45 protein-coding genes, 1 pseudogene and 2 riboswitches (1 of these 48 running past the window's edge) are annotated in these 57,671 nt (G+C 40.9%); of the genes and pseudogenes, 36 read left to right on the forward strand and 10 right to left on the reverse strand.

The window, feature by feature from the left end; genetic code table 11:
- Window positions 1-131: 131 nt before the first annotated feature.
- Window positions 132-776, reverse strand: a complete 645-nt coding sequence (locus tag NFS43_RS12260) for a WxL domain-containing protein (protein ID WP_251551964.1) — start codon at window positions 774-776, stop codon at window positions 132-134.
- 80 nt (window positions 777-856) lie between these two features.
- A riboswitch (cyclic di-GMP riboswitch) is annotated at window positions 857-942 on the reverse strand.
- Between the two features lie 338 nt (window positions 943-1,280).
- Here NFS43_RS12260 and NFS43_RS12265 point away from each other — a divergent pair.
- The 4 genes and pseudogenes from NFS43_RS12265 to NFS43_RS12280 form a co-directional block, all read left to right on the forward strand.
- Window positions 1,281-1,565 (forward strand): annotated as a pseudogene (locus NFS43_RS12265) (GyrI-like domain-containing protein); the annotation flags it as partial.
- 64 nt (window positions 1,566-1,629) lie between these two features.
- A complete protein-coding gene (locus NFS43_RS12270; RefSeq protein WP_251551965.1) occupies window positions 1,630-2,034 on the forward strand; it encodes a transcriptional regulator in 405 nt (134 codons plus the stop codon).
- A 366-nt stretch (window positions 2,035-2,400) separates the two neighbouring features.
- On the forward strand, window positions 2,401-3,591 hold the full coding sequence (locus NFS43_RS12275; protein ID WP_251551966.1) for an NRAMP family divalent metal transporter: 1,191 nt from the start codon (window positions 2,401-2,403) through the stop codon (window positions 3,589-3,591).
- Window positions 3,592-3,782: 191 nt separating this feature from the next.
- Complete coding sequence (locus tag NFS43_RS12280) at window positions 3,783-4,787, forward strand: DUF3231 family protein (RefSeq protein WP_251551967.1); 1,005 nt, start codon at window positions 3,783-3,785, stop codon at window positions 4,785-4,787.
- Between the two features lie 918 nt (window positions 4,788-5,705).
- Here NFS43_RS12280 and katG read toward each other — a convergent pair.
- Window positions 5,706-7,925 (reverse strand): catalase/peroxidase HPI, encoded by a 2,220-nt coding sequence (katG, locus tag NFS43_RS12285; RefSeq protein ID WP_251551968.1) that lies wholly within the window; start codon window positions 7,923-7,925, stop codon window positions 5,706-5,708.
- A gap of 595 nt (window positions 7,926-8,520) precedes the next feature.
- Between katG and NFS43_RS12290 the strand changes: the two genes are divergently transcribed.
- The 7 genes from NFS43_RS12290 (at window position 8,521) to NFS43_RS12320 (ending at window position 17,160) form a co-directional block, all read left to right on the forward strand.
- Entirely contained in the window at window positions 8,521-10,896 is a 2,376-nt protein-coding gene (locus tag NFS43_RS12290; protein ID WP_420910329.1) for a polyprenyl synthetase family protein, read from the forward strand.
- Window positions 10,897-10,983: 87 nt separating this feature from the next.
- Entirely contained in the window at window positions 10,984-11,652 is a 669-nt protein-coding gene (locus NFS43_RS12295; protein ID WP_251551970.1) for a YdeI/OmpD-associated family protein, read from the forward strand.
- 256 nt (window positions 11,653-11,908) lie between these two features.
- Window positions 11,909-12,076 carry a glycohydrolase toxin TNT-related protein gene (locus NFS43_RS12300; RefSeq protein WP_251551971.1) on the forward strand — a complete coding sequence of 56 codons (168 nt, stop codon included), beginning with the start codon at window positions 11,909-11,911 and terminating at the stop codon, window positions 12,074-12,076.
- Window positions 12,077-12,087: 11 nt separating this feature from the next.
- A complete protein-coding gene (locus tag NFS43_RS12305; protein WP_251551972.1) occupies window positions 12,088-12,414 on the forward strand; it encodes a hypothetical protein in 327 nt (108 codons plus the stop codon).
- A 177-nt stretch (window positions 12,415-12,591) separates the two neighbouring features.
- Complete coding sequence (locus tag NFS43_RS12310) at window positions 12,592-14,028, forward strand: amino acid permease (protein WP_251551973.1); 1,437 nt, start codon at window positions 12,592-12,594, stop codon at window positions 14,026-14,028.
- Window positions 14,029-14,195: 167 nt separating this feature from the next.
- A complete protein-coding gene (locus tag NFS43_RS12315) occupies window positions 14,196-15,767 on the forward strand; it encodes an ATP-binding protein (RefSeq protein WP_251551974.1) in 1,572 nt (523 codons plus the stop codon).
- 145 nt (window positions 15,768-15,912) lie between these two features.
- Window positions 15,913-17,160, forward strand: coding sequence for an ATP-binding protein (locus NFS43_RS12320; RefSeq protein WP_251551975.1), 1,248 nt, complete (start codon window positions 15,913-15,915; stop codon window positions 17,158-17,160).
- A 74-nt stretch (window positions 17,161-17,234) separates the two neighbouring features.
- Here NFS43_RS12320 and NFS43_RS12325 read toward each other — a convergent pair whose 3' ends face one another.
- Complete coding sequence (locus tag NFS43_RS12325; protein ID WP_251551976.1) at window positions 17,235-18,227, reverse strand: NADPH:quinone oxidoreductase family protein; 993 nt, start codon at window positions 18,225-18,227, stop codon at window positions 17,235-17,237.
- A 216-nt stretch (window positions 18,228-18,443) separates the two neighbouring features.
- Here NFS43_RS12325 and NFS43_RS12330 point away from each other — a divergent pair, with 216 nt between their 5' ends.
- From NFS43_RS12330 to NFS43_RS12340, 3 genes are all read left to right on the forward strand, one after another.
- Window positions 18,444-19,991: an NAD(P)H-hydrate dehydratase gene (locus tag NFS43_RS12330; RefSeq protein ID WP_251551977.1), complete on the forward strand. Its 1,548-nt coding sequence runs from the start codon at window positions 18,444-18,446 to the stop codon at window positions 19,989-19,991.
- A gap of 190 nt (window positions 19,992-20,181) precedes the next feature.
- A complete protein-coding gene (locus tag NFS43_RS12335) occupies window positions 20,182-20,964 on the forward strand; it encodes an arginase family protein (protein WP_251551978.1) in 783 nt (260 codons plus the stop codon).
- A gap of 129 nt (window positions 20,965-21,093) precedes the next feature.
- On the forward strand, window positions 21,094-21,426 hold the full coding sequence (locus tag NFS43_RS12340; RefSeq protein ID WP_251551979.1) for a nitrous oxide-stimulated promoter family protein: 333 nt from the start codon (window positions 21,094-21,096) through the stop codon (window positions 21,424-21,426).
- Window positions 21,427-21,530: 104 nt separating this feature from the next.
- Here NFS43_RS12340 and NFS43_RS12345 read toward each other — a convergent pair whose 3' ends face one another.
- The 4 genes from NFS43_RS12345 to atpB all read right to left on the reverse strand — a co-directional run bounded on the left by NFS43_RS12345 (window position 21,531) and on the right by atpB (window position 24,915).
- Window positions 21,531-23,027 (reverse strand): peptide MFS transporter, encoded by a 1,497-nt coding sequence (locus tag NFS43_RS12345; RefSeq protein ID WP_251551980.1) that lies wholly within the window; start codon window positions 23,025-23,027, stop codon window positions 21,531-21,533.
- A gap of 234 nt (window positions 23,028-23,261) precedes the next feature.
- The gene (locus NFS43_RS12350; RefSeq protein WP_251551981.1) at window positions 23,262-23,624 is read right to left on the reverse strand and encodes a DoxX family protein; all 363 of its coding nucleotides are present in this window, start codon (window positions 23,622-23,624) and stop codon (window positions 23,262-23,264) included.
- 150 nt (window positions 23,625-23,774) lie between these two features.
- Window positions 23,775-24,149, reverse strand: coding sequence for a F0F1 ATP synthase subunit B family protein (locus NFS43_RS12355; protein WP_251551982.1), 375 nt, complete (start codon window positions 24,147-24,149; stop codon window positions 23,775-23,777).
- A 13-nt stretch (window positions 24,150-24,162) separates the two neighbouring features.
- Complete coding sequence (atpB, locus tag NFS43_RS12360; protein WP_251551983.1) at window positions 24,163-24,915, reverse strand: F0F1 ATP synthase subunit A; 753 nt, start codon at window positions 24,913-24,915, stop codon at window positions 24,163-24,165.
- 266 nt (window positions 24,916-25,181) lie between these two features.
- On the opposite strand from atpB, the gene NFS43_RS12365 reads away from it, so the two are divergent.
- The 10 genes from NFS43_RS12365 to aroD all read left to right on the forward strand — a co-directional run bounded on the left by NFS43_RS12365 (window position 25,182) and on the right by aroD (window position 34,222).
- Window positions 25,182-25,946, forward strand: a complete 765-nt coding sequence (locus tag NFS43_RS12365) for a MerR family transcriptional regulator (protein ID WP_251551984.1) — start codon at window positions 25,182-25,184, stop codon at window positions 25,944-25,946.
- A 419-nt stretch (window positions 25,947-26,365) separates the two neighbouring features.
- The gene (locus tag NFS43_RS12370) at window positions 26,366-26,734 is read left to right on the forward strand and encodes a PAS domain-containing protein (RefSeq protein ID WP_251551985.1); all 369 of its coding nucleotides are present in this window, start codon (window positions 26,366-26,368) and stop codon (window positions 26,732-26,734) included.
- A complete protein-coding gene (locus NFS43_RS12375; RefSeq protein ID WP_251551986.1) occupies window positions 26,707-27,075 on the forward strand; it encodes a diguanylate cyclase domain-containing protein in 369 nt (122 codons plus the stop codon). The genes NFS43_RS12370 and NFS43_RS12375 overlap by 28 nt, the downstream gene beginning before the upstream one ends.
- Window positions 27,076-27,160: 85 nt before the next feature.
- On the forward strand, window positions 27,161-28,174 hold the full coding sequence (locus NFS43_RS12380; RefSeq protein WP_251551987.1) for an ABC transporter ATP-binding protein: 1,014 nt from the start codon (window positions 27,161-27,163) through the stop codon (window positions 28,172-28,174).
- On the forward strand, window positions 28,155-29,123 hold the full coding sequence (locus tag NFS43_RS12385) for an ABC transporter ATP-binding protein (RefSeq protein WP_251551988.1): 969 nt from the start codon (window positions 28,155-28,157) through the stop codon (window positions 29,121-29,123). The genes NFS43_RS12380 and NFS43_RS12385 overlap by 20 nt, the downstream gene beginning before the upstream one ends.
- A gap of 52 nt (window positions 29,124-29,175) precedes the next feature.
- Window positions 29,176-30,789 (forward strand): ABC transporter substrate-binding protein, encoded by a 1,614-nt coding sequence (locus tag NFS43_RS12390; RefSeq protein ID WP_251551989.1) that lies wholly within the window; start codon window positions 29,176-29,178, stop codon window positions 30,787-30,789.
- Window positions 30,790-30,850: 61 nt separating this feature from the next.
- On the forward strand, window positions 30,851-31,858 hold the full coding sequence (locus tag NFS43_RS12395) for an ABC transporter permease (protein ID WP_251552021.1): 1,008 nt from the start codon (window positions 30,851-30,853) through the stop codon (window positions 31,856-31,858).
- A 14-nt stretch (window positions 31,859-31,872) separates the two neighbouring features.
- A complete protein-coding gene (gene nikC, locus NFS43_RS12400; protein ID WP_420910330.1) occupies window positions 31,873-32,772 on the forward strand; it encodes a nickel transporter permease in 900 nt (299 codons plus the stop codon).
- Window positions 32,773-32,950: 178 nt separating this feature from the next.
- The gene (locus NFS43_RS12405) at window positions 32,951-33,430 is read left to right on the forward strand and encodes a shikimate kinase (RefSeq protein ID WP_420910331.1); all 480 of its coding nucleotides are present in this window, start codon (window positions 32,951-32,953) and stop codon (window positions 33,428-33,430) included.
- Between the two features lie 27 nt (window positions 33,431-33,457).
- On the forward strand, window positions 33,458-34,222 hold the full coding sequence (gene aroD, locus NFS43_RS12410) for a type I 3-dehydroquinate dehydratase (RefSeq protein ID WP_251551990.1): 765 nt from the start codon (window positions 33,458-33,460) through the stop codon (window positions 34,220-34,222).
- Window positions 34,223-34,281: 59 nt separating this feature from the next.
- Here aroD and NFS43_RS12415 read toward each other — a convergent pair whose 3' ends face one another.
- Window positions 34,282-35,337 (reverse strand): HupE/UreJ family protein, encoded by a 1,056-nt coding sequence (locus NFS43_RS12415; RefSeq protein ID WP_251551991.1) that lies wholly within the window; start codon window positions 35,335-35,337, stop codon window positions 34,282-34,284.
- A 419-nt stretch (window positions 35,338-35,756) separates the two neighbouring features.
- On the opposite strand from NFS43_RS12415, the gene NFS43_RS12420 reads away from it, so the two are divergent.
- The 11 genes from NFS43_RS12420 (at window position 35,757) to NFS43_RS12470 (ending at window position 56,081) form a co-directional block, all read left to right on the forward strand.
- A complete protein-coding gene (locus tag NFS43_RS12420; protein ID WP_251551992.1) occupies window positions 35,757-41,816 on the forward strand; it encodes a lamin tail domain-containing protein in 6,060 nt (2,019 codons plus the stop codon).
- Between the two features lie 228 nt (window positions 41,817-42,044).
- Window positions 42,045-43,082, forward strand: coding sequence for an N-acetyl-gamma-glutamyl-phosphate reductase (argC, locus tag NFS43_RS12425; protein ID WP_251551993.1), 1,038 nt, complete (start codon window positions 42,045-42,047; stop codon window positions 43,080-43,082).
- Between the two features lie 71 nt (window positions 43,083-43,153).
- Window positions 43,154-44,380: a bifunctional ornithine acetyltransferase/N-acetylglutamate synthase gene (gene argJ / locus NFS43_RS12430; RefSeq protein ID WP_251551994.1), complete on the forward strand. Its 1,227-nt coding sequence runs from the start codon at window positions 43,154-43,156 to the stop codon at window positions 44,378-44,380.
- A gap of 11 nt (window positions 44,381-44,391) precedes the next feature.
- The gene (argB, locus tag NFS43_RS12435) at window positions 44,392-45,192 is read left to right on the forward strand and encodes an acetylglutamate kinase (RefSeq protein ID WP_251551995.1); all 801 of its coding nucleotides are present in this window, start codon (window positions 44,392-44,394) and stop codon (window positions 45,190-45,192) included.
- The gene (locus tag NFS43_RS12440) at window positions 45,189-46,388 is read left to right on the forward strand and encodes an acetylornithine transaminase (RefSeq protein ID WP_251551996.1); all 1,200 of its coding nucleotides are present in this window, start codon (window positions 45,189-45,191) and stop codon (window positions 46,386-46,388) included. Before argB ends, NFS43_RS12440 begins: the two co-directional genes overlap by 4 nt.
- 6 nt (window positions 46,389-46,394) lie before the next feature.
- Window positions 46,395-47,471, forward strand: a complete 1,077-nt coding sequence (locus tag NFS43_RS12445; RefSeq protein ID WP_251552024.1) for a carbamoyl phosphate synthase small subunit — start codon at window positions 46,395-46,397, stop codon at window positions 47,469-47,471.
- Entirely contained in the window at window positions 47,458-50,691 is a 3,234-nt protein-coding gene (gene carB / locus NFS43_RS12450) for a carbamoyl-phosphate synthase (glutamine-hydrolyzing) large subunit (protein WP_251551997.1), read from the forward strand. The genes NFS43_RS12445 and carB overlap by 14 nt, the downstream gene beginning before the upstream one ends.
- Window positions 50,675-51,652 carry an ornithine carbamoyltransferase gene (argF, locus tag NFS43_RS12455; RefSeq protein WP_251551998.1) on the forward strand — a complete coding sequence of 326 codons (978 nt, stop codon included), beginning with the start codon at window positions 50,675-50,677 and terminating at the stop codon, window positions 51,650-51,652. Before carB ends, argF begins: the two co-directional genes overlap by 17 nt.
- Before the next feature lie 81 nt (window positions 51,653-51,733).
- Window positions 51,734-52,945, forward strand: a complete 1,212-nt coding sequence (locus tag NFS43_RS12460; RefSeq protein ID WP_251551999.1) for an argininosuccinate synthase — start codon at window positions 51,734-51,736, stop codon at window positions 52,943-52,945.
- A gap of 64 nt (window positions 52,946-53,009) precedes the next feature.
- Window positions 53,010-54,386, forward strand: a complete 1,377-nt coding sequence (gene argH / locus NFS43_RS12465) for an argininosuccinate lyase (protein WP_251552000.1) — start codon at window positions 53,010-53,012, stop codon at window positions 54,384-54,386.
- Between the two features lie 272 nt (window positions 54,387-54,658).
- A riboswitch (SAM riboswitch) is annotated at window positions 54,659-54,770 on the forward strand.
- A gap of 72 nt (window positions 54,771-54,842) precedes the next feature.
- The gene (locus tag NFS43_RS12470) at window positions 54,843-56,081 is read left to right on the forward strand and encodes a homoserine dehydrogenase (protein WP_251552001.1); all 1,239 of its coding nucleotides are present in this window, start codon (window positions 54,843-54,845) and stop codon (window positions 56,079-56,081) included.
- Between the two features lie 303 nt (window positions 56,082-56,384).
- Here the strand turns inward: NFS43_RS12470 and NFS43_RS12475 are convergent, their stop codons facing one another.
- Window positions 56,385-56,573 carry a YfhD family protein gene (locus NFS43_RS12475; protein ID WP_251552002.1) on the reverse strand — a complete coding sequence of 63 codons (189 nt, stop codon included), beginning with the start codon at window positions 56,571-56,573 and terminating at the stop codon, window positions 56,385-56,387.
- Window positions 56,574-56,664: 91 nt separating this feature from the next.
- Window positions 56,665-56,796 carry a YfhE family protein gene (locus tag NFS43_RS12480; RefSeq protein ID WP_251552003.1) on the reverse strand — a complete coding sequence of 44 codons (132 nt, stop codon included), beginning with the start codon at window positions 56,794-56,796 and terminating at the stop codon, window positions 56,665-56,667.
- Between the two features lie 168 nt (window positions 56,797-56,964).
- On the opposite strand from NFS43_RS12480, the gene recX reads away from it, so the two are divergent.
- Window positions 56,965-57,671: the 5' portion of a recombination regulator RecX gene (recX, locus tag NFS43_RS12485; RefSeq protein ID WP_251552004.1), read on the forward strand. The gene runs 106 nt beyond the window's last position; 707 of the gene's 813 nt are visible here — the first part of the coding sequence; it begins with the start codon at window positions 56,965-56,967; the stop codon falls past the right edge of the window.

Here is a 57,671-nt window from a genome sequence, read left to right on the forward strand (position 1 = left end):
GCGGGGCCTTTTCACCAATAAAATGGAAAAGCACCTACCCAACCTATTGAATTTTCATAGAACTTTTGACACTACCAAATAAGAAAAAGTCCCCCTTAGTATGGGAGGACTTAAAGAAATTTAACCATTTTTTAAGGAGCAGTCGTTAAAGAAACAGTTGCTTCTGATTTGTACGTTTTCGCATAGGCGTCCGCTCGGACTGTTAACTCAACGCCTAAGTCAGAAACAGTGTAGGAACCCATACCGCCATTAAGTGATGCAGATAACAGTTTTACTGGACTGTCTGTATCCAATGCCAATACCTGTTCTGCGGAAACTGGCGTAATAGTATCTACTGGAGATGATGTATCATCTTTTTGGGCTACAGTTGGAGCAGTTGTCAATTTAAGAGAGCCTGTAGGCAATGTTTTGCCGCCTGATACAAAATCGTTTGCTGCTGTGTCAAATTCTTTGAATTGAGATAATGTCATGGTTAGGTTCCATCCTTCACCAGTACCACGAGCATCAACAATATCAGATATGCCCCAATTTGCAGTAGGTGAAACAACTTTTGAACCAGTTAGAGTTGCAGAAAGTGGTGCGAATGTAATAGCGCCACCAGTTAAATCCCCACCATCAACAGTTGCACCCGACAATTCTGCAGCAAATGATGGCGTGCTGAATACAGTTGCAGTAATGCCGAATACAGCAGCAGCAGCGGCTATCTTTTTGAACAATGATTTATTATTTTTGACTCCCTTAGAATGATTCAGGGAAACGAATTGTTTTTTCTCCATTAAAAATCCCTCCAAAATAAAGTTTGATTTGGAAGAATCTTGAATTCGAACTCAAATTTCGAGTCTAATTCTCCATTCTTCACAGCAGTTCAGCCACCATAGTCCAATTACGTTAGGTCTGTAACTTTGCGGTCCCAATTTTTCAACTGGTTTGCCTTTGTTGTAAGAATGAGAACAATTTTTGACTCTCTGTATCTATGTCGAATTTTGTTGTTCATCAATCTCTGAAACTAATATTAAACCGTAATTAAAAAAATGAGTAGATATCAAATTTTGGTAGTTTATTAATTAGCTTATAAAAATTAAAACAATAAGGTTTTGCTTTGTTCGGGAGCTTTAATTAAGATTAGATAGAATAAAATGAATAACACTACATCATGTGGCATGAAATGTCGGATGGAGTACTTTTAATTTTGATATCCTCTATCCAAGGAGGGATGAAGGTGGATTGGCTTAAAAACGTGAATAGTGCCATTGGAGGAAAATCTTATGGAGGACATTGAAGGGGAACTCGATCATTATATTGGATCGGCAACAACAAAAGAGTGTCCGGAGAATTTACAAGAACTAGAGGTTGCTGCCTCAACATGGGCTGTATTTGAGGCAGTGGGACCATTTCCTGAGACTTTGCAAAAGGTTTGGGGACGTATCTGTTCAGAATGGTTTCCCTCTTCTACTTATAAACAAGCAGAGGGACCTGAAATATTATGGAACGAACACAAAGATTTTGCCTCACCTGCTTTTAGAAGCGAAATATGGATACCAGTAAAAATAATCAATTCGAAATAGCCTCAAGTGGGATACTGTTATTAAGGAATTGTCATTATGAATAAAGGTGGATGTGACACAAAATATGGAAACGATTCTAATTGAAAAAGATATAAAAGTGCTTTGTATAACAGCAAAATCTTTTCCGGACGGCATACAGGATGCGCATGAGAGACTTCATGAAATTCTCCCATTTTCAAAAGAGAGAAGATACTTTGGCATATCCAGGCCAGAAAGAGGCGTAATTGTTTACAAAGCAGCGGCGGAAGAGCTGGGAAACGATAAAGGGGAAAATTTACATTGCGAATCATTCATTATTGAAAAAGGGAAATACAGGTCCATAACCTTATTTAATCATAATCATGACCCTCAAAAGATTAGTAAAGCATTTGAGGAGCTTATTTCCTATTCTGATATCGACCCTAATGGCTATTGTATCGAATGGTATCATGGTGATGATTTAAAGTGTATGGTAAGACTGAATCCATGAAAGCCATAATCCTTGGTAAATAGAATAATCAGCAAGGATTAATTTTCTTGTTTCGATGATGGTCTGGTTTTTCTGAAAATATATTTTCAGATTTCCAGGCCTTTTTTTGCACACTTTTTTCTGGTCTGACATTTTCAGCGATTTTATTCCATAGGGGTTTGTTATTCTAACATCTATTATTTTGAGTATTCCGACCGATTTACTTGAATTTAATATCTTATTTAATATATAATAAATCCATTATTGTCATTGAAGTATATTTCGAATATTCTGCAACAGTGAATTTAAGGTACTTAGCTGCCCTAAGAATTCTACTTGTTCAAATATAGTTGAAATAATAAATAAAAGAGAATTAGGTGGAGAAATATGAAGAAAGAGTCAACAAGAAGTGTTCTATTAGGAGCTGCTTTTTTAATGGCTACAACTGCTGTTGGGCCGGGGTTCCTGACACAAACATCAGTTTTTACAGAGCAAATGATGGCTAGCTTTGGCTTTGTGATTTTAATTTCGATTATTATCGATTTCGGAGTGCAAATTAATATTTGGCGCATCCTAGCGGTTGCCGGCAAAAAAGCGCAAGATATTTCCAATGAAGTGCTTCCAGGACTAGGCTATTTACTAGCTTTCTTAATAGTTCTAGGAGGCCTTGCTCTCAACATTGGCAATATCGCAGGTGCCGGTCTTGGGACAAACGTTTTATTTGGGATATCACCTGAATTTGGTGCGTTTATCAGCGGTTTATTAGGAATTGCAATCTTCTTAGTGCGTGAGGCAGGGAAGGTGATGGACCGTTTTGCACAAATCATGGGGTTTGTAATGATTGCTTTAATCATTTATGTGATGTTCTCTGCACAGCCGCCTGTAGGTGAAGCTGTTGTCAGAACCTTTGTTCCAGAAAAAATAGATATGCTGGCCATCGTGACACTTGTAGGCGGCACGGTAGGTGGATTTATTCCATTTGCAGGAGGGCACAGGCTGATCGAGGCTGGAATCAAAGGAAAAGAGGCGCTGCCTGAAGTGACTAAGGGGGCAGTAAGTGCGATTGGAATTGCCTCTATTATTAGAATTTTCTTGTTCCTTGCTGCGTTAGGGGTGGTTGCCCAAGGACTCATACTGAATCCTGATAATCCGCCTGCATCTGTTTTCCAATTAGCAGCAGGAGATATCGGCTATAAAATATTTGGGGTTGTTATGTGGGCTGCTGCCATTACCTCAGTTGTCGGCGCTGCCTACACTTCCGTTTCTTTTATCCGTTCATTTAGTAAATTTGTTGAGAAATATTCCAATTGGTTTATTGTTGGATTTATCGCTGTTTCAACACTAGTGTTTGTGCTGGTAGGAAAACCGGTTAAGACATTAATCTTAGTAGGCTGCTTAAATGGATTAGTGCTGCCGCTTTCCTTATCGATTTTATTAATTGCTGCCTACAAGAAAAAAATTGTTGGAGATTATAAACACCCGCTTTGGATGACGATTTTTGGGATTCTTATTGTTATTGCCATGGCATTTATGGGTATCAATACAATCATTAGTGGAATTCCACAATTATTTGAATAAGACATAAGCTAGAATAATGCAGGGCTGTCCATTAAGGAGTCTGACTCCTTAATGGACGGCCCTATTTTTATGTGTGATTTAACCATAGGCCCCCCCTTTTAATGTTTGACGGAATATTACAGTTGATAAAATATATTTCCCTCTATTCTGGGCACATTATCCAATATGACAAAGAATGAGGAGGGTTTTTCATGTCAGTTCAACACAATCACATAAAGTTAACGGCAACTGAAATCTCTTATTTATGGAGCTCATATCTTGCAGATACTATGTCAGATTGTGTTTTACAATACTTTGCAGAAAACATTGAAGATAGCGAGATCAAATCATTGGTCAATTTCGCATTGGATTTAGCTCAGCATCATATTGAAACGATAAAAGGGATCTTTTTAAAAGAGGGGATCCCTGCTCCTATAGGGTTTACAGAAAAGGATGTAAATTTAAAAGCACCCCGTCTATTTTCAGACAAATTTTATCTCTATTATCTAAAAAATATGGCTAAAAGTGGACTAGCTACTATTAGCAGCGTTTTACCAAACATATATCGGACCGATGTTCTCTCATTTTCTTCAGAATGTTTAACTGCTTCTATGGAGTTAAGTAATAAGGTGACAAAGCTATCATTAGAAATGGGGCTGGCAGTTCGTCCTCCCTCTATTCCATATCCAAAAGAAGTTGAGTTTGTGCAAAAACAATCATTTTTATTAGAGGGTCTAGGCAAGCGTCCGCTTACTGGCCTTGAGATTACAAATCTCTATGCGAATATTCAAACCAATCAGTTAGGTACAAGCCTTGCAACAGGATTCAGCCAGATTGCTAAATCAACTAAGGTTAAGGATTATATTCTCAGAGGAAAGGCAATTGCACTAAAACATATAAAGGTTTTCAGTGATTATTTAGTTAATAGCTCATTGCCTATACCTATGTCGTTTGATCAAGAAGTTACGGATTCAACCGAATCCCCTTTTTCAGATAAATTAATGATGTATCATTTTAACTTAATGATATATTCTGGAGTTGGAAATTATGGCATGGCTGTTTCCCAAAGTCAAAGAAGTGATATGGCAGTGGATTACTCCCGTCTTTTGGCAGAGGTTTTAAAATATGGCGAAGATGGAATAAATATTATGATTAATAATCAGTGGTTAGAGCAGCCTCCATTAGCCATTGACCGCAAAAAGCTGGCGGAGGGTTAAAATACGGACCACTTTATTTTACCTTGAACTGGAGAAGGAGGGTTATTTGCAGATGAATGCGGGGAATTAGCATTCTCCTTGAAAAAGAACATAACTCTATTGGCAGCGGGTGTGATTCTATGATCCTTTCCATATACCTTTTTATCATCATTTTACTTTTCATTTTCTTCTGCTGTTATAAAAAGAAACTTCATCTTTTTGAAATTTTCTTTATATGGCTGGTGGTTTGGTTAATCACACACCATTTCATCTATCTTAATTGTTAATTTAAAGGTAATTGGTTTTGTAAAATTAGAGAGGTAAAATATGCTGCTTTATTTTCCGGGAAAATTTGATGTGAATGAGTGGACCATCAGTATTGCATGACTGCTAAATTTGCTGTTATTTATAATTTTGCCGAAGCGATTTCCGAAAGAAGTGACTCCACTTATAGTCTTATTAAGTATTTCTTTTCCAAAAATTTTGGATCACACGATAGCAGCAAAATCCATTAACTTATACAACCTTAATGATATGAAGCAGTATGAAATGTTTGATGTAGTATTGTAGGGTGTCTATCCTGCTATTGGTTATTTATTTGTTTATATATTGGATCGATATAACATAAAAAGAATGAAATTAGCTGGGTATTTCCTCCCTTGGAGGTTTCTTGGAGTTGGAACTGATTTTTTATTGGTAAAGCTGCATGTGTTTAATTACACGGGTTGGAAACTTATTTATTCCCTGTCAGTATATATTTGCGTTCTTTTGCTTACTTATTTGGCTTTTCAATTGATTATGTATTACTACAATAAAAAAATGAATCCGAATACCGGATTAAACCAAAATGAATATAGCGGTGAATGGCAATGACTGGCTGAATCCATTGCGGGCAAAGGAAAAACCGCCGTCTTTTTTTGACGGCGGTTCCTTTTCCTATTACTTGCTTGCTAGTTGAGCTTTCTTAAGGTTAAGCGCCTTTAGATCGAAACGATCTGCGTTCATTACCTTGACCCAAGCAGCAATAAAATCACGGACAAACTTTTCTTTATTATCGTCCTGAGCATAAACTTCGGCAATGGCACGCAGAATGGAGTTTGAACCGAACACTAGGTCAACTCTAGTTGCTGTTCGCACGACTTCACCTGTCTTGCGATCATGTCCTTCATAAAGGTTTTCTCCAACAGGCTTCCATTCTACTCCCATGTCAAGCAAGTTAACAAAGAAGTCATTCGTGAGGGTGCCTGCACGATCAGTGAATACGCCATACTCAGTTCCACCATAGTTTGTGCCTAAAACGCGCATGCCGCCAATCAAAACAGTCAGTTCTGGTGCCGTAAGGTTTAAGAGCTGAGCCTTGTCTATTAGAAGTTCTTCCGGACTAACACTATACTGTTTCTTTTGATAGTTGCGGAAACCGTCAGCGATAGGCTCGAGCACTTCAAAGCTTTCGATATCGGTTTCCTCTTGTGCAGCATCACCGCGGCCAGGAGCAAAAGGAACCGTTACATCAAAGCCTGCATCTTGTGCAGCCTTTTCAATGGCGGCACAACCGCCTAGCACGATCAAATCGGCCAAGCTGACTTTATTATCCAGGTCCTTTTGAATGCCTTCTAGCACCTGAAGCACTTGTGCAAGTTGTTCCGGCTGATTCACTTCCCAATCTTTTTGCGGTGCAAGACGGATGCGGGCACCGTTCGCACCCCCGCGATGATCCGAGCAGCGGTAAGTGCTGGCAGAAGCCCAAGCAGTTGTGACAAGCTTGCTGACAGTAAGTCCTGAGTCTAAGATCTTGGCTTTAATCTGAGCTATTTCAGCATCTGTTAAATCATAATTGCCAGCTGGTACTGGATCCTGCCAGATGAAGTCTTGTTCTGGAACTTCTGGGCCAAGATATCTTGCTTTAGGACCCATGTCACGGTGTAAAAGCTTGAACCATGCGCGGGCAAACACATCAGCAAACTCTTCTGGATTCGCATGGAAACGGCGGGCAATTTTTTCGTATGCAGGATCATGACGCAAGGCGATATCGGTCGTAAACATCATCGTTGGCACTTTAATGGATGAATCTTCTGGATCCGGTGCCAAATGCTCTTCATCAGGATCTACAGCAAGCCACTGCCATGCACCAGCAGGACTCTTTGTAAGCCACCATTCATAGCCTAATAACATATCAAAGTAACCATTATCCCATTGTGTTGGGTTAGGAGTCCAAGCCCCCTCAAGACCGCTTGTGATTGTGTCGCGTCCTTTGCCTTTGCCATATGAGTTTTGCCAGCCTAGGCCTTGTGCTTCAATAGGAGCAGCTTCCGGCTCTGGACCAACATTAGCCGCATCTCCTGCGCCATGTGCCTTGCCGAAAGTATGGCCGCCTGCAATAAGGGCAACGGTTTCTTCATCATTCATCCCCATACGCCCAAAGGTTTCACGAATGTCACGAGCCGCTGCAATAGGATCTGGCTTGCCATTTGGACCTTCTGGGTTAACATAGATCAGGCCCATCTGAACAGCTGCAAGCGGATTCTCTAGATTACGTTCACCAGTGTAACGTTTATCATCAAGCCATTCCTTTTCAGTGCCCCAATAGACATCTTCTTCTGGATGCCAAATATCTGGGCGTCCTGCACCAAAACCTATTGTCTTGCCGCCCATGGATTCAATCGCAACATTACCTGCGAGGACGAGCAAGTCTGCCCAGGAAATTTTGTTGCCATATTTTTGTTTAATTGGCCAAAGGAGCCGTCGGGCTTTATCAAGGCTGACGTTGTCAGGCCAGCTGTTCAGCGGTGCAAAACGTTGGTTGCCAGTGCCGCCGCCGCCGCGGCCATCACCCGTACGGTATGTACCTGCAGCGTGCCAAGACATACGGATAAATAATGGGCCATAATGTCCATAGTCAGCTGGCCACCAATCTTGGCTGTCTGTCATTAAATTGCGAAGATCCTGCTTAAGAGCATCGAAGTCCAGCTTGTTAAATTCTTCTGCATAATCAAAGTCTTCTCCCATAGGGTTTGATTTTTTATCATGCTGACGGAGAATATTCAAGTTTAATGCATTGGGCCACCAGTCTCGATTTGTCGTGCCGCTTGATTTGTAACTAGTGGCACTTCCGTGATGAAACGGGCATCCTTCGATGTTACCATTGACTTTAGAATCCATTTTTTTATCTCTCCTTTTGTATAAATTTAGTGGTATATAATTATTCATCTAGTTTTAAGAAACTTAAACTAGAATGATAATTGCAAGAGTTAGCGGTTATGCTAAATTATGAAATAATTAAAAATAATCTAGACTATGTGAATAAATTTATTATAGGAATAGTTTTGTCTATTTTTGTTTTGAAAAGGTGACAAAATGATGAAGTTTCATAGGTAAAGTAAATTAAAAATGCAATGTGAGCTAAGCAAAAGAAGTATTTCATAGAAGAGATTACTTAAAGAAGAATGATTGATAAGATATTTGAATAGAACCAAGGGTCATAAAAAATGCAATATATTCATCTATTACCATTTTAATGAAGTGGCATGATAATATGCAAGTCTTAAGGATATCCAATTAAAAATCTTTAATAGATCGAATCAAAAAGCGGCCAATGGATTCTTTATTGCGTGAGTCCATGTGCTGTTGTTAGGCAAGTATATTCTTTCAATTCCAATATGTTTTTCAGAAAAATAGGTGTTATGTTAATCTTATAGAATATATATAATGATGGAACAAATGAACTTCCAATATTATAGAACTTTAAGCAGAGGGAATGGACGGTATGGAAGAGAAATTACGAAAGAATGGCGAGGAATGTTACCGCCTGGCTGAGCAGAATGCAGCAGATTATTTTCATTTACTTAATCTTCTTGTCTCGCAAAAAAATTATGTCCCCATCTTAACAAATGATCTACTGTCATGGAAGAAACAACATGTATATCCTCTTTCTTTCCGAAGCTTTTTTTCTAAACGAAAACCAGTAACAGGGCATTATCAAAAATATATCCAATGGCTCCATTACACCAATAAACTGGATCCTTACTTGGAGCGGAGCATCTCTTATATCTTTTTAAGGGACTTGGGAAAAGGACTGGATCACAAAGACACTTCTACCAAGATTCGGACAACAGTGGAGGGCTTGAAACAACATTTGAAAATCAATCATCATGAAACAGCAGATCCGTTGAGTATCGCGGGATTGTACCGGTGGGCACAGAAGGAAGGGATCGAGTCAGCGATTATTTGGCTGATAGATAAACTAAAAAAAGCTGCAGCATATATCCCGAATGAAATGGATCCAGAGCATGCCATCCGTAAGCTTATTAAAATTATTGCTGGAGTAGTTATGAATGTGCTTGATGGGCTGGAAGAAGGCATTTCATCAGAAAAACGAGTCGAGGCCCTTGATGAAGCCATTCGGCTAGGCTATTCTTATGGACTGGCCTATCCTTTTATTGATGATCTCCTCGATGCAAAAATACTGTCTAAAGCAGAGAAAAAACGATACTCCGATTTGATTCGTGCCACCCTGATAACAGGATCAGCTCAAAAGCTTGGTGAATGGCCAGGGGAAAACAAAGATCTAATCCGATATATTCATAACGAACTTAGCGAGGCGTTCGAATATATTAAGGACCATCAGAAGCAAGAGAACAGCAAATTGTTTTTTGAACAAGCTTTCGTCTTTTTTCAGTCTCAGGAATTGGACCGTATAAAGGATCTGGAGAATGAAACTTATACGAATGAGCAGCTTTATATACCGGTCATTTTAAAATCATCCTCTTCACGTATGATTGTCCGATCCGTCATTAGTGCTCCTGAGAATGAGGAATTTGACCAGCATACTTTTTATTATGGCATTTATAATCAGCTGGCGGATGACTTTGCCGATATGTTTGAGGATTTAGAAGAAGAAAGGGTTACTCCATATACCTATTTTATCCGGCATCATGAAAAGCGAACGGATCTTATCAATCCCTTCGAATTATATTGGGCGGTTATTTGCCATCTGATTCATGATGTGTATCATGCTGATGCCAAATCACTTGAGGTAGTCTTGGATCGTGCCATAAATGGTTTAAAACGATTTAGAGAACGGCATGAATCCAAAAAATATAACGAAGTAATGGAGCTTTTTGCCTCGGGAATCCCTCCATTAAATCGGCTGGTTCAGCAAATGGTCCGAAAAGCAGATGATGTGGATTTCTTTGATAAGCTGCTTCGGGACCATATGATCATGGTTTTGCAGAATGAGCGGAATGAAAGGGAAGAATTTTTAAAAACCATTGAGATGATACGGAATCAAATTAACAAGATCTTGCCTGTTGCCCATCATGATTCGTCCCTATTAATGGAAATGCCAATCATAGATGCTGCTAACTACAGTCTTAATGGTGATGGAAAACGGCTGAGACCGATAATAACCTGGGTGGCAGGTGTTGACGGTTACGGTTTAGCGGCTTCGGCAATGGTGCCGTTATTAAAATCATTGGAATATATGCATACCGCCTCCTTAATTTTCGACGACTTGCCGTCTCAGGATAATGCGTCCTATCGCCGAGGCCGTCCGGCATTGCATCAAGTATATAATGTGGCTATTGCGGAACTGACCGGTCTTTTTCTGACTCAAAAGGCAACGGAGGAGCAGGCTGCCCTGAACGGCTTCGATGCCAAAACCGTCCTTCAGCTGATTCAATATTCGGCTAGAGTAACGGGAGAAATTTGTATGGGACAGGCAATGGATTTGGAATCAAAGGGAAAAGCATTGACGCTGGCCCAGCTAAATAAGCTGTCCTTTTATAAAACAGGATTGGCTTTTGAAGCATCACTAGTTATGCCTGCTATTCTTGCCCAAACAAGTGAATTGGAAATAGAAGCCTTAAGAAGGTTTGCCCTTCATGCAGGAATTGCGTTTCAAATTAAAGACGACCTGCTGGATGTAGAAGGAGAGCAGGCAGCATTAGGCAAACCTGTTGGCATGGATGCCCAAAACAACAATTCAACTTTTGTGTCCGCCCTGGGGGTGGAGGGTGCCAGGCAAACTATGTGGGACCATTATGCCCATGCAACGGAGATTCTCCAGGATATTCCGTGGAATACCGTTTTTCTTAAACAATTACTGAACTATATGGTAAACCGTGAGCGTTAATAGAAGGATTTGCTGTTAGTAGTTGCTAATGATAAATTGAAATCTTAAACTATTCATAGTATCAGACTAAATGCAATGGGTGGTAAGATGGCCAAAACAATTGTTGAAAAATTAAATTTAAAAAAGTATGCAAAAGCAGCGGTATTAAATCTGCCGGAAGGTGCAGATTATATGGCTGGGCTGGAGGGATATGACTCAGAGCTGGCAGATCCTCCTTATGACCTGATTTTTGCTTTTGTGCTTGATTTGGAGTCTTTTAAAGTTCTCGTCAATCAAGTCATTGAAAAAAATAATCTGAATAAAAATGGCTATTTGTTTGTAGCCTATCCGAAAAAAGGAAATAAAGTTTATTCAACTTTTATTCATCGTGATGATTTATTTCCAAGCTTAGGCGTGAACGAGGAAGGTTTTGTGGGCACAAGCAATATCAAATTTGCCCGCATGGTAGGATTAGATGACATTTTTACGGTTGTCGGCCTAAAGGAAGAAACTAGAAACAAAAAACAAACGGCTGCCAAGGCAAGTCAATGCGTGGATGATTATATTGAATTAATTCCAGAGGTCGAAAAAGATTTAAAAGACACGCCAGACCTGCTGGCATTCTACCAATCGCTCACAGAAGGGTATCGAAAGGACTGGGCACGATATGTGTATAGTGCCAAACAGGAAGCAACAAGAGTCAAACGGAGGGATGAGATGAAAAAAATTCTCGGGGCCGGTTATAAGTCCCGGGATTTATATGTGAGAGCTCATTAATATTAGAATGTTTGTTGTAGCCCTTAAACGCGAGTGTTTAAGGGTTTTTTAATTAGATAAAAGCTTAGAAAGAAAATCGAAGTCTTTCATTCTTCAATTACATACTTTTGTACTATTTAAACAGTAAATATTTACCTTAATATAGGGGAGGAGGTGTGTTACGATAGGGACAAAAGTCTACGGAGGATAAAAATGGAAAAGCGTTTGAAGAAATCGGCAGAATCGTTTGATTCAATCCTCTCAGCAGCCATTATAGGTGGTTAGGCCATTTGAAGCAAAGGCCGGACCGATTGTCCCATGGTTTGACCAACCGGGAATGGGAACACAATTTTTTGCGGATTATAAGATTAAAGATATATTTGGGAAGGACGTACCTGCAACAGTTGAAAACTTATTGAACAATAGTTACATTAAAAAGCCGTAGGAGATTGATAGATGATGAATATTAAGCAAGCAGCTGATTTATTAGAGAAGGAAGGAATTGCTGTAGAAGCGGGGGCGCAGTCCATCCATGTGATTCCTAAGCATCAGAGTTTCCACCTTACGAGAGTATCCCAGACGGAATCAAAGGTTCAATTTATCGGGGAGAACAATCAGGAAGTCTTTGAAACCACGGAATTACAAGACTGGGTTGCATACTCGGCGATGTTTGATTTTGTCTATTTGCTTTCACTTTTGGAAGAAACAATTAACCGGTACGTAAAGACCAATCCATTAATGAGATTAACAGAGAAAGAAATTGCCGCTTTTATAACTGCATAAATAGCAGCTTCCACCTCATGGCGGGGGTAATTCATTCTTTGCATTAATAGAATATCTAAAAAACTGGAGGAATGAACCTTCAGTTTTTTTTATTCATCATGCCTGCAGAATCATTTTTTATGGTTCAGTAAATAATAGCAGGGAAACAAAATACTTTGGCAGGAGAGAATAAAAAGAATGGAACCAAACCAAAAAGGACTATCCGCTTGGCAATTAACGATGATGGCATTGGGAAGTGTCATCGGGGGTTCGTTTTTCCTAGGCTCGTCGGTAGCAATTCATGCAGCAGGCCCTTCCATCATCATTTCCTATATTTTAGCAGGAGTGTTAGTGTATTTTATTTTATATGCTTTATCTGAGATGACCGTAGCAAATCCTTCTGCTGGATCATTCAGTACGTTTGCTTCACGGGAGCTCGGTGAGGGAATGGGCTTCATAACAGGCTGGCTTTACTGGACGGGAATCGTTTTGTCTATGTCAAGTGAGGCCACAGCCATTTCCATACTTTTCCGGAAATGGTTTCCCGGGGTTTCCATTGGACTCCTCGGCAGCTTGATTATCATTGGAGTAACAGTGCTAAATCTTTTAGGAGCCGATAAGCTTGGCAAACTGGAGAGTGCTCTTTCAGGGGTGAAAATATTTGCGATTATATTTTTTATCCTGACAGCCATAGCATTAATTTTTGGCGTGCTTCCAAATGCTGCGACAATAGGAGCAGGGGAGCTGGCGAACGAGCCGTTAATGCCGGGAGGTATAACAGGGATTGCAGGAAGTATGCTGCTCGTGATTTTTGCCTATGCGGGCTTTGAAATAATTGGTTTAGCGGCAACAGAGGCGAAAAACCCTACAGATACCATTCCAAAGGCGATCCGATATACCGTTTTCGCTCTGGTAGGACTATATATTGCCTATGCGGCTGTACTGCTTCCGCTTATACCTACAGCATCACTAAATGAAAATATCAGTCCAATGGTTGCATCTCTCACTAGATGGGGCATTGGCTGGGCGGGAGCCGCCATTAACTTAGTGTTGATTTCCGCCATTCTTTCTGCCATGCTGGCCGCTATATTTGGGCTTGGAAGGATGATTCGGTCGCTTACGGATGAAGGACACGCACCTTCCTGGCTGAAAGATCGGCGTGATGTTCCATACAAGGGGATTTTATTTTCCGGGGTGGCGATGCTGGCAGGGCTGGGCTTTGGGCTATTGTTTCCAAGAGTTTATTTAGTGCTAATTAGTACGGGAGGTTTTGCTTTAATTTTTACCTATGCCGTGATTATGGCCAGCCATATCCGCTTTCGAAAAAGGGACGGCTGCCCTCCAGACGGAATATGCCAAATGCCGGGATTTCCATACACTTCTTGGATCGCGCTGGTAAGCATGGTCATTGTCCTTATCAGTATGCCGTTTATTCCAGGACAAGGGACGGGGTTAATCGCCGGTATGGTTATGGTTCTGTTCTATACCTTGATTTATTTCGCTATGCGTTATCGAATCAAATCCCGGGATAAAATGGAAGCTCATAAAAAATTTCATCCGAAAAGCTATCAGCATCGAATATTAACCGAGTTTTCAAAGGAACTAATCGATGAGGACAGGGAGAACAACGATTAAAAAGGAAGAATAAATAATGAAGTGGAGTTTGAAAAACTTTCCCAAATTAAATTAGTTGCTTTTTAATATACGTGCAGAGTTTTTTTATATAAAATAAACTAGTAACTCTAAATAATCTAAACAATCCAAAAATAATCCTGTTATTATTTCAGAAAGGAGCTAAATCTATGAAATTGGAAGAAAACCAATTAACAGGAACTGGAAGCAATGCTCATCTGAATCAATTGGCATCCGTTGGTCAAATTGCAGCGGGTATTGCTCATGAGGTGAAAAACCCTTTGACAGCCGTTAAGGGGTTTTTGCAGCTGCTGCAGCAGGAGCATGATCATGAATATTTAGAAATAGCTCAATCAGAATTAGAAAATGCCTTAATTACGTTAAATAATTTACTTCAGGTATCAAAACCTGACTTGGAAGATGAAGAAGTTCAAAAGATTTTTTTGTCCGTAGAATTGGAATCGATTCTAAATTTGTTTCAAGATAAACTCTATGACATTACGATTATCACTGATTTTAAAAATATGGATGTTTCCATTATTGGAAAAAAGAATCAATTTAAAAAGGCCTTTTTTAACCTTATCAAAAATGCCATCGAATCGATGGACGGCAAAGGGACATTAACGCTTACCCATAAATGCGAACAAGATGAAATCGTTGTTTCCATAAAAGATACAGGCGCTGGTATACCTCAGGATAAACTTTCAATGCTGGGCACTCCGTTTTTTACGACAAAGGAAACGGGGACTGGCATGGGGCTAATGCAAGTTTTTTCTGTTATTTATCAACATGGCGGCAAAATAGTGGTAGACAGCAAAGAAAATCATGGAACCACTTTCATAATTAATATCCCTCTGCAGGGACAGTTGAAACCAAATGGGGTGAAAGCATTGCCGTTGGAATATGTTGAAGAATCATCGATTAAAGATTTTTTCTTAGGGAACCGAAAAGCTTTTGAGGAAAAGCTGCTCGATGAGGCCATCAATGTAAAAGATCAAATTGATGAAATTCAAAATATCGGAAATATCAATCTATTAAACAATGCCCATAAACTTGTATTATTTATCGTCGAAGGCCGCGAGCACGACTTAATCTCATTTGCCAAGCAGGAGGGCGTTGCCTGGGCGAAACATTCCTTGACCCTTGCCTTGAAGCTTGAGTGGGTAAAAGCAATTAGGAGAACGATGTGGAATTTTCTATATCAGTATGATTTACTTAACCAAACACAGGCTGACAGATTGAGCTTTTTCTCATTGGAGAAAAACATCAATGACTTAATGGATCAATTCCTTACATATTTCTTCATCAGCTATTCTAAGTTTAAAGATGAATTGCTGGAGAAGCAGCATAAACTGGTTGAACATTTGTCCGTTCCGATTATTCCGCTAAATGAGGAAATCTGCATTTTGCCATTAATTGGCACTATCGACGATAGGCGGATTATGACCATTCAAGATAAGGTGCTGGCAGAAATTGAAACCAACCATATACATACATTAATTATCGACCTTTCCGGTGTTGCGTCGATAGACACGCAAGCAGCAAATGATTTAGTTAAGGTAATAAAAGGCATTTCCATAATGGGATGTAAGCCGATATTAACTGGATTGCGGGCTGAATTGGTAAAAAGCCTCATTTCCCGCGGAATTGGGTTAAACTCGCATGCCGAATTTAAAGGGACGCTAAAGCTTGCCTTGCATGAGGTTGGATTTAAAAAACAACTGCAGATCGAAATGGAATAAGCATTTGTTAGTTACCTGGCAAATGCTTTTTATATCCAGTTAAGTGTGCCGTTTTTGATATAATTAGAAAATATTCCTTTAAATAGAATTTATTTGTTATACTCTTAAATAGAGAATCCGCAAATATATTCGAGGAGTTATCTAGATGCCAATTGATATTGAAATCCTGTTTTATCAGGTATTAATTGTCCTTTTTCCAATAGTAGTCTACCATTTGTTTTTTATTGAGAAAAAAAGCGACCGTAACAAACCCCTTTCAAAGCTGACCTTCATCCTGTTATCCATCTTAGTTCTCGCCATGGCAAAACCCATTCAATTTTCAGATGAATATATTTATGATTTCCGCATCATTCCATTTCTCATATCGTTTGTTTATGGAGGCCCCATTTCGGGGTTGATTGTTACCGCTGCTTTATTAGCCATTCGTTTTGTAATAGGCGGGGAAGGTTTTTTTGTTGTTTTAGTTAATTATTCTTTAACCTGTGGGGTACTGCTTCTTTTTAATAAAAAGATAAAATTATACCAAGAGAAAAATAAGCTCCTATTCATTAGCCTGATCTTTTGGGCCAACACCTTTATTGTGATGCTCACTCTCTTCGTCCAAAATGAAAGCGGCCAGGTCAAATTTATGCTGCTTTTTTATACCATTACATGGGTCTGCATGCTGCTGGTTATGTATATTATTGAAAATGTCAATCAGCAGCTGGAATACCGTGAGAAGCTGCAAAAAAATGAAAGGTTAAATGTTGTCAGCCAGCTGGCTGCGTCCGTTGCTCATGAAGTCAGGAATCCCTTAACTTCCGTTCGGGGTTTTTTGCAGCTGCTTTCCGATGATGAAAATTTGAAAAAAAATCAAAGAGAATACATCGAAATTGCCATTAGTGAATTAAATCATGCCCAATTGATTATTAATGATTATTTGTCCTTAGCGAAACCAAACATAGAAGAATTTTCGTTCATCAATATTTCAGAGGAAGTAAATAAGACGGTTGCTTTGATGACCTCTTACTCCAATATACAAAATATCTTGATCCAGACGAAAATTCAGGAATCCCTTTTTATTAAAGGAAATAAAAGTGAAATTAAGCAGGTACTGGTCAATATAATGAAAAACGGAATAGAAGCGATGAATATGGAAGGAACGCTAACGGTTAATGCATTCCAAAAAAACGGGTTTGTGTTGATAGAAATAGGGGACAGTGGAAGAGGAATGACGCCGATCCAATTAAAAAAGCTCGGAACCCCTTTTTATACGACTAAAGAAAAAGGAACAGGCGTCGGTTTGACGATATCGTACCAGCTTGTGGAGGCCATGAAAGGAACTATCATGGTGGATAGTGAGCCGGGAAAAGGGACTGTTTTTACTATCTTGTTTCCTAGTGCCAATCATTAAGCGTATAAAAAAATCCCTCATTCAACTGCGAAAATCCAGTTGATGAGGGATTTTAACATTGCAAGTTATATTAATTAAATCGTTACAACAAACCTTCCTTTTGCCTGCCCTTTTAAGATAAGAGAAAGTGTTTCAGGCAGTTCCTCTAATGTAGCCTCTTGGGAAATCGTTTCTAAAAGTCCAGACGGTTTGAGGTCAGCAGCCATACGGTTCCATAATTCTTTTCTTACCTCCATTGGGCAATACACGGAATCAATTCCAAGCAGGCTGACGCCTCTTAGGATAAAAGGAAAAACAGTGGTCGGCACATTACCGCCTGCGGTCAATCCGCTCACAGCGACCGCCCCGTTGTATTGAATTTTGCTTAAAACAGACGCCAAGTACTCCCCGCCAACAGGATCCACTGCTCCGGCCCATAGCTGTTTATCCAAGGCTCGGATTTTTCCGTTATATACCTCTTCACGGGAAATTATTTCTGTTGCCCCAAGATTATGTAAGTAATCATGTTCGGCTTCCTTGCCTGTACTTGCCACTACATGATATCCTCGTTTCGCCAGCATGGCTACTGCAAGGCTTCCAACACCGCCAGTTGCTCCCGTTACTAAAACCTTGCCCAAATCTGGGGTTAATCCATTTTCCTCTAAACGCTGAATTGAAAGGGCAGCGGTGAATCCTGCAGTTCCATAAGCCATCGCTTCTTTTAATGATAAACCGCTAGGTAACGGGACAATCCAATCCCCAGGTATCCGTGCATACTCACTATATCCTCCATAATGAGACACGCCAATCTCATAGGAGGTGGCGATCACTTCATCCCCTTCTTGAAAGCGCGGGTCTTGGGAGGATACCACGACTCCTGCCAAATCAATCCCGGGAACAAACGGATAAGATCGCACTATTTTTCCATCCGGGCTGCTGGCCAATCCGTCCTTGTAGTTGATGCTTGAATAGGCCGTTCTGATTAAAACATCACCTGCGGGAAGATCGTCAAAAGATAGATTTTTAATAGTTACAGAGAAGTTGTTGTCCGTTTTGTCCACCACTAATGCCTTAAATAGTTCACTCAAAATTCATTACTCCCTTCGATAAAAACTATATTAAATGTGTAAATATATTCTATCTTACTATATACAGCCTGAAAAATTTGTCACAATCCTGCGAACTTCTTAACGTGATATCTGAAGTCCTTCTCACTTGAGCTGTTTTTATTGTATCCAATTTCCTGTATGTTTGGCGGGACTGCCTTATAATAAAAGTAACAATGAGCCACAGGAGGGATTTCAATGTACGCAGCAGGTCAAAAGGATATGCAGCAAATGGATGAATATACAATGGGCACTCTCGGACTGCCTGGCATTGTGTTAATGGAAAATGCAGGTGCAAGAGTTGTGGAAGAAATGGTAGCAAATGCCCCAAATGCTAAACAAAGGGCGGTCATTCTTGCAGGGGGCGGAAATAATGGCGGCGATGGTTTTGTCATATCCCGAAGACTGGCTGATATCGGCTGGAATCCTCTTCTATGTTTGTTAGTAGATCCAGAACGAATCAAGGGGGATGCCAAGATTCACTTTGAAGCCTATATCAAAAGAAACCTTCCCATCATTTATTTGAATGGAAAAAATTTAAATTCACTGCAAGCAGAATTGAATCAGGCGGACATTATCGTAGATGCGATATTAGGGACTGGTGTGAATGGGCCGGTAAGACCGCCGCTTGACCAAGTGATATCTATGGTCAATGACTATAGCGGAAGAATACCCATTATTTCTGTTGATATTCCATCAGGGCTTAGCAGTGATACTGGTATAGCAGCGGGTGAAGCTATTAAGGCCGACAGGACGGTTACTTTTGTTTTTCCGAAAAAAGGCTTTTTCTTACAGGATGGTCCTATGCATGTAGGAGAATGGAAGGCAGCAAATATTTCTGTGCCCGCTACTGCTGCTGCAGAATTAAAGCTGGATATGCCGAAAATCATAACAGAATCACTTGTAAAGGACTTTATGCCAAAAAGGCCTCAAAATGGACATAAAGGGACCTTTGGGCACACATTAATTTTGGGAGGCTCTCGGCAATTTGTGGGTGCCCCGATTTTTGCAGCTAAAGCGGCACTTCATTCAGGAGCAGGGTTGGTGACATTAGGTTTGCCAGAATCTATTTATCCCATGGCAGCCGCACAAAATCCGGAATCGTTATTTTTGCCATTGGCGGATGAAGACGGCCATTTTGCGGCAGTGGCTGTGCAAGAGTTGATGCCCCTGTTGAGTCAGTTTGATAGTATCGCGATTGGTCCCGGCATGAGCAGGTTTTCGTGCGGGAGAGAATGGCTGCGAAAATTGCTCGGTGCGCTGACTGACCAAACCATTGTCATCGACGCTGATGCGCTTTATTTGCTAAGAAACGATCTCGATTTTTTCAGCAGCTTCGAAGGGAAGGTAATCTTTACCCCGCATCCTGGGGAAATGGCAGCGCTATTGAACCTTTCAGTAAAAGAAGTTGAGGCCAATCGGCTGGAGATTGCCAAGTCGTTTGCTATTCAAAACCATATTCATTTACTTTTAAAAGGACATCGTTCGATCATAGCCAGCACTGAAGGGGAGGTATATATCAATCCATACGGACATGATGCTCTTGGCAAGGGAGGAAGCGGCGATATCCTTACAGGTCTGACTGCCTCGTTCTTGGCACAAGGGGCAGAACCAATAAAGGCAATGATCTGCGCAAGTTTTTTCCATGCCAGAGCCGGTGAAGAGAAGGCGAAGTCCCTCTCACATTATGGCGTGATGCCGCTTGATATCATCGATGGGGTGAAGGAACTGTTAAACAGCTTTTGAATCATGAGAGTAAACGGCTTCTATAAAACATCATAAATCGTGTTTTTATTTAAAAAAAGTCTTGCCATTCAGCCGGCAAGACTTTTTTTATAAAATGTTTCAAGGAATAATTTCCATTTGGGTGCTATAATTAAAATACTAGTAACCTATTTAAAATCTTTAAATACGCTTTTTTTGGGAGATGAAGATGATGGGGTTATTAAAAAAAGGAATGAGTATACTACATTTTGATGAAACGTATTTTTGGCAAAGGGGGCTCCAAAACCATAAGCATGAGGACATTGATTTCACGAATATGAAACACGTAAACTTGTATTGTGAAGCTGAATCATTACAATTATTGAAGAACAGGCTGCAAAAACGAAATCAGAAGGGGATCACTTTTATTGGCAGTGGAAACTTCCATTATGTCACCTTTTTATTATTAAAGGAAATTACCAATCCCTTCACATTACTATTATTTGATAATCATCCAGATTTAGGGGAAGAACAGAGTCAAGAGCAAAGTTTGCTCTCGTGCGGATCTTGGGTGTCATATGCTCTTAAAGAAATACCTTTACTGCAGAAGGTCGTCATCATCGGCCCTACAGCCAATACTTTTTACTCCACTAATCCTCGAGTCATATTTTTCCCGTTTAAGGGCAGACACCAATATTCAATCCAGTCCATTCTATCAGTCATACAAACAAAAAATATATATATCAGTATCGATAAAGATGTTCTAAATACCACAGAGGCCATAACGAATTGGGATCAAGGGACCATGAAGCTCGATGGATTAACCCATTACCTGGAATGGTTAGTCCATGAAAAAGCGGTGGAGGGAATCGATATTTGCGGAGAAGCTCATTTATCACCCGTACACGCCTTTTTACCAGAATATCAGGCAATGATTCAAAAAAATGAAACGGCTAATTTAAAAATATTGCAGGCGTGCTTAATTGAGAAATACCAACAAATTAAAGGGGCATAGCTTGATCTGATTATTATTGAAAATTGTTGTTAATTTGTTGATTTTCTTCCTATAAATTAGAAAAATGTGTGATATGTTCAATTTGGAAAGCGCTTTAAAGTAAATCTACCCAAAGGAGGTTTACTAACGATGAGAGCACAATTAATCGAACCAAACACAGGTCCCCATATCCAGAAGGAAAAAGAAATCGTAAAAGAAATGATTGAATTATACTGCCAGAAGAATCATCATAAGGAAAAGCTTTGCAAAGAATGTCAAGATTTAAAAAATTATGCAGTTTTAAGGCTTTCTCTATGTCGCTTTGGCGAGAAAAAAGCTTCATGCTCGAAATGCAGCATCCATTGCTATAATACTAAATACCGTGAAAAAATAAGGGCTGTCATGAGCAGTACATGGCCATGGATGTTCCTTTATCATCCTATTTATTCCATTAAGCATATGATGAAAAGCCAAGGGACATAATCAAACCGATTTTTGAATTCAGCAAAAAAAGCGCCTCTCCTATTAGGATGAGGCCGCTTTTTAATAAGATGATTTTTATTTCGATTAAAGGAAAAAACAGCTTATTAGCGAATGCCTTTCATTAATCGTTGGATTTTTGGAGCGATAATCATCAAAATTATGCCTAAAACAATAGATGCTCCGCCAATTACACCGAAATACGCCATTTCCGTTTCTGGTGTGTAGAATTTCACTACTTGTGCGTTTAGTGCTTGCGCTGCAGCACTCGCAAGGAACCATAAGCTCATGGTTTGTGCGGAGAAGGCTGCAGGAGCTAACTTAGTTGTAGCTGATAAACCAACTGGAGATAAACACAGCTCGCCAAGTACACAAATTAAATAGCTAAGAACAAGCCATAATGGATTAACCATTGAATCAGTTCCGCCAAAATAGGCTGGCAATAAAATGACGATAAAGGATAGTCCTGCAAACAATAGACCTAATGAGAACTTTTGTGGAATCGATGGTTCACGTTTTCCTAATTTCATCCAGATCAAGGCAAAGATTGGAGCTAAGGTGATAATGAATAATGGGTTTAACGATTGGAACCATGCCGGTGAAATATGAATGCCGGCAAAATCTAATTGAGTTCTTGTATCTGCATAGTTAGCAAGGATCGTTGAACCCTGCTCTTGAATTGCCCAGAACATAACAGCTGCAATAAACAGCGGAATATAAGCAATTAGGCGAGACCGTTCATCAGAAGATGTTTTTGGGCTCCGATACATGCGGATGAAATAAATCGTTGGTATCAAAATACCAAGAATACTTACTAGGTTGATAAATCCTTCAAATGTTAGGATTCCGTTTGGAATAGTGAAGAAACAAATAATAGCAATAATCAGAATTGCGATAATAAAATAAGTGAATACTTTTTTCTTCTCAGCTGATGAAAGCGGGTTGGATACTGCTGTACCAGCAAGACCAAGACTTTTCTTTTTTGTTGCCATGAAGACAACTAATCCAAGGAACATACCAACAGCAGCAATACCGAACCCTAAGTGGAAACTAGTATTCATAATGGCTTTAGAACCAACAATTAATGGGGAAATGAAGGCTCCAAGATTGATCCCCATATAAAAAATACTGAAACCTGCATCACGGCGAGTATCTTTTTCAGAATACATTTCACCGACAACAGTGGAAACATTCGGCTTTAACAATCCTGTACCTAATACAATCAATACCATGGAAACGAAGAAAAAGGCGATGCTTCCAGGAATCGCGAGGGCAATATGGCCAAGCATGATTAAAATCCCGCCATAGAAGACTGCTTTTGAGGTACCGAAGATACGGTCAGCAAACCATCCGCCGATAATTCCGGACATATAAACGAGAGATCCGTAAATGGACATAATGGATAAGGCAAGGGTTTGGTCCATTCCCAAACCACCCTTAGTAACACTATAATACATATAGTAAACGAGGATAGCTCTCATTCCATAATAGGAAAAACGTTCCCAGAATTCAGTGAAGAAAAGGGTGAATAGCCCCTTTGGGTGCCCGAAGAATCCCTTCTGAGGAACACTTTCTACAATTTTCTGTCTATTTAGTTGAGACATGTAACAACCTCCTTTTGTTATACTATAATACTTTTTTCGACATTTATTTGTCAAAAACTATTTTTGGAAAAAAAGCAATTATCAAGGAAAAACTACATCTTTTTTTAGAAAAATAAAAATAAAAGTTATTTCAAAAAAATGATTAATTTCTGATATATCTATTTATTTTCGGATTATCTTAAAAGTAAAAAGCCTCCAGGCGATTTTCCTGAAGGCTTTTTAGCTTTTAAGATTTTAAGGATATAAGCGGTAAAGAATGATTAAAAGAATAAAGGTGACAATGTCTAACCTAGCCTGAAAAGCAAACGGAAGAAAGCCGGCTTCCAGGTTAGGCAATTTGGTTAGCAGCAATGCTCCTGCCATAATTGCCATTAGTGGGATTGCCGCATTTTTCACAGACTTATTCAATAGAATCAATAATCCGCAGCCAATTTCTAAAATAATGATCACATTTAGCATAATATGCGGATAGGGCAGTCCTAAATGGAGAAAATGGCCGGCGATATCGGCGTTCAAAAATTTCATGAGCCCGGATATGATGAATACATAAGCAACAGCATAACGGATCAGTTTAAAAGCTGTAAACGAAGTGTGCAAGCTGTCCATCCCCCTTTTTTAAACTTTATGCAGGATGAGGGACAATCGAGTACTTTTTCTTCAATAAATGATACATAAACAGCTGATGGACTGCTGCGAAACCAAATCCGTTCTATTAATTTTTCCGTGCACTTAATACTAATTCCTATTTCATGAAGCGTCACGTCCTTTTATAGAGCGCCTTTCTCTTTCGTATGCTTCGGTACGGATTGTGAAGGCTTCTTTTCTGGCTGTTCTAATAATCACTGCAGCTTCCTCACGGGCATTGGCAATGATTTGTTTAGCTTCCTGTGAAGCTTTCTTGGTAAGTTCCTGCTGTTTAAGCAGCTCCTTCTCTGATTCCCGTTTTTGTGTTTCGGCAAGCATAAGCTGTTCATCGATTGTTGCTCTTCGATGTTCCATCGCCTCTACGAGCTTGCCTAAATATTTATTCTTGAGGATCCAAATCAGCGCGGTAAATATGATGGCTTGATAAATCATTGTTCCAAGCGCTACAGGCATGCCGAAAATTTCAAATTCCCCCATTTTCAACACCTCCTTATGCGGCCATCGACTCTTCATTAATTCTTTGGCCAATATAAACCATGAAAAGAGTAACAAAGATATAGGCCTGTATGGCTCCGATGAATAAACAGAATAGCTGCCAAACCATCATGGGTGCAATAGCAAGCAGACTGGTTCCTACGCCGGAGAAAATACCAGATTCAAAGCCAGATATGGCGGCACCAGCCAGAACGCCAAGCATGAGTTCACCAGCGTAAACATTCCCAAACAGGCGAAGTCCAAGCGTCAGGGTCGTGCAGAACTGTTCAAGAACATTGATGGGAAATAGAGCTGAAAACGGTTTAAAGAATCTCAACAGGTAGTTCTTAAACCCATGCAGCCGAATATCAATAAAGTGGGTATAGAAAATCATCATAATCGCTAATGTCATGGTGACATGAGCGTCAGCAGTAGGAGATTTCCACCAAGTGGAATGGCTGCTTCCAGCAATAACGGAAAATGGCACGCCTATGATATTTGAGATAAATAAGTAGAGGATGAGCCCAACGCCACCAGCAAGGACGAAAAGATTATCTTTCTTTCCCATGGCATTCATCATAATATTTTGGACAAATTCGATGACCCACTCCATCAGATTTTGCATTTTACCAGGCATTTTTTCTGTCATTCTTTTAGTGGACAGCCAGGCAAACAGCAAAACGATGATAGCGGCGAGCGTACTGGTTAAAATAATGGAGAGATCAAAGGTTAATCCAAAAATCTGCACAAGCGGGCGGTTAGTATCCATAGTTTTTACCTCCTTTCTGTATCAAAGTTTCAACGACAGAAGTGGAGGGGAATAAAGTTGGGGAGTTTGTTATCTATAGTTCTATTGTACTACTTTTTTATGTGAAAAAGTATACAAAAAGAGAACAAAAATTAAAAATTCTGAATATAAAACTTTTCAACCATTGTTAAATTTAAATCTCAAAAAAAATATTTTCCGGAATAGCAAAAAGAAATTGACCTTCACGTTACGTAAAGGTGTACGGTATGAATGAGGAGGTAATTTGCGTGGAATATACGATTCAAAAATTGGCAGCCATTGCGGGGATTAGCACAAGAACATTACGATATTATGATGAAATTGGCATTCTTAAGCCGGCAAGAATCAATTCATCTGGCTATCGGATTTACGGACCATTTGAAGTAGACCGTCTGCAGCAAATTCTCTTTTACCGGGAATTAGGTGTCAGCCTTGACCAAATAAAAAACATCATAACCGATTCTTCATTTGACGGGGCAAACGCTTTGCGGGAACACAGGCAAAAACTCCTCGAGAAACGGAAGCAATTAGATATTTTAATTGCGAATGTTGAAAAAACAATTGCGAATACGGAAGGGAGAATCAAGATGTCGACAAAAGAAAAATTTGAAGGCTTTAAGAAAAAGATGATAGAAGACAATGAGAAAAAATATGGAAAAGAAATCAGGAATCAATACGGTAATGAAACGGTCGAGAAATCCAATGCCAAATTGATGAATATGACTCAGGAACAATATGAAGAAGTAACAGCTTTGGCCGAACAAGTGGCAAAAACATTAGCAGAGGCATTCCAGACAGGTGATCCAGCAGGAGAATTGGCACAAAAGACAGCAGAACTTCACATGCAGTGGCTCTCATATTATTGGGAACAGTACAGCAAAGAGGCGCATGCCGGCCTTGCCCAAATGTATGTGGACGATGAAAGGTTTACAGCTTACTATGATAAAGAGCAGCCGGGAACTGCCGAGTTTCTGCGGGATGCGATCTTTATTTTCACTGGAACCAAGAAATAAGATTTTTTTTTACATGCTAATAATTTATAAGAATCTATCCTTTCGCAAAAAGAGGGATAGATTTTTTTTAGGTAAATCATCCGGAAAAATGCAGTTTCCCCTTAATGCTCCGGAAATTTATTTGACAAATTTTAGTGGAACATATAGAGCGGCATTATGCTGTACAAAAACGATGGGAGAAAATTATGTTCAGTTTTATAATCCTACTATGAATATGGAATATTATAAGTGATTTGTCCTTGAAAATAGCTTGCTTACGGCCATCCTGATGAAACAAATTATTTTGACATTACCAGCCGAAAGTCCAGGTCCAAACGGAGGAAATCGTTGGAGCGGAAGCGCCATAATGAAGTTAGAGACAATTTTTATTTGAGGAGTAAAAGCTGGATTACCATTGATTACTGTAGAAAGGCAAGCATATGAACGAAATCTATAATATTAAAGAGCTCAACCAGATCGATTTATTTTTTGGATTATTCAATTCGATTTCTGACTTAGTCTATCTGACGAAGGTGGAAAAGGGGAACGAGCTGAGATACGTGCTGGCAAATAAACCTGCAAGAGAGCTTTGGGGGGCAGCAGATGAGGACTTATTTGGGGAGCCTCTTAAGAAAATAATGGCTCAAGAAATATATAAAACCGTAGAAGTCAATTACTTTAAAGCAATTAAGAAGAAGGAACCAATCACTTATGTGGAAAAGGTGCCTGTTACAGAGAAATTAGGGGACTTAAATAGAAAATTTGCGGGTTATTCCTTTCAATGGATGGAAGAATCATCGATGTTCTAGCTTCTTATGCGCCCATATATGATTTGGAGGGGGAATGGGAAGGCGGTGTAGCAGTCTATAAAGACATTACGGAGCGGAAAATTTATGAGAAGCAGCTGAAACAGCTGGCTTTGAAAGATTTTTTAACGGGACTGCCAAATCGGGCTTTTTTCTACCAAAAATTAAACGAGGAAATTGCGGCGGCGCAGGAAACGCAAAAATCCTTTGCCTTGTTATCCCTTGATCTCGATAAGTTTAAAATATCTGGTGCCTGGCATCTCCGAATTGAAGGAGTCGGGCACCAGATGTTTTTTTGGAATATTTTTATCTATCTTACAAATTATGACAAAAACAAAAGGTGATATATGTCATAATATTTGTAAAATTAACTGTAGAATTGAAATTAGTTGGTTATGAAGTCTTAGAACGGATAAAGCAGGTGTAAATATGAGCCAAAAACCTATTCTGCAAATAAATGATCTAACAGTGTCGTTTCAGTCAGGAAAAGATTTTTTACCTGCAGTTGATGGGGTAAGTTTTGAATTAAATGAGGGTGAAATTCTTGGAATTGTCGGAGAATCAGGGAGTGGAAAAAGTGTCACTTCTTTGGCCATAATGGGGTTAATTCCTGCACCTCCGGGAAAAGTCGAGAAGGGTGAAATTCTTTTTGAAGGAAAAAATTTAACGAAGTTTACAGAAAGGGATTGGCGGAAAATCCGCGGCAATCAAATCTCCATGATCTTTCAAGAGCCAATGACCTCATTAAACCCATTGTTTACCATCGGAAATCAACTGATGGAAGCAATCCGCCTGCATACCGATTTATCCAAGGAAGAAATGAAACTCCGAAGTCTTGAATTATTGAAACTGGTTGGCATTCCAAGAGCAGAAGGTATTCTGAAAGAATATCCCCACCAATTGTCTGGAGGGATGAGACAGAGGGTCATGATCGCCATGGCGATGGCCTGCAATCCAAGGGTGCTGATTGCGGACGAGCCTACAACGGCGCTGGATGTTACCATTCAGGCTCAGATATTGGCACTCATGCAAGAGTTAAATCAAAAAACTAATACTTCGATTATTCTCATCACCCACGATTTAGGTGTTGTAGCCGAAATTTGCCAGCGTGTCGTCGTAATGTATGCGGGCCAAATCGTTGAACAAGGAGATGTGAGGACAATCTTAAAAGATCCGCATCATCCATATACGAAGGGACTGTTAAAGTCCGTGCCAGATTTAAGGGTCAAAAAAGATAGGCTATATAGTATCCCCGGAACGGTACCCGCGCCTGGAACCGTCAAGAATGGCTGCCGATTTGCGGCAAGATGCCAAGAAGTGTTCGGCAAATGCCACACGGAAGCTCCAGAATTATATAATTCGGAAAAAGCCGGACATGAAGTGCGCTGTTTCCTACATACATTGAAAGAGGAGAGTGAGCGGAATGTCGGAATTACTTCTTGAAGTGAACGGCCTGAAAAAATACTTTCCTATCACTGGCGGGATATTTGGAAGAAAACTCGGTGAGGTCAAAGCGGTAGATGATGTATCTTTTTATGTAAAAAAAGGGGAAACATTAGGGATTGTCGGGGAAAGCGGCTGTGGCAAATCAACCACAGGAAGGCTGCTAATGCGTTTAATAGAAGCAAGTGACGGAAGAATCATGTTTGAAGATCAGGAAATTAACAAAATGTCAAAAGCAGAATTAAGAAGAGTCCGCCGTGATGTTCAAATGGTCTTTCAAGATCCCTATGCTTCACTGAACCCGAGGAACTCTGTCGAACAAATTCTGGAAGAGCCGCTGATTGTCCATGGAATCGGAACAAAGGAAGAACGGAAAAAACGGGTAAAGGAAATGCTTGAGGTGGTGGGGTTAAGCAGCTGCCATGCCAAACGGTATCCGCATCAATTCAGCGGCGGACAGCGCCAGAGGATCGGAATTGCCAGAGCATTGATGACCAAGCCCAAATTGATTATTGCTGATGAACCGGTTTCAGCACTCGATGTTTCCATTCAGGCACAGGTGCTAAATTTGATGAAGGACATTCAAAGGGAGTTTGATCTGACCTACATATTTATCGCCCATGATTTAGGGGTTGTCCGGCATATTAGTGACCGTGTCGGTGTGATGTATTTAGGCAGGTTAATAGAGCTCGCGGACAGTGAAGAAATCTATGAAAATCCTCTGCATCCCTATACAAAAGCGCTGCTATCAGCCGTGCCAATACCAGATCCGGATTTAAAAAAACAAACTAGTTTAATAGAAGGAGAGCTGCCAAGCCCGGCAAATCCACCTTCAGGCTGTGCCTTTCATACGAGATGCAAAGAGTGCATGGATATATGCAAAACGGAGAGACCGATCGAGCATAATCTCAATGGTCATTATGCTGCCTGTCATTTATATAACAAATAATAGGCAGCAATTATGATAAACAAACAAAAATTTAGGGGGTATTTGAGCGCTTATGAAGAAGAAGTCATTTAAAATGCTGTTGATTGCCTTGCTAGCTATCAGCATGTTTCTCGCCGGCTGCAGCGGCAAGTCTAGTGAAACATCCGGTGAGAAGGATTCGGGATCAGACAGCGGTTCAAAAAAAGATACGCTTGTTTATGGCCGAGGCGGGGATTCTACTTCACTTGATCCTATTACCACCACAGAGGGGGAAGCCTTTAAGGTTACAGAAAATATTTTTGAAACACTAGTCTCGTATGGTGACCAGGATACAACCATTCATCCAGGACTTGCTGAAAAATGGGATGTAAGCGAGGATGGTTTAACATATACTTTTCATCTTCGCCAAGGGGTTAAATTTCATGACGGCACTGATTTCAATGCAGCAGCTGTCGTATTTAACTTCGAGCGCTGGATGAACGGCGATGAAGAGAAATTCCCTTATTACACCATGTTTGGCGGTTATAAAAATGATGAAGGCCACGTGATCAGTGAAGTAAAGGCAGTAGATGAATATACGGTCCAATTTGTTTTAAAACGGCCGCAGGCACCGTTCCTAAAGAACTTGGCCATGTCTCCATTTGGGATTGCGAGCCCTGCTGCGGTTGAAAAGTACGGTGATGATTTCAGAAGCAATCCGGTTGGAACCGGCCCATTCAAATTCGTTGAATGGAAGCAGAACGATACGATTACCCTTGAAAAGAACGCTGACTATTGGCAAGAGGGACTGCCAAAGCTAAACAAAGTCATTTTCCGTGTTATTCCTGAAAATACGGCACGTCTTAACGCTTTGGTAAACGGGGAAATTGACATCATGGACGGCTTGAACAATTCTGATGAGGACACAGTCTTAGCTAATGACCAATTGCAAGTGATTGAACGTCCATCCATGAACGTTGGGTATATTGGCATGACAACTACCCGAAAACCATTTGATAACAAACTAGTCCGTCAGGCGATGAACTACGCCATTGATAAAAAGGCTATCATTGACGCTTTCTATGGCGGAAAAGCGGAACCGGCTGTCAATCCAATGCCTCCTTCTATCGAAGGCTATAACGATGCTATTAAAGATTATCCCTATGATTTAGAAAAGGCAAAAGAATTGTTGAAAGAAGCAGGGTACGAAAAAGGCTTTGAAATCGATTTGTGGGCAATGCCTGTCGCCCGTCCATACATGCCTGAGGCCCAAAAGGTGGCTGAGGTTATTCAAGATAGCTTAAGCAAAATTGGTGTGAAAGCCAAAATTCAGTCAGTGGAATGGGCTACGTATTTAGATAAAGCGGCAAAAGGCGAGTTTGACATGTTTATGTTGGGCTGGACAGGTGATAACGGGGATCCTGACAACTTCCTATATACGCTGTTAGACAAAGACAGCATTGGAAGCAATAACTACTCGTATTACAGCAATGACGAGCTTCATGATATTTTGATCGAAGCCCAGACGGAAACAGAACAGGCAAAACGTAATGAGTTATATAAGAAAGCTCAAGAAATCATCAAAGAAGATGCTCCATGGGTTCCGCTTGTTCACTCAACACCATTATTGGCAGCCTCTAAAGATGTGGCCAATTATCTGCCGCATCCAACAGGCTCTGAAGCCGTGACCAATGTGGAGTTTAAATAATCAGGGAACATGGGGGAGGGAGCTTTTGCCTCCCTTTTGTTAACATGAAAGGGTGAGAAGGTTGCTTGCATATACAGCCCGACGTATTTTATCGCTATTTCCTGTTTTAATTGGGATGACGCTTGTTGTTTTTGCTATCATTCACGCCATTCCTGGCAACCCTGCACAGATGATTCTTGGACAAAGAGCTACCAAAGAGGCCATCGCAGAAGTAACTAGACAATTAGGTTTGGACAAGCCCTGGTACATACAATATTTTGATTATGTTAATTCCTTGCTTCATGGTGATTTAGGGACGTCCCTAAGGACCAGAGGGCCGATTAATGAGGAAATCTGGCCATTTTTAGCTGCAACGATGGAATTGACTATTGCTGCCATGCTGATTGCTGTCATCATTGGGGTCAATGCCGGGATTATTAGCGCTTGGTTTTCAAAGTCCTGGTTTGATTATACTGCCATGGTTTTGGCCCTGATTGGAGTTTCGATGCCGATATTTTGGCTGGGATTAATGGAGCAATGGGCATTTTCTATTGAACTAGGCTGGCTGCCGACAACAGGGAGAGAGGATGTCCGTAATCCCGTATCGGCCATTACTAACCTGTACTTAATTGATACCTTGCTGCAGGGCAGGTTTGATCAATTTGGCACCGTGCTGCAGCATATAGTTATGCCAAGTTTAGCATTAGCGACCATTCCGATGGCAATTATCGCCAGAATGACCCGGGCCGCGATGCTGGAGGTCATGAAATCTGATTACATTCGAACCGCTAGAGCCAAGGGACTTGGAATGTTTTGGGTGGTTTATAAGCATTCCTTGAAAAATGCGGTTATTCCTGTTCTAACTGTCATTGGCCTTCAGGCCGGCTTATTATTGGGCGGGGCCATTTTAACGGAAACCATATTTGGCTGGCCGGGAATTGGCCGCTACTTATATGACGCCATTGCCTACCGTGATTATCCGGTTATTCAATCCGGGATATTGGTGATTGCTGCTATCTTTGTACTGATCAATTTAATCGTGGATCTATTATATGTGTTTATAGATCCTAGAATTAAGTATACGAATTAAAGGAGGGAGTAATAGTGGCAGAACTGGTAAAAAATCCAGCTGAAATGACAGCGCCCCCCCTTGATGAAAATTCAGTATCTCCTTGGAGAGAGGCTTGGAAATCCTTTTACAAAAACCGAATGGCCCTGGCTGGTTTAGTGATTGTTGTGATCTTTATCCTCCTTGCTCTTATCGCTCCTGTTCTTGCTCCATATAGCTTTAAGGAGCAGGTATTAACAGAGCGGATGCAGGCGCCTTCCGGCAAGCATTGGTTTGGGACAGATGATTTTGGGCGTGACATATTTTCACGGGTCATTTATGGGGCGAGAATTTCTTTATGGGTAGGATTTTTTTCGGTGTTAGGATCAGTCATCGTTGGGACCATGCTGGGTATTATTGCTGGCTACTATGGACGTTGGGTAGATGGCTTTATTTCAAGAATTTTTGATATTATGCTTGCCTTTCCAAGTATCCTTCTGGCCATAGCGGTTGTGGCAATTTTAGGACCTTCGCTGCGAAATGCCCTGATTGCAATTGCGGTGGTCAATATTCCGAATTTTGGGCGGCTCGTCCGCTCTAAAGTGCTTAGTGTCAAGCAGGAAGAATATATCATGGCTGCCAGAGCGATTGGAATGAAGGATTCACGCATTTTATTAAGGCATATTTTGCCAAATAGCATTTCTCCAGTCATTGTTCAGGCAACCTTGGCTATCGCTACAGCCATCATTGAAGCGGCTGCCCTCGGATTTCTGGGGATGGGTGCTCAGGCACCGACACCAGAATGGGGAAAAATGCTGTCAGATTCGAAAAATTATTTAGTGCAGGCTCCTTGGACATTGTTTTTTCCTGGTATCGCTATTATGCTGACGGTTCTGGGATTTAACTTAATGGGAGACGGTTTGCGTGATGTCCTTGACCCAAAAATGAAGCAATAAAGGAAGAGGTTCGTTTCGAGTCTCTTTTCTATTAATCAAACATAAATATGGCAGAATATTTACTAAACGCAGCTGTTATTATAATATTAATCTATCCTATTTTATGTTTGAAATGCTAATAACAGGTGGGAATACATTGAAAAATATAACAGATAAAAATCTTGTCTTTATTGGGTTTATGGGTGCTGGAAAAACTACTGTCGGCCAGCTTGTTGCCAAAAAACTAAACCGTGAGTTTATCGATATAGATGAAGGAATTGAAAAAGAATTTCATCTGTCTGTCTCACAAATATTTAAAGAGTATGGGGAAGCGGCTTTCAGGGAAAGAGAAAAAAGGCTGATTGCTGAATTAAGCAAGCAAAAAAATCTGGTTCTTTCACCTGGCGGCGGGGCGTTCCTTCAAGAAGAAGTGAGAAATGCTTGCTTGTCCAGCTGCCTTGTCATTTATTTGGATATCTCATTTGCAAACTGGAAGGACAGAGTATCATTGTTAATGGATACACGTCCCATTTTACAAAACAAAACCTTTAAGGAAATGGAAGAGCTTTATAATAGCAGACAAGCCATGTATGCGAATCATCATATAAAAATTAATATCGATGACAAGGCTCCAGAAGAGATTGCCAATCTAATTATTGAAAAACTGCCCTTAAAGTAGAAAATGATCGTAGATGGGGGAAAAAAGGTGAAAAGAACAAAAACGGTTAGAGGGGTCACGATTGGAGAAGGAATTCCGAAAATATGTGTTTCTCTTGTGGGGCAAACATTACAGGAAATAATAGAGGAAGCCATTAATCTAAAGACTTTAGAAGTTGATTTGGTGGAATGGCGTTCGGACTTTTTTGAACAGGTTGAGGATATAGCTGCTGTCAAAAGTGCTCTTGAGCAAATTCGTTCTATTCTGTTCGATATCCCGCTTATTTTTACCTTCAGAAGTGCAGTGGAAGGTGGGAATAAGGAGATTGGCAAAGAATACTACTTCCAATTAAACAAAGGGATTGCCGAAACGGGCTGGGCTGATTTAATTGATGTGGAATTAATGAATCATGAACAGCAAGTCAAGGCACTTATCCAATTTGCTCATCAGCAGGGCGTTTTAGTGATTGTTTCCAATCATGATTTTATCAAAACGCCTTCAAAAGAGGAAATCATTTCAAGATTACGGAAAGCGCAGGACATAGGCGGGGATTTGCCAAAGATTGCTGTGATGCCTAATACCAGCGACGATGTGCTTACCTTGTTAGCTGCGAGCAGTGCCATGTCAGAAATGTATGCTGATAGACCATTTATTACCATTTCAATGGGGGGAAAAGGAACCATCAGCCGTCTATCAGGGGAAGTTTTTGGTTCAGCCATTACATTTGCTGCAGCCAAAGCTGCATCCGCCCCAGGACAAATACCAGTTAGTGTCTTACGAAATATTTTAAAGCTCTTGCATTCTAATCCATAAATACAAAAAGGAATAAAAGGGTGAGCCAGGCTCACCCTTTTATTCCTTTTTGTATTCAATTAGAAAAATAACCGCTGGACTAGCCAAAATGCTCCTAAACTAGTAATCATAATGGAGCCAATTTGGACGGTTTTTCCATAAAAATTTTGTTTTTGAATAACGGTTAAGACAGGTAAAAGAAGTAACACGATTAGTAGTTGGATGAATTCAATTCCAACATTGAAATTAATCAGTGCCGCTGCCAGATGACTTTTAGGGATCGCCATTTCTCTTAAAATACTTGCAAAACCAAGTCCGTGGATGAGGCCGAATAAAAATGTAATACTCCACCTATGTTTGATCTCTTTTCGAAAGATATTTTCCACTGCAACGTAGCAGATGCTGAATGCAATGACAGCTTCAACAAACTTGGATGGCAGGGAAACCCAGCCTAAAACCGCAAGACTTAGTGTAATACTATGAGCAATGGTAAATGACGTAATGATAGCTAAATATTGTTTTAAGGTTTGTTTTCGAAAGAGCAGGGCAAATAAAAATAATAGATGATCATAGCCAGTTAAAATGTGGAGCATGCCAAGCTTGAAAAAGGAAAACCAAGATGTGGATGCGGCTGCTTGGCTTGGTTGTGTTTTCTCTGCTTGGCTTGCCTCTGTGTGCTGCTGTGTGATAGCTTGTTCAGATCCCTGTTCTTGCTGAACTTCTGTCAGTAATATGGTCCAAGTTCGGTCTTTCCCCTGAAGAACTGCCTCGCTTTTTTGTCCTAAGTACGATATTGAAATCAGGTCTACATAGTTGGTGGCAGAATCATTAAAATAAAAACCGTCATTAAATGAAATCGTTTGACCTGGAGAGAATTTAGGGAAAATCATGTGAATGGATACGAATTCTTTATTTTCCTTTTTTACGATCTCCATTTTTTTAATTGTTGGCGTTTGTTCCTGATTATTTTTATCAAGAGTAAGTCCTTCAGTAATTAATTCCTCTAAATGGTGTTTTTCCTTTTTTATTTCAGAGTTTTCTAATACCCAGTTTTTATTGTGATCGATATCAGGGATTAACTCTAGTATAGACAAGGTATCAAGTGTAAAAACTAATTCAGTTTTATTTTCACTCATTGTTAGGTTTGTATAACTTGCGCTATAGGAGTGAGCCTGAGCCGGAACAGGATTAGATAAAAAGTTAATTATCTGAAAAATTAGAAATAAAGATAACCAGTTCATTGATGAAGGTAATTGTCGAAATCTGTTTATAGCCACTGATAAGCCCCCTGAATATGAATAAATATAATTTTGCTACTCTTTTTTGCCAAAATACAAATAATCAATAAAAAAAATCCATTAATATACGTTTTTTGCTAAAAATACATAGGAATTCTTAAATTATTTTACTATAAAGTTAAGAAAAAATCATTAACACTATTTTCATAGTGTTAAAAATTTTGTAGAATAATATAGAAATACAGATTATTATGTCAAAAAAGGCGGCAATCCCTATTTGATGTAGTAAAATTGATCAATCAAAGGGTGGTTAGTGGATGAAGGTAAGAAATAGGAGGACGAAGCGTTGGATGAGTATGCTCACAGCAATTCTGCTGCTAGTGAGTACATTAGTGCCAAGTAGTTTAATTGGTAAGGTATACGCAGACATGGCTGATCATGTTGTGATCTCGCAGGTTTTTGGAGCGGGAGGAAATAGTAGTGCTTCTGGGGGGACTGCTCCTTATAAAAAAGACTTCATAGAGTTGTATAACCCAACTGATGAACCGATAGATTTAAATGGATGGTCTGTCCAATATGGTTCTTCTGGCGGGAGTACATGGCAGGTAACGGCTTTGACCGGGACGATTGGGGCTCATGGTTATTACCTGATCTCTGAAGGTGGAGGTGCTGCCGGCAATGATCTTCCGACTCCAGATGCAACTGGTGGAATTTCTATGTCTGGAACCTCGGGGAAAGTGGCTTTATTAAATACTACCACTCAGGCAAAAGGGGAAGTGCCGGAGAATGCAGTCGATTTTGTTGGTTTTGGTTCTGCTAATGGATTTGAAGGATTAGCGCCAACAAAGACACTATCTAATACTAAAAGTGCTCAGCGCAGACCGTATTCAAATGTTGACCCATCTCCTGGTAAAGGGAATGCGTGGGACACAGATGATAATGCAGCGGACTTCTATGTCGGTCCAGTTGCTGAACCAAAAAATACTGCCAGCCCAGCAGAAGAGCCAATGGTTCCACAGATAAGCTTGCAGCCTAAGGGTAATCATATTCAATTTTTACAACAAGATACTTTGGTGACGATAAAGGGCTCTGCGGAAGCTGCTGAAGCCGATTCCACTATTAGGGTATATAATACAGCTTCCAAAGGAACAGCTCTTGCAACTGCTGAAGCAGCAGAAGACGGCTCCTTTGAAATCAGTTTCACCTCTGAAAAAGCAGCTTTGCCTTCTGTATTTATTGCTTCTACACAAGGGGATTTGGATGAAAGTGCTGCCATCCAAATTGATCTGGCACAGCCTAGTTCATCGGTTGACCAAGGAAAGTTAAGCTATGTGGTTACAGATGGTGTTGGCACGCTAATTGGAGGCGAGGATGCTGCTGAGGCAAATGCCATCATTAATGTCTATCCGGATAGTACAGCAGCGGAGGCTGAAAGATTAAATACAGAAACAATAAACGCAGGGTCTGACGGCGGTTTCTCTGTTACCATAAACGATGCTCCAGCTGCTGTCTATGTTACCCAGTTAACGAACTCAGCAAAGGGGATTAAGTTGGAAAGTATCCCTGTATCTGTTACTAAAGCAGATATTAGTTCTTTAAAAAAAATTGCTGATGTACGTGCCTCCACTTCAAAGGGGCAGCCAGAAAATCTGAATAAGTTCTTTACCATTGAAGGTGTTGCAACAGTTGATAACCAAATACTTGGGACACAAAAACAGAATTTCTACCTTCAAGATGATACAGCGGGAATCAATATTTTTAGTACTGATTTTGAAACGCCTTTCCCTGTTGTTAAAGGGGATAAACTAAAAATAACGGGAAAAGTGATAGAATATAATGGTTTAACTGAGCTGGAACCTACTTCCATTGAGAAAATAAGTGAAGGTAATCAACTGCCAGACCCAAAAAATCTTACGATTGCTGATTCGACTGACTTCGCTGTGGCAGAACCACTGGAAGGCAGCCTTGTCACGATAACAGGAAAAGTTTCGGCATCTGCAGCTTCAGGCTCCAATTATAATGTGACCTTTGTGGATGAAAATAGTAAATCTACTACAATAAGGGTTATGGCAGCATCCAATATTAACCCTGAAACAGATCTTGCCGCCGGAAAAAGTTATACAGTAACTGGGGTATTAGGCCAGTATACCACTAATGCTTCAGCAACAAACGGGTACCAATTATATCCACGTGATTTAAAGGATATTGCACCGATATTAGGTATTACACATACTCCATTAACAGAGATATTTAAAGGGACGGATGTGGAGTTTGCGGCCAATGCAGATGGAGCAGAGTCTGTGACAGTTTATTACAGAGCGGAAGGTCATGATGACTACACTGCATTACCAATGATCCATAACGGCGATAGCCGTTACACGGTTCAATTAGAAGCAGAAAATGTACCACAAATGGGATTTGACTATTTTATTGAAGCGAAAGCAGGAACACAAACTCAATTTGCAGGAACCAGTGAATCACCATATACTGTTTCATTAGTTGATGACACATATGGACCGGATATTAATAGTGAAACACCGCAAAACGATACGAAGGTAGAAAGCCCAACACCTGAAATTTCTGCTATGATTCAAGATCCAAGCGGTGTTGATGGAACAACAGTCAAATTGTGGCTAGATGATCAAGAACTGAAGGCACCAACTGCGAGCATAAGTAAAACACAAGTCAAATACAAGCCGGTTGCCGATCTTGCCCTTGGCAAGCATAAGGTTAAGGTTGCGGCAAAAGATGTAATCGGGAATGAAACCGTAAAAGAATGGACCTTTGAAGTAGTCCCGCGCTTTACTGGGGGAAATCATTATCGGGGAACCACCCATAATCATACAAACATCTCACATGATGCTGCAGGTACACCTGAAGATGCATTAAAAGCAGGGCTTGCCCATCACTATGATTGGTTTGCATTCTCCGATCATTCACATGATATTGATCCAGAAAAATTAGGAACAGATACAGTTGTCCGTGATGGTATGCAGGAACGCTCAGGCGGAAGTGATTGGCAATTAACGAAAGATCTTGCTGACCAATATACAACGGATGATTATGTTGTCTTCCCAGCCTTTGAAATGACGTCTACTACGTGGGGACACTCTAATATTTTCGGTTCTGAGAACTTTATTGACCGAAATATAAATGGAAAACAATATCAAGACTTGAGTCAGTATTATGCATGGGTCATCACATATGATGATATCGTCGGCCAATTTAACCATCCAGATATGTCTGCGAACGCGTTTAACAACTTTAAACCGTATGATAGTGAAGTTGATAAGTTATTCACAATGCTGGAAGTAGGCAATGGATCGGGACACTATGGCTATGCCAATGCCGAAGGAAAGTTTTTTTCAGCATTAGATTTAGGCTGGCATGTGGCTCCTACATATGGGGAGGATAACCATGAAGGGACTTGGGGACAGGTAAATGCACGAACCGTTATTGTTGCCGATGACTTAAGTCAGGAATCACTTCTCCATTCTATGCGCAATATGCGAGTATATATGGAAGAAGATCCAAACTTTACATTAGACGTATTAGCAAATGGCTACTACATGGGCTCTACAGTTGACAGTAAAACATTAAAGTTTTCTATTTCCGGAAGTGATTCTGTAGCAGAGAAGCATAATGAAAGTGATTATAATTACCTTCCAACTAGTTATCAATCGGATGATAGAATTGAGAAAGTAGAATTGATTACAAATGGCGGAAAAGTAGTTGATTCGATTTCACCTATGGAAAAAGAGTTCACTTGGAATCCTGAATATAAAGTGACAGGCGGACAGCAGTGGTTTGTAGTAAAAGTCACTCAAAAGGATGGAGAGCGTATATACTCTGCACCAATTTGGTCAAAAGAAGAAGCCGTTGATGTAAAAATTAACAGCATTGATATTGATGGCGGCGTTATTGTTGGCGGAAATCCCGCAACTTTAAAGGCAGCCGCAGCCAATAATGGGACAGAAATAATAAAAAATCTCAAGGTAGATTTTTATTACGATGAAGTAAATGAGAATCATTTTATTGGGACAAACACTATCTCATCTATTCTGACAAAAAGTTCATCTACTGCATCTGTGACTTGGGAGAACCCAGTGAAAGGCAATCATCAATTAATTGCTGTTGTGACATCCTTAGATGATCTTGATATCGGGGAAGTTACCTTTGCAACGGATGTAACCATTAAAGAGCCTCTCGGGATTAAAGTGTTGATTGATGCTTACCATGGAAATGAAAATACCAGTGGTGACAATGGAACCTATAAGGACAACTTAAAAACCTTTACGCTATTGCTCCAGAAAGAGGGCTACACGGTAGCAGAGAATAAGGCAGCGATAACAGAAGAGACATTAAAAAATGTACAGGTTTTAGTGATTACAGCAAATAGATCGCCGTTTTCTGCAGGTGAAAATGCTGCGATTGCTAAATTTGTGAAAAACGGCGGTTCATTGTTAATGGCAGGTAAGAGTAATAACAGCTCTGATTCTACCATAAATAATGGATTACTTTCAGAAATCGGGACAGCTATTAGAGTTAATAATGATGGTGTATTTGATGATAGTAAAACAGGGAATTTCTGGTCGGATCCAGCGGTCAGTCCTTGGGCAGTTAGAGTCCATCCCGATCTTGTGTCTAACTACATCACAGACAGAGTCTCCTTTATTGATTACTATAGTGGTGCAAGTTTAACAGGTGCCGATAATAAGCCGCTTTCCGACAGTCAAAAGGTTGTTATTCTTGCAAAAGGAAATGAAACCACCTACCAAAATAACATTAAGGGCGGATATACTTATGATGCCGTTTCAAATGAGTCCGGCGGGTCTGCCATTCCGTTGATTGCTTCAGAGGAAATTGGTGATAAAGGCCGGGTAATCGTCACTGGCATGAACATATTTAATGATAAACAAATGGATGAATCTTATGAACCAAAAGGGAATGATGAATTCTCCTTAAATGCATTGAACTGGCTGGCACATCGAGAAACGCAAGTAACCAATCTTGCGGATGCACGAAACCTAGCTGATGATACGAATGTTGTAGTAGAAGGTACAGTAACAACAGGTGCCGGTGTATTCTTCGACGCCTTCTACTTGCAGGATCAAACGGGCGGTATTATGGCATTCCAAGAGGTACCTGATGGTTCGCTGAAGGCTGGAGATAAAGTTCGGGTATATGGTCACCTAAAAACATTTGAAAATAATAAAGAGCTTGAATTTACCAGCTTTGATAGGGATGTTATCAAAATTGGAACAGGGGAACCGCTACAGCCAAAATTGGTAGCTACTGGAGAAGCAACTTCTCCTGGTAACCAGGGTTTGCTAGTTAAAGTAAAAGGAACTGTGGTTTCCAAGTTCGATGAGAATTCCTATTATGTCAATGATGGTTCCGGTGATGTATTAGTATTTACTGATGGTTACATTGAGAATCAAAGTGGTCCGGTACCGGAACTTAAAGCCGGTGACACTTTAGAAGCAACTGGCCTATCAGGATCCTTTGCACAGGGAGAAAGGATTCGTGTTAGGGATACGAAGGAATTAATCGCTACAGTTCATAATTCTGGAACAGAGCCGGGAGGTACAGCTGGGAACGAACCAGGTGATAATCCAGGATCAAACCCAGGAGATACAACCGGGAATGGACAAGGTAATACTGGAAATTCACAAGTGGATGTGCCAGCAGTATCGATTAAACCAGTTATTAACAATGGGAAAGCATCAATCGACCGTAACGAGCTAAAAGATGCCATTAAAAAAGTAAAAAATAATAGTTCCATAACAATCGATTTAGGCAGCAATCATTCAGTAAATATTGGACTTACGAAAGACCAAGTGAATCAATTGAAGGAAAAAGGAATTCCTTTAGTACTGAGCAATGATGAAGTGAATGTTTCGATTCCATCGAGCATTCTTGTCAATGGCAAAGATCTTGTTATTGAAGTCAAGCGTGCATCGGATGTCGACACAGCCAAGAGCTCTGTTTACGAGTTTACGATTATGATAGACGGAAAAGAAGTTCACCAATTTGCTGAACCCATTACACTAACATTTGTTGTTGATATCAGCAAGGTGAAAAATACCAGCGATTTAAAAGTCTACTACTACAATGAACAAACGATGGTTTGGGAATTGGTACCTGGTGCTGTTTATAAGGATGGAAAAGTGGAGGTGAAAACGCCTCACTTTAGCAAATTTACTGTTTTTGAAGTTGGCGGCAACAGCAAAGTGATTAATGAACCGGCTTCCAATACGAAGCTGCCAAATACAGCAACTAATTCGTACAATTTACTAGCAGCTGGATTAATTGTGCTGGTAATAGGATTTGCCTTCATTTTCGTTAAACGGCGCAAGCCATCAGGAAACCTGTAAAAAAAATGTTGAGGAGCGTACCTGATATTCACTAAGGATATTGGGTACGTTTTTTTATTTGATAAGTACTTTAGACTTTAAATTTTATACACAGGATTAATGGAAGCGTTTTCAATAAAACAACGATAAATATTTGATATTAATAGAAAATTAGCAAATTTACATATTGAATAATTATTTGTTAGTATGTATAATAATTCATTATGAGGAACACAGGAGATGACAAAGATGAAAGCTGCAGTAATTGGGGGTACAGGTTATGGAGCCATTGAATTGATCAGGCTGATCCATAGGCATCCATACCTTGAGATGGGATCCGTCGTTTCCAACTCACAGGCTGGAAACAAACTTAGCGACAGTTATCCTCACCTTTCAGGGATTGTCGACCATCCGCTTGAAAAATTTAATGCCGCCGCTCTTTCCGAAACAAACGATGTGGTATTTCTTGCTACTCCATCGGGTGTAAGCAGTAATCTTGTACCTCAGCTGATGGAAGCAGGAATGACATGTATCGACCTGTCCGGTGATTTCCGCCTCAGGTCATCGGAAGAATATCAAACATGGTATAAGCATTCTCCAGCAGAGGAGTATTACCTGAAGCAGGCGGTTTACGGTTTAAGCGAGATATATAGCGAACAAATAAAATCCGCCAAATTAATCGCCAATCCGGGCTGTTATCCTACTGCTTCTACTCTCGGGTTAATACCGATTTTAAGGGCAAATATGGCAGATTATGATTCTATTGTTATAGATGCAAAATCCGGCGTATCTGGAGCAGGAAGAGGGCTTTCCTTAACTTCCCATTATGCAGAGATTAATGAAAACCTAAAAGCTTATAAACTTGGTGCCCATCAGCATATTCCGGAAATTGAACAGGTGCTGGCAGATGAAGCAGGTCTTTCGATGCCGATTACGTTTACTACCCATTTAGTTCCAATGACAAGAGGAATCATGTGCACCATTTATGTCAAATTAACTGACAAGGCTTCCCTAGAAGAGGTCTGGGGAATCTATACTGCTTTTTATAAAAATCACCCATTTATCAGGATCAGGCCGAAAGGTTCAATCCCTGCAACGAAAGAAGTGATGGGGACTAACTTCTGCGATATTGGTCTCCATGTCGACTCACGTACCAATCGCCTGACGATTATTTCAGTGATTGATAATTTGGTGAAAGGCGCAGCAGGCCAGGCAGTTCAGAATGTAAACTTAATGAATGGCTGGGATGTCAGGACAGGGCTTGATGACATACCATTATATCCATAGGCAATATAAAGGAAATTACTAGATCAATAGTCTTGTATAAATCAACAGGGAACCGTAGGGGGTTTTTAAAAATGCAGGCAACAACAGCAAAAGAAATCATAGTATTGGAAAATGAAAGTGTCACATTACCAAAAGGGTTCAAAGCTGGCGGAATTCATTGTGGGATTAAACGAAAGCGAATGGACCTGGGATACATCGTATCAGAAGTACCTGCTGCCGTTGCAGGAGTCTATACCACGAATTTATTTCAGGCGGCCCCATTATTAGTGACCCAGGAAAGCATCGCTAAAGAAAATAAAATTCAAGCAATCATTGTGAACTCTGGGAATGCCAATGCCTGTACGGGGGAGCAAGGAATCAAGGATGCCTATGAGATGCAAAAGGAGTTCGCAGGGCAGCTTGGAATCCAAGAACATCTTGTTGCTGTCACTTCGACCGGGGTCATTGGTGAACTTTTGCCGATGGATAAAGTGAAAACAGGAATTCACCAAATCCTGGATAAAGAATATGAAAATGAATCCTTTTTTAAAGAAGCGATCTTAACAACGGATACTTGTACAAAGCAAATCGCTGTCCAAATAAAAATAGATGGAAAGACCATCACGATTGGCGGGGCGGCAAAGGGGTCTGGAATGATCCATCCCAATATGGCAACCATGCTTGGATTTGTGACAACAGATGCGAACGTTGCCCAAGAAGATTTGCTGGCAGCCTTAAAAGATGTGACGAATAAATCTTTTAATATGATTACAGTCGATGGAGATACAAGCACCAATGATATGGTGCTGGTTATGGCGAATGGGCTGGCAGGAAATGGCCAGCTTACAAAAAACCATCCGGAATGGGACCTATTCAAAGCAGGGCTGCAAATTGCCTGTGAAGATCTGGCCAAAAAAATTGCCCGTGACGGGGAAGGGGCAACCAAGCTGATTGAAGTCCAAGTAAACGGGGCCAGCTCCTTCGAGGATGCACGTGCAGTCGGAAAGTCCATTATCTCTTCCAATCTTGTAAAAACAGCCATTTATGGAACAGACCCGAACTGGGGAAGAATTGTCACTGCTATTGGATATAGCGGAATATCGCTAAATCCTAATAATATCAAGGTGTGTTTAGGACCGTATAACGTTTTTGAAAATGGGCTGCCTTGCCCCATAGTGGAAGATGAAGTGAAAGAATATTTGGAGTTGGATACGATAAAGATCACAGCCGAGTTAAATCAGGGAGACCAGAATGCCACGGCCTGGGGATGCGATTTAACCTATGATTATGTCAAAATCAACGCATCCTACCGCACATAAGGAGGAGAAAAATGAAATATGCAGTCATAAAGTGCGGCGGAAGTGTGTTAGAAAATCTTCCAAAATCGTTTTATGAAGATGTGGTAAAGCTGCATCAATCTGGTGAATGGGCTCCCGTTATCGTCCATGGCGGCGGCCCGTTGATTACATCCCTATTAAAAACACTTCATGTAGAGACCACCTTTGTAAATGGATTAAGAGTGACTAACCATGAAGTATTGGATGTAGTGGAAATGGTTCTAAGCGGGTCAGTAAACAAACAGGTAGTAAGGAATCTCATCGAGGCAGGCGGCAAGGCGCTGGGCGTAAGCGGTGTGGATGGAATGCTCCTAAAGGCAAGGCCGGTAAATGAGGCGAAAACGATCGGCTTTGTCGGAGAAGTCACAGAGGTGAACAAAAAAATCATTGAAGATATAGCTGATCAAGGATTTATTCCTGTTATTTCACCAATCGGCATCGATAGCAGCTCACAGCGTTATAACATAAACGGCGATGTTGCCGCTGCGGCAGTCGCCAAGGAATTAAAGGCTGCCTTGTGCTTCATCAGCGATATTCCAGGCATTTTAGTGGAGAAAGATGGCGTAAAGACGAAGCTTGATAAAGTAAGTAAATCCGGAATTGAAAAATTAATTGAAAACAAAACGATTTATGGCGGGATGATTCCAAAGGCAAAGGCTGCTATTGACGGCCTTTCCTATAATATACCTGAAGTTGCCATTATTAATGGCTTTGAAAAAAATGGGTTAATTGATTATATCAATGGCAAGCAAATCGGCACGAAAATTGTTCTAGAAGAGGAGATTGTATTATGACAGCGACACAGCCACTCTCCCTAACTTCTCCGCTGATGGCTACCTACAGCCGCTTCCCAGTTACTTTAGTAAAGGGAAAAGGAAGTTATGTATGGGATGATCAAGGAGTTCAATATTTAGATTTCACATCAGGCATAGCCACATGTAATTTGGGGCATGTTCCCGATGCGGTGAAGCAAAAAGTGGAGGAGCAATTGCAAAATCTATGGCACTGCTCAAATCTTTATCATATACCTAATCAAGCTCAGCTTGCAGCGCTGCTTACGGCAAACAGCTGCGGCGATCAGGTGTTTTTTTGCAACAGCGGCGCTGAAGCCAATGAAGCAGCCATTAAGCTGGCAAGACGATACGCAAATAAAGTAAAAAATAGCGGCACATCCGAAGTCGTGACCTTTACTCAATCGTTCCATGGCAGAACATTAGCCACCTTAACAGCTACAGGGCAAGAAAAGATCCAGCATGGTTTTGCACCGCTGATGCCTGGGTTCAGCTACTTGCCATTTAATGATTTGGATGCCTTAGGTCAGCTGGCAGAACGTAAACCTGCAGCCGTCCTTCTTGAGCTTGTGCAGGGTGAAGGAGGCGTCATCCCTGCTGATCAGGAATGGGTAAGCAAGCTTGCTCAAGTATGCAAGGAAAACGATATTCTATTAATGGTCGATGAGATTCAAACAGGAATGGGCAGAACCGGCACATTGTTCGCCTACGAGCAATACGGGATAGAGCCAGATGTAATCAGTATGGCGAAAGGACTGGGCTCGGGTTTTCCAATCGGAGCCATCATTGCCAATGAAAAAGCAGCACAAGGCTTTGAGCCTGGGAGCCATGGCAGCACGTTTGGCGGTAATCCGCTGGCGACTGCTGCGGGAGTGGCGACTGTTACCTATTTGCTTGAAAATAACGTACTGGATCATGTGAATGAAGTTTCACAATATCTTGATGAACAGCTTCAAAGTTTGAAAGAGAAGTTTTCCATCATTAAAGATATCCGCGGCAAAGGGTTATTGAAAGGATTGGCATTTGAGTCAGGAGCGCCGGAGATTGTCCAAAAGGCGATCAGCCATCAGCTGCTTATCCTGACTGCGGGTCCAAACGTGGTGCGGATTTTACCTCCATTGCCGGTAACAAAAGCGGAAATCGATGAATTTATTATAGCGTTAGAAAAATCTATCCAAAGTATGGAGAAAGGCGAGTGAGTGTTTTTGGAACAGGGATACCTTACTTTGGAGACGGGAGAAGTATTCGAGGGTGTACTGATTGGAGCTGGAAAAGAATCTCTCGGAGAGGTCGTTTTTAATACAAGTATGACCGGATATCAGGAAATCATTACCGACCCATCCTATGCCGGACAAATTATTACATTTTGCTATCCAATTATCGGAAACTATGGGATTAATGCCTTGGACGATGAAAGCATCACACCCGCTTTGGCTGGAGTGGTCATCGGTGACCTATGTGAAACCCCCAGCCACTACCAATCCATCCAGAAATTTTCCGAAAAGCTTGCATCAGCAGGGGTAACCGGGATTGCTGGCGTGGATACAAGACTCCTAGTGAAAACAATCCGCAGCCGAGGGACCGTAAAAGGTATCGTAAGCCATTCAAAGGATGTGGATTTTTCGCAGCAAGATAAGGAGACTTTATGGGTTGATAAGGTATCAACGAAGAAAACCCAATATTTTCATAATAGAGGGCCGCATGTGGTCTTAATAGATTATGGCTACAAGAAATCCATTCTTAGTGCCCTGCTGGCAGAAGATTGTTCGGTTACGGTAGTCCCATATAGTACTCCTTTTGAAAAAATCCAAGCGCTGGACCCGGACGGGGTATTGTTATCAAATGGACCTGGAGACCCAGCAGCATTGAAAAAATGGTTCCCAGAAATCAAAAAAATCACCATGAAATATCCTTCTCTGGGCATCTGTCTGGGACACCAATTAATCGCCCTGTCTTATGGGGCAAAGACCACCAAGCTTGCCTATGGGCACAGGGGCGGCAATCATCCGGTTAAGGAATTGGAAACGGGCAAAGTGAAAATTACCGCACAAAATCACAGCTATGTTGTGATGGATGACAGCATTGACGGAAAAATATTTGATATCACGTATCGAAATGTCAATGACCAATCGATCGAAGGGTTAAAGCATAAAGTTTATCCGATTCAAACCGTGCAATTTCATCCAGAAGCCCATCCGGGACCAAGCGATACAGAATATATTCTAAAAGAATTTGTTAAAAGAATTGCATCATTGGGAGAGACACGTTATGCCGTTAAATAATAAATTGAAAAAAGTGCTGGTTATCGGCTCGGGTCCGATAGTCATAGGGCAGGCTGCAGAATTTGATTATGCCGGGACCCAGGCCTGTATCGCTCTAAAAGAAGAAGGATTAGAGGTTGTTTTAGTTAATAATAATCCAGCAACCATCATGACAGATCAAGCAGTCGCCGATAAGGTTTATATTGAGCCGCTGAATACAGCTGTTATTGAAAAAATCATTCAAAAAGAAAGACCGGACGGAATTATTGGAACATTGGGAGGGCAAACTGGCCTGAATCTTACTGTTCAGCTTTATGAACAGAAAATTCTCGAGAACTACCATGTCGAATTGTTAGGAACATCGGTAGAATCCATCAAAAATGGTGAAGACCGCGAGAGATTCCGCAATCTAATGCTGCAAATCGGCGAACCGATACCGGAATCAGCCATTATCCAGGATTATGAGGAAGGAGTCAAATTTGTTGAAAAAATTGGCTTTCCTGTCATTATCCGCCCTGCCTTTACACTTGGCGGGGAAGGCGGAGGGTTTGCTTATAATGAGGAGGAGCTGGAGGTTGTCCTTAAAAAAGGACTCGCCGCGAGCCCGATCCACCAGGTTCTAGTGGAGAAAAGCATTAAAGGCTGGAAGGAAATTGAATATGAAGTCATGCGGGATGCTAATGATACGTGCATCATCGTCTGCAATATGGAAAATATGGACCCTGTTGGTGTCCATACAGGAGATTCCATTGTGGTTGCTCCATCCCAGACATTGAGTGATGTACAGTATCAAATGCTCCGTGATGTTTCTATAAAGGTCATTCGCGAGCTTGAAATTATTGGCGGATGCAATATTCAATTTGCGCTGCATCCTGAATCAAACCAGTATTATATTATTGAAGTCAATCCAAGGGTCAGCCGCTCATCGGCTCTTGCCTCGAAAGCGACCGGTTATCCGATTGCCCGGATGGCAGCAAAATGTGCGATTGGTTACCATTTGGATGAGATTATCAACCCAATTACAGGCAATACCTTCGCCTCGTTTGAACCGGCGATTGATTATATTGTGGTAAAACTGCCGCGCTTCCCGTTTGATAAGTTCCCTGAGGCTGATCGAACATTGGGGACACAAATGAAAGCAACGGGTGAAGTGATGGCCATTGACCGGACGTTTGAAGGAGCTCTTAATAAAGCTATCCGTTCGATGGAGATGAATGTGTACGGTCTTTGTGTAGAGGCCAATAAAACATTGGCGGAGGACACCCTTTTTCATCTTCTCGAAACAGCTAATGACCGGCGCCTGTTTGTGATTGCCGAAGCATTCCGCAGGGGTATCTCCCTTGAGCAGGTTCAGCAGGCAACGGAGATTGATCCGTGGTTTTTACACAAAATTAGTTCAATCGTAGAGGTTGAAACGCAGCTGGGGGCTTATCAGTGGAGTGAAGTTCCTGATTCACTGCTAATCAAAGCCAAGCGGCTCAATATGGCTGATAAGCTGTTATCGCAAATTTTTGCGGTTCAGGAAAAGGCAGTTAGAAATAAATGGAAAGAACTGAGCATTCAACCAGGCTATAAAATGGTCGATACCTGTTCAGCAGAATTTGATGCCATCACCCCTTATTTTTATTCTACCTATCATGGATTTGATGAAGTGGAAATATCCAATCGGAAAAAGATTCTTGTCGTTGGATCTGGTCCGATTCGAATCGGCCAGGGAATTGAATTCGATTATTGCTCTGTCCATGCGGCAAAGGCAATTAAGAAAAAAGGCTATGAAGCGGTTGTGATCAATAATAATCCAGAAACGGTGAGTACGGATTATTCAACAGCTGACCGCCTCTATTTTGAACCTCTTACTGCAGAAGATGTCCTTCATGTGATTCAAAAGGAGCAAGTGGAGGGTGTGCTGATTCAATTTGGCGGACAAACGGCGATCAATCTGGCTCATGATTTGGAGGAAGAAGGAGTAACGATCCTGGGCACAGCCGTGACGAATGTCGACAAAGTGGAGGACCGAAAGGAATTTTATCAGCTGCTGGAAGACCTGGAGATTCCTCATATTGAAGGAAAAACGGCCACACGGAAAGAAGAACTGGTAATGGCAGCTGCCGACCTAGGCTATCCGGTGCTTGTCAGACCGTCCTACGTCATTGGCGGACAGTCCATGTTTACCATCTTTTCAGAGGAAGAACTCTATCAATATATTAAACAGCTTGAAGAAAATGCAAACGAAAAAATGTGGCCGCTGTTAATCGATAAATTTATGCCAGGACTAGAATGTGAGATTGATGTGATTTGTGATGGTGACCAAATCGTTGTCCCTGGAATATTTGAGCATATTGAAAAAGCGGGAGTCCACTCGGGGGACAGTATTACCGTATTTCCTCCGATTTCGATCCCCGATGAAGTAAAGTCGGTATTAATGGACTATGCAAGCAAAATTGCCAAAGCAGCATCAATTATTGGCATGATGAACATTCAATTTGTTATTTACAACGAAAAGGTTTATTGCTTAGAAGTCAATCCTCGTTCATCGCGAACGGTGCCGATTATGAGCAAGGTTACCGGGGTTCCAATGATTGAGTGGGCCGTTCGTGCCCAGCTTGGAGAAAAGGTTAGTGATTTTTCATCAGTTACAGGGCTTTTGGAGGAACCGAACTATTATTCTGTAAAGGCGCCCGTATTTTCTTCTGGAAAGTTAAAAGGAGTCGACCATGTCCTTGGCCCGGAAATGAAATCTACTGGCGAAGTCTTGGGGATGGGAAAGACCTATTTTGAGGCATTAAATAAGGCCGTTCCTCTGCTGCAAGACAAAAAAGAAGAAACCTATATTTTATGTTCCATATCTGATCGCGAAAAATCAGCCAGTCTCCCGATCATTCAAGAGCTTGCAAAAAAATACAAGCTGGCAGCAACGGCAGGGACAGCTGATTTTCTGCAAAATCATGGAATTTCTGTAGATAAGGTGCTTAGGGAAGAACAGGACGTGACAAAGTTGTTCCGAAATCAAGTGCTGAAGGCGGTTATTAACATTCCTAACCAAGGCCGCAACAAATTGAAATTTGGTTTCCATATCCGCGAGCAAGCCATCCGTTATAAGGTGCCTGTCTTTACTCATTTGGATACCGTTAAGGTTAACAGTGATCTATTGCATCATCAACAGGCTGATTTTGAGGTAAGTTCAATCAGCGATTTTTATCAACTGGAAGAAAGAGGTGCCGTTCATGCCAGAAGCCATTGAATGTAAGAATTTTAATAAGACCCACCCAGTCCATTTAAAAGGGAAAGATTTTATTCAGCTTGCTGATTTTACTAAAGAAGAGATTCATTATTTGCTTGATGTGGCTCTGGAGCTAAAGTCCATGCAAAAGCAGGGGAAACCGCACCCTTATTTAAACGGAAAAGTTTTAGGAATGATTTTTGAAAAATCGTCAACCCGTACGAGGGTCTCTTTTGAAGTTGGCATGCTGCAGCTTGGAGGCCATGCTATATTCTTAAGTTCGAAAGACATTCAGCTCGGCAGGGGGGAAACGGTTTCGGACACGGCGAAAGTGTTGTCGAGATATGTAGATGCGATTATGATCCGTACCTTTGGGCATGAAATGGTGGAGGAACTGGCAGAGCATGCCTCCATTCCAGTCATTAATGGATTAACGGACCTGCAGCATCCTACACAGGTATTAGCTGACCTGCTGACGATTCTTGAGCATAAGGGAAAGCTTGAAGGGTTAAAATTGTGCTATATTGGCGACGGTTATAACAATATGCCTCACTCCCTGCTGGAGGGGGCAGCGAAAGTGGGCATGAATATAAGTATTGCCAGCCCGCCAGGCTATCTCCCAAATGGAGCTATTGCGGAGCAAGCGATTCAAGCTGCTAAACAGTCTGGATGTACGGTGACAATTACAAATGATCCGGTTGAAGCTATAAAGAATGCAGATGTTGTAATTACCGATGTCTGGACCAGCATGGGAATGGAGGCGGAAACGGAGCAGCGGTTAAAAGCATTTGCATCGTACCAAGTAAACGAGGAATTATGCAAACATGCAAAAGAAGACTTCATCTTTTTGCACTGCCTGCCGGCGCACCGTGGAGAAGAGGTCACGGCGGAGATCATAGACGGCTCCCATTCCGTTGTTTTTGACGAAGCAGAGAACCGCCTGCATGCCCAAAAAGCAATTTTAAAACTTTTGCTAGAATAAGACTTTCATTTTTAACGAGAGATGTTGTATAATAATTCTATAGATTGAATAATAATACAAACATACGCAAGGAGAATAGAAATGGCGAAGGAAAAAGTTGTTTTAGCATACTCGGGCGGATTAGACACCTCCGTATCGGTGAAATGGATTCAAGAAAAGTACGGTTATGATGTGATTGCTTTAGGGCTTGATGTAGGAGAAGGAAAGGACCTCGAGGCGATCAAAACTAAGGCATTAAATGTCGGGGCCATTAAGGCCCATATTATAGATGCAAAAGAAATGCTGGCAAAGGATTATATTTTACCAGCTTTAAAGGCTAATTGTTTATATGAAGGAAAATATCCATTATCCTCTGCTCTTTCCAGACCGTTAATTTCCAAGCTTTTAGTGGATGTAGCCGAAAAAGAAGGCGCAACAGCAGTGGCACATGGCTGCACAGGCAAAGGAAATGACCAAGTGCGTTTTGAGGTTTCCATCCAAGCTTTGAATCCAAGCTTGAAAGTGGTTGCTCCTGTCCGTGAATGGGGCATGACCCGTGATGAAGAGATTGAATATGCCAAGAAGCATAACATTCCGATTCCAGTTGATTTAGACAATCCGTTCTCAATTGATGCAAACATCTGGGGGCGCGCCTGTGAAGCGGGTGTTCTTGAAAATCCTTGGACAGAGGCACCTGAAGCAGCCTATGATTGGACCAATCCAATTGAATTAACACCAGATGCACCAGAGTATATTGAAATTGAGTTCGAGCAAGGTGTTCCGGTTGGTTTAAATGGAGAAAAGCTCGAGCTTGTCCCATTAATTGAAAAATTAAATGAGCTTGGCGGCAAGCATGGGGTTGGCCGGATTGACCATATCGAAAATCGATTGGTAGGCATCAAATCACGTGAAGTGTATGAAAATCCGGCAGCACTTATTCTGATTAATGCCCATAAGGAATTGGAATTTTTAACATTGCCGCGTGAGGTTACACAATTCAAAACGCAAGTAGAACAGCAAATGGCGAAAATCATATATGAAGGTCTTTGGTATTCGCCGTTAAAAGCAGCGTTGGATGCTTTTATTGAAGAAACTCAAAAGGTCGTTTCCGGAGTCATCCGCGTGAAGCTCTTGAAGGGCACCCATACCGTTGTAGGAAGAAAATCGGTGCACAGCTTATATAATGAAGAACTGGCTACCTATACAAAGGGTGATGCATTTGACCATAATGCAGCAGTGGGCTTCATTAAGCTTTGGGGACTGCCAACAAAGGTCTATTCGGAAGTAAACCAAAAAGAGTCGGTGTTGAAATAATCAAAAGCTGCCCTCGAAATGTTTCGGGGGCTGTCTTCTTAAGCACAATGAGGGGGAGCAGCATATGTCAAAGCTATGGGGCGGACGTTTTACAAAAGAAACGAACAAGCTGGTAGAAGAGTTCACGGCCTCGATTCCGTTTGATCAAAAGTTAGCGAAAGAGGATATCGCAGGGAGCCTCGCCCATGTTCAAATGTTAGGTGAGTCGGGCATCATTCCAGAAGAAGATGCGGATAAAATACGAAACGGTCTGCTGCAAATTAAGGATTTGGTCGATCAGGGCGAAGTAGAGTTCTTGGTTGAAGATGAAGATATTCATATGAATATTGAAAAGCTATTACTGCAACAAATTGGGCCCGTTGGAGGAAAGCTGCATACGGGAAGAAGCCGGAATGATCAAGTGGCAACCGATATGCATCTTTATTTACGCACTAAAACAACCGAACTGATTACTTTGGTGGAAGATGTCCAGAATGCCATTATCGGACAGGCGAAAGTGAATATAGAAACATTGATACCGGGCTATACGCATTTGCAGCGCGCCCAGCCGGTTTCGTTTGCCCATCACTTAATGGCTTATTTTTGGATGTTTGAACGTGATAAAGAGAGATTAATTGACTCATTAAAACGGATCAACTGGCTGCCATTAGGGGCGGGGGCTTTAGCCGGCACAACGTTTCCGATTAATCGGAAACGGGTAGCGGAGCTTCTTGGTTTTGATACCATCTATCCGAATAGCATGGATGCTGTGAGTGACCGTGATTTTATTCTGGAATTTTTATCGATTGGCTCGATTATCATGACACATATTTCCAGACTAGCGGAAGAACTCGTGATCTGGTCTAGTCAGGAATTTCAGTTTGTCGAGTTGGATGATTCTTTTTGTACAGGCTCAAGCATTATGCCGCAAAAGAAGAATCCCGATGTACCTGAACTGCTTAGAGGCAAAACGGGACGCACGTATGGCAATTTGATTGGTTTGCTGACCGTATTAAAAGGTCTTCCGCTTGCCTACAACAAGGACTTGCAAGAGGACAAAGAGGGCATGTTTGATACGGTGGAAACACTTGAAGGCTCCTTAAAGCTGCTGGCACCGATGATTGAAACGATGACGGTTAAGAAAGACGTTATGCGCAAAGCAATCAATAATGACTATTCCAATGCAACAGATATTGCAGACTATTTAGTGACAAAAGGCCTTCCGTTCCGCGAAGCCCATGAGGTTATTGGAAAAATTGTTTTATATGCCATCCAGTCCGGCAAATTTTTGCTTGATTTAAGCTTTGAAGAATATCAGCAATTTAGCCCGTTATTTGAGGATGATATCTATAATGTACTGGCTCCTGAACATGTAGTAGCTGTCCGAAACAGCTTTGGCGGCACTTCTCCGGTACAGGTCAAGCAGCAGATTAAGCTGGCTGAAGAAAAATTGCTGAAATAGAGGATAGTCCGCCGTCTGGCGGGCTTATTTTTTAGGCATTCTACAAATTAGGCCTATGATTTTACAAAATTTAAAGTTTTTCTACGAAATCTTAGACGGATTCTACAAATTCTACTAACAATTCTACAAATATTAGGAATTACTGGAAAACTAAAGCTGTTACTGGACTGGATTTGAGTTTTATGTAGTAAATAGATCATTGACTTAGAAGGAAAATTCAGTTAATATAATTTCTATATGTTTCGAAATGAATCAATTTTAAATAAATATATCTCTTATCGAGAGCGGCGGAGGGACATGGCCCGATGAAGCCCGGCAACCTTCAAGGTGAAACTTGAAAAGGTGCTAATTCCTGCAGATAGTAGTTTATCTGACAGATAAGAGGAGGAACCAACCCTCTTCTTATCAAGAGGGTTTTTTTGTGAGCAAATAAATGACATGAAGGGTGGTCAAAACATGACTGGAATCAAAGTGGCAATTCTCGGGTTTGGCACAGTCGGCGAAGGTGTCTATCGGACAATTCAATCACATGAAGATGAATTGACCGAAGTTTTAGGGAAGAAGGTGGAAGTTGCTGCTATATTAGTGAAAACTGCAAAAAAAGCAAGGGAGATTCACGAACGGGTACTTGTCACTACTGACTTTGAAGAAATAATCCGCCTTCCGAAACTTGATGTTGTCATTGAGGCGATCGTCGGACAGGAGCCCTCTTATACATATTTAAAACGTTCCATTCAAAGAGGATGCCACATTGTTACTGCAAATAAGGAAATGTTTGCCCACCATGGAAAGGAACTGATTGGACTTGCAGAGGAGCATTATGTCCAAGTGGGGTTTGAAGCAACTGTAGCGGGAGGAATTCCAGTCATCCAAACGTTAAGGCAGCTTTTAAAAATCAACCGGGTTTCCCAAATTGATGGGATTCTTAACGGAACGTCAAACTTTATTTTGACGGAGATGCGTGAAAAAAAGCTGGCTTTTGGCCAAAGCCTGCGGCTTGCACAAGAGAAGGGCTATGCTGAAGCAAACCCTGTGAATGATGTAGAAGGCTTTGATGCCTTTTATAAAGCGATGATTCTAAGCCGTATTGCTTTTGGGACCGAACCCAGCTGGCAGGATGTGGAACGGGAGGGGATTACCAATATAACTGGCGACTTAATGCTGGCGGCTGAAAAATTGGGACTAAGGTTTAAACACGTGGCGAGCCTGCGGAAAGATAGCCATAAGATTCATGGATTGGTTAAACCAGCCCTTGTCGGCAATGAACATCCATTCTACCATGTTGAGGGAGTAGAAAACGCAGTGAATGTCCATTCTGATATTGTGGGAAGAATCACTTTGCAGGGGCCGGGGGCAGGAATGTTTCCAACTGCAAGTGCTGTTATTGAGGACTTAGTTTATGTGAATCAGTTTCATGCAGCCGATCAGGCGTCGAATCGAAAACCTGCCTCATTCGAAGTGGAGGAACATGATGAAGCGGTCGGATACTGGTTTATCCATGGTGTGAGTCAGGCTTCTTCATTAGGACTCAATGTCGTGTGGAGTGACGATGATTTCGCTGGGATTTATATTGTAAAAGCGACGAAGTCGGAGGTAGGACAACTGGCCCAACAAGAATCAACGATGCACTATTATGCAATTTTAGGTGAAATCCAGTGGGATTCAGTCAAACAGAGACCAAGTGTTGTAATCTGAAATGAAAAGGAGCTGCGGCTTCTTTCTTTTTTGGCTGGAATTTGAAGTGTTCACATCTTATTCACATTTCTAATATTAATATGTTAAAAAACTGTGAAAATCGTTGTTTAAAAACGGGAAGCAGAGTATAGTAAAAGTATAGAAAAGATGTGAATTGATTCACAATCAAAAAATGATTCCGATTTTAACGAGTTCTGATCGCTTTATTTGTGGTTAACTTCTCTTTGGAACTCGCTGAAATATATATCCCCCCTTATATATATATATTTTGAAAGAAGCAGGTTGGATCCTGCTTCTATTTTTTTACTTGCTTCTTCTCCTGGCAGCACGCTGGTTGGCAGCGTTTGCCCTTGCTTGTGCTTCCAAGTCAGCGCCATCCGCCATTTCCTTTGAAAATTCCACGTCTTTTCCATCTGTTTTCAAGTTCTTAGGCACCTGCGGCAAAGATGCTTTATTTTTATCACGAGTCTTATGTCCATGTGCACGTCCCATAACAAAACCCCTTTCATTTGTCTTTTTGAAAGCCGTAAAGACTCCCATTACTAGGATTTACAAATGAACAGGGGTTATTAGTGGTATAATTTTATAGCTTAGTTTTACGATCAGTGAAACCGCCGGCACGGTCGGCCATTTTAAATTCACGTTGGTATAATACCTCTTGTGTACTTGTAAGTGGATATTTTGCCCGATTCTTATCTTTTTTGCGATCTCCCATTTTTGATCATTCCTTTCGCCAATTTCATCGTAATTGGTACAAGATGCACCCTTTGACATTTTTTCCTAATATTCATTGAAACATACAGGCATAAATTATTTTGTTTAAAACAGAAAAGTTAAAATGGTAATCGGGAATATGGTAAAGTAGGGATGAGAGGTGAAGAAAATGGCTGTCATTACTAGAATCACCACCCAGCAGAAAAATCAGGACCGATTCAATTTATATTTGGACTACGGAAAAGGAGAAGAGTACGCCTTTAGTGTCGACAGCGACGTGCTCATCAAGTTTGATTTAAAAAAAGGGTTGGATATTGATGAACTTTCCATTATGGAAATACAATATCAGGATGATATCCGCAAAGCCTATAACCTCGCCGTGCATTATTTGGCGCGAAGAATGAGATCAGAAAAAGAGATAAAAGATTATTTGGCAAAAAAAGACGTAGAAGAACCGATTATAAATGAGGTGCTTCATAAATTAACAAACCAGAAATATACAAATGATAAAGATTTTGCTTTGGCTTTTGTGAGAACCCAAGTCAATACAACTGATAAGGGACCAGATTTAATTAAACAAGAACTAAAAGAAAAAGGAATCGCTGAAGAGCTCATTTTTATGGCATTGACGGAGTTTACTCATGAGCTGCAAATAGAAAAGGCTGTAAAGTTGAGCCAGAAATTCTTTAATAAGCCTTCAAAGGAATCCCAAAAGATTCAGAAACAAAAGCTAGAGCAAATGCTGGTTCGTAAAGGATATCCGATTGGGATCATTCAAATCGCCGCTGAGGGCGTGCAAAATAACGTTCAGGAAGACGAAGAATTTGCGGCAATCCAGTACCAAGGCGAGAAGACTCACAAGAAGTTTTCTCAATA

The sequence above is a fragment of the Neobacillus muris genome (genome assembly GCF_943193175.1).
GTDB lineage: Bacteria > Bacillota > Bacilli > Bacillales > Cytobacillaceae > Neobacillus > Neobacillus muris.

What these genes read in the sequence shown, in the direction of transcription:
- NFS43_RS12260 (WP_251551964.1), bottom strand. Translation starts at nt 776, where the DNA reads ATGGAGAAAAAACAATTCGTTTCCCTGAATCATTCTAAGGGAGTCAAA.
- NFS43_RS12270 (WP_251551965.1), top strand. Translation starts at nt 1,630, where the DNA reads ATGGAAACGATTCTAATTGAAAAAGATATAAAAGTGCTTTGTATAACA.
- NFS43_RS12275 (WP_251551966.1), top strand. Translation starts at nt 2,401, where the DNA reads ATGAAGAAAGAGTCAACAAGAAGTGTTCTATTAGGAGCTGCTTTTTTA.
- NFS43_RS12280 (WP_251551967.1), top strand. Translation starts at nt 3,783, where the DNA reads ATGTCAGTTCAACACAATCACATAAAGTTAACGGCAACTGAAATCTCT.
- katG (WP_251551968.1), bottom strand. Translation starts at nt 7,925, where the DNA reads ATGGATTCTAAAGTCAATGGTAACATCGAAGGATGCCCGTTTCATCAC.
- NFS43_RS12290 (WP_420910329.1), top strand. Translation starts at nt 8,521, where the DNA reads ATGGACGGTATGGAAGAGAAATTACGAAAGAATGGCGAGGAATGTTAC.
- NFS43_RS12295 (WP_251551970.1), top strand. Translation starts at nt 10,984, where the DNA reads ATGGCCAAAACAATTGTTGAAAAATTAAATTTAAAAAAGTATGCAAAA.
- NFS43_RS12305 (WP_251551972.1), top strand. Translation starts at nt 12,088, where the DNA reads ATGATGAATATTAAGCAAGCAGCTGATTTATTAGAGAAGGAAGGAATT.
- NFS43_RS12310 (WP_251551973.1), top strand. Translation starts at nt 12,592, where the DNA reads ATGGAACCAAACCAAAAAGGACTATCCGCTTGGCAATTAACGATGATG.
- NFS43_RS12315 (WP_251551974.1), top strand. Translation starts at nt 14,196, where the DNA reads ATGAAATTGGAAGAAAACCAATTAACAGGAACTGGAAGCAATGCTCAT.
- NFS43_RS12320 (WP_251551975.1), top strand. Translation starts at nt 15,913, where the DNA reads ATGCCAATTGATATTGAAATCCTGTTTTATCAGGTATTAATTGTCCTT.
- NFS43_RS12330 (WP_251551977.1), top strand. Translation starts at nt 18,444, where the DNA reads ATGTACGCAGCAGGTCAAAAGGATATGCAGCAAATGGATGAATATACA.
- NFS43_RS12335 (WP_251551978.1), top strand. Translation starts at nt 20,182, where the DNA reads ATGGGGTTATTAAAAAAAGGAATGAGTATACTACATTTTGATGAAACG.
- NFS43_RS12340 (WP_251551979.1), top strand. Translation starts at nt 21,094, where the DNA reads ATGAGAGCACAATTAATCGAACCAAACACAGGTCCCCATATCCAGAAG.
- NFS43_RS12345 (WP_251551980.1), bottom strand. Translation starts at nt 23,027, where the DNA reads ATGTCTCAACTAAATAGACAGAAAATTGTAGAAAGTGTTCCTCAGAAG.
- NFS43_RS12355 (WP_251551982.1), bottom strand. Translation starts at nt 24,149, where the DNA reads ATGGGGGAATTTGAAATTTTCGGCATGCCTGTAGCGCTTGGAACAATG.
- atpB (WP_251551983.1), bottom strand. Translation starts at nt 24,915, where the DNA reads ATGGATACTAACCGCCCGCTTGTGCAGATTTTTGGATTAACCTTTGAT.
- NFS43_RS12370 (WP_251551985.1), top strand. Translation starts at nt 26,366, where the DNA reads ATGAACGAAATCTATAATATTAAAGAGCTCAACCAGATCGATTTATTT.
- NFS43_RS12375 (WP_251551986.1), top strand. Translation starts at nt 26,707, where the DNA reads ATGGATGGAAGAATCATCGATGTTCTAGCTTCTTATGCGCCCATATAT.
- NFS43_RS12380 (WP_251551987.1), top strand. Translation starts at nt 27,161, where the DNA reads ATGAGCCAAAAACCTATTCTGCAAATAAATGATCTAACAGTGTCGTTT.
- NFS43_RS12385 (WP_251551988.1), top strand. Translation starts at nt 28,155, where the DNA reads ATGTCGGAATTACTTCTTGAAGTGAACGGCCTGAAAAAATACTTTCCT.
- NFS43_RS12390 (WP_251551989.1), top strand. Translation starts at nt 29,176, where the DNA reads ATGAAGAAGAAGTCATTTAAAATGCTGTTGATTGCCTTGCTAGCTATC.
- NFS43_RS12405 (WP_420910331.1), top strand. Translation starts at nt 32,951, where the DNA reads ATGGGTGCTGGAAAAACTACTGTCGGCCAGCTTGTTGCCAAAAAACTA.
- NFS43_RS12415 (WP_251551991.1), bottom strand. Translation starts at nt 35,337, where the DNA reads ATGAGTGAAAATAAAACTGAATTAGTTTTTACACTTGATACCTTGTCT.
- NFS43_RS12420 (WP_251551992.1), top strand. Translation starts at nt 35,757, where the DNA reads ATGAAGGTAAGAAATAGGAGGACGAAGCGTTGGATGAGTATGCTCACA.
- argC (WP_251551993.1), top strand. Translation starts at nt 42,045, where the DNA reads ATGAAAGCTGCAGTAATTGGGGGTACAGGTTATGGAGCCATTGAATTG.
- argJ (WP_251551994.1), top strand. Translation starts at nt 43,154, where the DNA reads ATGCAGGCAACAACAGCAAAAGAAATCATAGTATTGGAAAATGAAAGT.
- argB (WP_251551995.1), top strand. Translation starts at nt 44,392, where the DNA reads ATGAAATATGCAGTCATAAAGTGCGGCGGAAGTGTGTTAGAAAATCTT.
- NFS43_RS12440 (WP_251551996.1), top strand. Translation starts at nt 45,189, where the DNA reads ATGACAGCGACACAGCCACTCTCCCTAACTTCTCCGCTGATGGCTACC.
- carB (WP_251551997.1), top strand. Translation starts at nt 47,458, where the DNA reads ATGCCGTTAAATAATAAATTGAAAAAAGTGCTGGTTATCGGCTCGGGT.
- argF (WP_251551998.1), top strand. Translation starts at nt 50,675, where the DNA reads ATGCCAGAAGCCATTGAATGTAAGAATTTTAATAAGACCCACCCAGTC.
- NFS43_RS12460 (WP_251551999.1), top strand. Translation starts at nt 51,734, where the DNA reads ATGGCGAAGGAAAAAGTTGTTTTAGCATACTCGGGCGGATTAGACACC.
- argH (WP_251552000.1), top strand. Translation starts at nt 53,010, where the DNA reads ATGTCAAAGCTATGGGGCGGACGTTTTACAAAAGAAACGAACAAGCTG.
- NFS43_RS12470 (WP_251552001.1), top strand. Translation starts at nt 54,843, where the DNA reads ATGACTGGAATCAAAGTGGCAATTCTCGGGTTTGGCACAGTCGGCGAA.
- NFS43_RS12475 (WP_251552002.1), bottom strand. Translation starts at nt 56,573, where the DNA reads ATGGGACGTGCACATGGACATAAGACTCGTGATAAAAATAAAGCATCT.
- NFS43_RS12480 (WP_251552003.1), bottom strand. Translation starts at nt 56,796, where the DNA reads ATGGGAGATCGCAAAAAAGATAAGAATCGGGCAAAATATCCACTTACA.